Origin of the sequence: Comamonas sp. B21-038, from assembly GCF_022387135.1 — a bacterium.
GTDB classification, from domain to species: domain Bacteria; phylum Pseudomonadota; class Gammaproteobacteria; order Burkholderiales; family Burkholderiaceae_C; genus Comamonas; species Comamonas sediminis.
Genome location: NZ_CP092462.1, coordinates 4,890,001 through 4,946,107, shown reverse-complemented (window position 1 = coordinate 4,946,107; position 56,107 = coordinate 4,890,001). Strand labels below are relative to the sequence as shown.

Genomic DNA, 56,107 nt, shown 5'->3' with positions numbered 1-56,107 from the left:
TGCAGCAGGTTGCCGACGGTGGCGCCGTAGTAGGTGGCCACCCTTTTGCGCTGCTTGAGCACGGCCTTGTCCTTGCTGACCAGCAACGCGCGGTGCTGGCTGGCCAGGTCCAGAAAGTGCTGGTCGTCCGGGTCGGTGCAGGTAAAGCGGATCTTGGGGGCGGCATCGACATACTGCACGGCCGCATCGAAGGCGGCCATCACGCCCTCGGGTGTCTTGCCGTAGTAGCTGACGCGCGGGGCGATCTGGCTGTAGTGCAGCACCCTCTCGAGCTCGGTGCGCTGGGCCTGGTCGGCAATCCAGCGCAGCGCGCCCTGCGCCACCAGCGCACGGATCGGCGGGATGTGGGGATCGTCGAAGATCAGCATGTCGAGCACCACATTGGTGTCCAGCACCACGGGCCGGGGCAGGGGCCCGGTGTAGCCTTCATTGCAGGAAGGCCACTTGAGCACGACCTTCATCGCTGGCCGCCGGGCGCAGCCTGCTCGCCCCGGGGCTTGAGCGCGCCCTTGATCATGTCAAAGCGGAACAGCCGGCACTCGATCGGGCCGTTCCACATGGGGGTGCGGCGCGATTCCTTCAAGCGCATCTTGCCGGGCAGCTTCAGGTCGGGCGTCAGCATCCAGGCGCTCCAGCCGCTGTAGTTCTTCTTCCAGTGGCTGGCCAGCTGGGTGAAGAACTCGCCGCCATCCTCGGTCTGCGCCGTCTCGCGCCCTGCGCGCTCGACATGGCCCATGCGCTCGGCCGCATTGCGGCCGGCACTGCCGGCTGCGGCAATACGCTCGCCGTACGGCGGGTTGAGCAGCATCATGCCGGGTTGCTCGCTCGGGGGCATGCGCTGCAGCGCATCGCCGCCGCGCAGCTCGATGGTCTCGGCCACACCGGCACGCTCGGCATTGCGCTGGGCAAAGTCGACCATGCGGAAGGAGATGTCCGAGCCATAGATGCCCACCGGGCTCTGGGGCAGGATCTGGCGCTCGGCCTCGTCGAGCATCGCCTCCCAGACATGGCGCTGGAAAGGCACCAGCTTCTCAAACGCAAAGCGGCGCAGGATGCCCGCCGGGATCTTGCGCGCAATCTGGGCGGCCTCGATCACCACGGTGCCACTGCCGCAGCAGGGGTCGTACAGCGGCTGCGGGTCGTCGCCATGCGGATCCCAGCCGCTGGCGGCAATCATCGCGGCAGCCAGGGTTTCCTTCAGCGGGGCATCTCCCTTGTCCTCGCGCCAGCCGCGCTTGAACAGCGCCTCGCCCGAGGTGTCGATATAAATGGTGGCGCCATCGGTGGTCAGGTGCAGGTGCACGCGCACATCGGGGTGGTGCGTCTCCACACTGGGGCGCACGCCGTGGCGGCGCTCGCGGAAGCGGTCGGCAATCGCATCCTTGACGCGCAGCGCCGCAAAGTTCAGGCTGGTCAGCGGGCTGTGCTGGGAGGTGACCTCGATCTTGAAGGTCTCTTTGGGCGAGAACCAGATCTCCCAGGCCACCTCGCTGGCAGCGCGGTAGAGATCGTTCTCGTTGCGGTACATGCTGTGCGACAGCTCCACCAGCACGCGCTGGGCCAGGCGGCTGTGCAGGTTCAGCAGCAGCGCATCGCGCCACATGCCGCGCAGCATGACGCCTCCGCGCGCCACCAACAGGTCCTGGCCGCTGGCGCCGGTGATGGCATGGACTTCGTCCGCCAAAAGGCCCTCGACGCCGGCGGCGCAGGGCAAAAACAAATGCAGTTGGTTCATAAGCAGGGGCGCAAGCATACGCGCTTGCGCCATTGTCTGCGCAAGCGCATGGGAATGTGTACTGTGCCAGCCGCCTTCGGGACCGGGCCCTCGATAGCGCTGCAGTAATGATGGGCCGGCTGCTATAGTCCGACTCCAGAGCGGGCCGCCGCCCCGTGCGCCCAGGCCCTCCCCCCCAGACCCCTGAAGAAAGATAAGCGGATGCCCTACCTCGGAGCCGGCGTACACGTCATCATTGCGCTATTTTTTGCCGTCCATGCGGTGCGCAGCGGCCAGAACAACTACTGGCTGTTTGTGCTACTGGCCTTCCCGTTCCTGGGCAGCGTGGTGTATTTTTTCGCCATCTACCTGCCCAATTCACGGCTGCAGCGCCATGCCCGCAGCCTGGCGAGCAATGCCGTCAAGGCGCTGGACCCGACCCGCGAGGTGCGCGAAGCCCAGGCCGCCTACGACTACAGCCCCACCGCGCAGAACCAGATCCGCCTGGCCCAGGCGCTGCTGGCCACCGGCCAGGCCGAGCAGGCCTTTGGCCACTTCGAGGCGAGCATGAAGGGCCCGTTTGCCAATGACCTCGATATCCGCTGGGGCGCTGCGCAAGCCGCCTACCAGGCCGGCCATCCGCAGCAGGCCTTGCAGCAGCTGCGCGTGATTGCGCAGGCCGATGTGCATTTCCGCGCCGAGGCCGTGGGCCTGCTGGTGGCCAAGGCCTATGCCCAGATGGGCGACCAGGAGATGGCCCGCAAGAGCTTTGACTTTGCGCGCCAGCACTCGGGCAGCTTCGATGTGATGGCCGAGTATGCGATCTGGGCTGCAGGCCAGGGCGACTGGCAGACCGCCAATGCGCTGCAGGCCGAGCTGAACAAGGCGATGACGCACTGGAGCGGCCAGCAGCGCCAGCTCAACCGCGAGATGCTGCAGCGCCTGAAAACCGCCTTCGCGGCACAGCCCAAGTAAGCGCGCAGGCCTGGGACGGCGGCAATAGGCCTGCTGGCAGCAGGCCATCAGACCGCCCCGCAGGCCTTGCAGCGCGCCGGTTTGCGCTTGCGCAGACACCCGCCACAGCGCAGTCGCTAAAATCGCTGTCTATGGCAAAAATCATCGTTCTGGCCCTGGTGCTGCTTTTCTTTGGCTGCGGCCTCTACATGCACCTGCGTGGCAAGGTGCGGCACAAGCTGCTGCGCCAGCTGTTTGACCACTCCACCTTCACGGCGCCGTTCAATGTGTTCATGCTGATGTTCAGCAAGGTACCGCGCACGCCGTACCTGCCCACCAGCACCTTCCCCGACCTGGCCCCGCTGCAGGCCAACTGGCGCGAGATCCGCGAAGAGGCCATCGGCCTGCACCAGGCGATGCAGATCAAGGCAGCGGCCAACAACGACGACGCGGGCTTCAACTCCTTCTTCAAGACCGGCTGGAAGCGCTTCTACCTGAAGTGGTACGGCCAGGCCCACCCCTCGGCAATGGAGCTTTGCCCCAAGACCACGGCGCTGGTGCAGTCCATCCCCGGCATCAAGGCGGCCATGTTTGCCGAGCTGCCGCCCGGCGCCAAGCTCAACCTGCACCGCGATCCCTACGCCGGATCGCTGCGCTACCACCTGGCCGTGCTGGCGCCCAATGACGACCGCTGCATGATCGAAGTCGATGGCACGCCCTACAGCTGGCGCGAGGGCGAAGGCGTGGTCTTTGACGAGACCTATATGCACTGGGCCGAGAACCGGTCCGAGGGCAACCGCATCGTGCTGTTCTGCGATGTCGAGCGCCCGATGACGAATGGCTTTGCGCAGTGGCTCAACCGCTGGCTGGGCACGCATGTGGTGGCTGCTGCCAGCTCGCCCAACAACGAAGGCGATCCACGCGGCTTCATCAGCCGCATCTTCAAGGTCTCCTTCTACATGGGCCAGTACCGCCGCCGCTTCAAGGCCTGGAACAAGACGGCCTACAAGCTGACCAAGTTCGGCCTGATGCTGGCCGTGCTGGCCTTGTTCATCTGGTGGCTGTGGCCGAAGTAAAACTGCAGCGCCCCAACGCAAAAACCGCAGTGTGCAACGCCACTGCGGTTTTTTCATGGGCCCGTGCTGCCTGCGTTCACAGCGCCTTGCGCAGGCTGGCCGGCGGAATGCGCATCGCTTCGCGGTACTTGGCCACGGTACGGCGCGCGCATTCAATGCCCTGGGCCTGCAGCAGGTCGGCAATTTTTGCGTCCGACAGCGGCTTCTTCGCGCTTTCCTCGTCCAGCAACTGCTTGATCAGCGCCTTGACCGCCGTACTGGAGGCGCTGCCGCCCGTCTCGGTGCCCAGGCCCGAGCCGAAGAAGTACTTGAGCTCGAAGGTGCCCTGCGGCGTGGCCATGTACTTGGCCGTGGTCACGCGGCTGATCGTGGATTCGTGCAGACCCAGCTCATCGGCGATCTCGCGCAGCACCATCGGGCGCATCGCCAGCTCGCCATGCACAAAGAAATTGCGCTGGCGCTCCACAATGGCCTGCGAGACACGCAAGATAGTGTCAAAGCGCTGCTGGATGTTCTTGATGAACCAGCGCGCCTCCTGCAGCCGCTGCTGCAGGGCGCCATGGCCCTCGCTGCCCTTGTGGCTGCGCAAGGCATTGGCATAGACATCCTGCACGCGCAGGCGCGGCATCACCTCGGCATTGAGCTGCACGCTGAAGCCGGGCACCGGCAGGCCGCGCTCGTTGCTGGCGCGCACGATGACATCGGGGATGATGGCATTGCGGTCCACATCGGCATAGGGCCGGCCCGGGCGGGGTTCGAGTTTGGCAATCAGCCCCAGCGCGCTGCGCACCGCCGCCTCGTTGCAGCCGGTCAGCTGCATCAGCTTGCGCACATCGCGGCGCGCCAGCAGGTCGAGGGATTCCTGGCAGACCAGCAACGCGGTCTCCAGCGCCAGCGCATCGGCCTCGGGCGTGTCCGAGCCCTCTTCATCCAGCAGCCGCTGCTGGGCCTTGATCTGCAGCTGCATGCATTCGGACAGGTTGCGCGCGCCCACACCAATGGGTTCCAGGCTCTGCAACAGGCGCAGCGCCACCGTCAGGTGGTGCAGCAGTGCTTCGTAGCGCTCGGGGTCGCTGGCATCGCCAAAGCTTTGTGCCAGCTCGGCGAGTGTTTCTTCGAGGTAGCCGTCGTCGTTCAGCGATTCGATCAGAAAATAGAGCGCCGCCCGGTCTTCCTGGCACAGGCGCAACGACAGCGCCTGGCGGTGCAGCACATCCTGCAGGCTCAGGTGCTCGCTGCGCCGGTCGGACATCGGCGTCTCGTCGTCGTCATCGCCCGCACTGGCACGGGCCGGCAGCTCGCCGCCCCACTCTTCCCAGTCCGATGCCGAATCGCCCGCAGCCGCCTCGGCATCTACGCCGGTTTCCTTGCCGGCGCCAAAGTCCAGCGGCAGATCCGATGCACCCGGCTCGAAATCGCTGGTGTTGCCGGGGTCGGTCACCGCGTCGGCAACCTTGTCGGCCGCATCGGCAGCCTCGGTGGACTCGGCAGATTCAGCAGATTCGGCGGCGTCCTTGCCCGGTTCGGATTCGGGCGCATCATCGCCCTCGCGCTCCAGAAACGGGTTTTCGTCGAGCATCTGCTCGACTTCCTGCGTCAGCTCCTGCGTGGACAGCTGCAGCAGGCGGATCGACTGCTGCAGCTGAGGCGTCAGGGTCAGGTTCTGCGATACGCGCAGTGACAGCGAAGGCATCATCGCAGAGCCCCCGCTGCGATTGCGGCAGCTGGCAACGGATCAGCCCCGCCAGCCCCAAGGTGAGGGGCGGCTTCTTGGCTTGCACGCCCGCCAGGGCGTGCAGTATCACATGCGGAAATGCTCACCCAGGTACACCCTCCGAACCTCTGCGTTCTCCACAATCTCTTGCGGCGTCCCTGCGGCCAGCACCTTGCCATCGCTGATGATGCAGGCATGGTCACAGATACCCAGGGTTTCACGCACATTGTGGTCAGTGATCAGCACGCCAATGCCACGTTCCTTGAGGAAAGCCACAATGCGCTGGATCTCGATCACGGCGATCGGGTCAATGCCGGCGAAGGGTTCGTCGAGCAGGATGAAACGGGGCTGGGTGGCCAGCGCGCGGGCGATTTCGACCCGCCGGCGCTCACCACCAGAGAGCGCGACCGATGGCGACTCGCGCAGATGCTCGACACGCAGCTCCTGCAGCAATGCGGTCAGCTGGCGCTCGACCTCGGCGCGCGACAGCGACTTGCCATGCTCGTCCTTTTGCAGCTCCAGCACGGCGCGTACGTTGTCCTGCACGCTGAGTTTGCGGAAGATCGAGGCTTCCTGCGGCAGGTACGACAGGCCCAGCTGCGAGCGCTGGTGGATCGGCATATTGGCGACCGACTGCCCATCGATGCGGATGTCGCCGCCATCGCTGCGCACCAGGCCGACGATCATGTAGAACGAGGTGGTCTTGCCAGCGCCGTTGGGGCCGAGCAAACCCACCACTTCGCCCTTGCGCACGGACAGCGATACGTCCTTGACCACCTTGCGGCTGCCGTAGGATTTCTCCAGATGCAACACCTCGAGCTGGCTGCGCTGGTCGCTGGTGGCCACCCGGGCGTTGACGGAAATGGTCGACGAATTCTCTGCCACGGTTACTTGGCTCCGTCGTTCAGTTGGGTGCTGGGGCGCAATGGCGTCTTGTCGTCGGCTGCGGGCTTGGCCGGACTGCTGGCCTTGTCGTCCGCCTTGCCGTCTGCCTTGGGGGTCAGGATCACACGGACACGGTCCTTCTTGGGCGCGCCGGGCTTGGGATCGGCCGCCTGGGCGCCCTTCTGGCCGGAAACGGTGAAGGTATCGCTCAGGTTGTTGTAGACGATCAGCGGGCCGCTGACCTGGTCGGTCAACGTGGTCTCGCGGTAGCGGCGCAGCTCACCACGCCGCTCGAAATGCACGGTGTCATCGCGGCCGTTATAGGTGATGACCTCACCTTCGCCTTCGACGAACTCGTCGGGAGCGCCCGGTGCGGAATCACGTTTTTGGCGGAAGAACGCCAGTTTGCCCGGTGCTGCGGTGACCACGCCATGCTGGAAGCCGTCGCGGTCCTGGCTCACCGTCAGCTGCGCGCCACGGATGATGATGGTGCCCTTGGTCACCACCACATTGCCCGTGAAGACGCTGGTCTGCTTGAGTTCATCATGGCGGCCATCGTCCGCCTCGATGTTCATGGGCTTGGTGCGGTCTGCACGCTCGGCATGCGACAGCAGCGGCACGGCCAGGGCCAGGGCCGCTGCCAGCAACAAAGAGGTATAAATACGGTGTCTCATAAAGGCATGAATCTTGCTCTGCCCCATTGTAGCCATGCTGGAGCGTTGGACCGTTTTCGGCACAAAAAAGCCCGCGTGCGCGGGCCTTGTCTATCGCGGTGGGAAGTCCGTTCAGCCTTGTGCAGCCAGGAACTCTACCACCTGCAGCACATTGCTCATCGAGCCTGCACGGGTGCCGTCGGTGTAGTACTTGCCGGCCACGCCCAGCGATGGCACACCTTCGACGCCATAGGACTCCTGCAGCTGGGTCGCCTTGCGCACCTGGCCTGCCACGCTGAACGAGTTGTAGGCTTCCTTGAACTTGGCGAGGTTCACGCCGTTCTTGTCCATCCAGGCGAAGATTTCCTCGTCCTTGTTCAGGCGCTGGCGCTCGACATGGATCGCGCGGAACACCTTGACATGCACCTCGGGGATCAGGCCCATCGACTCCAGCGCAAAGTAGATCTTCTGCTGGGGCACAAAGGTGTTGTTGAAGGCGACCGGCACGCGGCGGATCTGCAGGTTCTTCGGAGCCGACTTGGCCCAGGCTTCGAACTGCGGCTCGAAGGCATTGCAGTGGGGGCAGCTGTACCAGAAGAATTCGATCACTTCCACCTTGCCAGCGGGTGCATCGGGGGTCACCGGCTTGGCCAGCTTGATGTAGTCCTTGCCTTCCTTGAACTTGGCCTGCGCATTGGCGCCGGTGGCGAAAGGCAGGCTCAGCGCGGAAGCGGCCGTAGCGGAAGCCGCGAAAGTGGAAAACTCACGACGTTTCATGTTTTGTTAACTCCAGTGACAAGTTGCGGTTAGGAGTGCCCGGCACCGCCAAAAGTTCAACGCTGCACGCGGACGATCTGCGCATCGACGCCAGCGCCATCGAGCTTGCCTTTGAGGCCATCGGCATCATCGCGCTTGTTGAAGGGTCCCACGCGCACCCGGTATACCGTGCGGCCATTGACCTCACGCTCGCTCACCCTGGCTTCCCAACCCATCATTGCCAGTTTGGCGCGCTGCGCATCGCCATCGGACTGGGTGCGGAACGCACCGGCCTGCACGAAGTACTGGAAGCCATCGGTGCCATCCGCACTGCGCGCCTTGGCCAGGTCTCCCAGCGGATCGGCGCCCTGGCCAGCCTTGGGATCGAGCTTGGCCACCTGTGTCTTGTCTGCCGGCTTGTCAGCGGGCTTGCTGGCATCCGGCAGCACCACTTCGGGTTTGGCGGGTTTGGCCTCGACCGGCGGGGTGGCGTTGTCGGCCACCGTGCGCGGTGGCTCGGGTACCACCACCCCCTGCGCAGCCGGTGCCACCGCAGCCGGCGCACGCGCAGGGTTCTTGCCGTACAGCGGCGAGTTCGGGTCCCAGTTCTGGTTACGCTGCGCCTCGGCCTTGTCCTTGGCTTCGCCCTTGACGCCAGCTTTGTTGACAAACGGCACCGGCACATTGGTGACGTACACGGCGACGGCCAACGCCGCGCCCACGCCCACCAGCAGCCCCAGGATCAGGCCCAGTATGGTTCCACCACGTTGATGTCGTCGCATTGCAGTTATTACCTTTTCTCGCAAAATCACATGCGTTCCGGGGCACTGACGCCCAGCACAGCCAGGCCGTTGCGCAGCACTTGGGCTACCGCTGCCACCAAGGCCAGACGGGCCAATTTGGTGGCTTCGTCGTCGACCAGGATACGCTCTGCATCATAGTAGCTGTGGTAGGCCGAAGCCAGGTCACGCAGGTAGAACGTAACATCATGCGGCGCATTGCCATCGGCAGCATTGGTCAGCATCTCGGGATACTGGGCCAGCATCTGCATCAAGGCCTGGGCCTGGGGGCCTTGCAGCGCGCCCAGGTCGATGCCCGCCAGCGCAGGCAGGCCGGCGCCGCCCTGCTCCTGCCAGCCGCGCAGCACCGAGCAGATGCGCGCATGGGCGTACTGCACGTAGAACACCGGGTTGTCGTTGTTCTGGGCCACGGCCAGATCGACGTCGAAGGTGTATTCGGTATCGGGCTTGCGCGACAGCAGGAAGAAGCGCACCGCATCCTTGCTGGTCCACTCGATCAGGTCGCGCAAGGTCACATAGCTGCCGGCGCGCTTGCTGATCTTGACTTCCTCGCCGCCACGCACCACGCGCACCATCGTGTGCAGCACGTAGTCAGGGTAGCCCTGGGGGATGCCGACGTTGACCGCCTGCAGGCCGGCACGCACGCGGGCAATGGTGCCGTGGTGGTCCGTGCCCTGGATGTTGACGGCCTTGCCGTAGCCGCGCAGGAACTTTTGCGTGTGGTAGGCCACATCGGGCAGAAAGTAGGTGTAGGTGCCGTCGGACTTGCGCATCACACGGTCCTTGTCGTCACCGAAGTCGGTGGTGCGCAGCCACAGCGCGCCATCCTGCTCATAGGTATGGCCGCTGGCGATCAGGCGCTGGACGGTCTCGTCCACATGGCCATTCTGGTACAGGCTCGATTCGAGGTAGTACTCGTCGAACTTGAGGTTGAAGGCCTGCAGGTCCTTGTCCTGCTCGTTACGCAGGTAGGCGACCGCAAAGTTGCGGATGTTGTCGTAGTCTTCGACATCGCCATTGGCGGTGAATGTGCGGTCATCGGCCTCGATCGTCTGCTTGGCGAGGAACGCCTGGGCAATGTCGCCGATGTAGTCGCCGTTGTAGAAGTTCTTGGCCAGCGGGTTGTCGCTGTCGGTAGGCCAGCAATCGTCACCGGGCTTGAAGCCCTTGGCACGCAGCTGGGTGCTCTTGGTCAGGGTGTCGATCTGCACACCCGCGTCGTTGTAGTAGAACTCGCGGTGCACGGACCAGCCCTGGCTGGCATAGAGGTTGCAGATGGCATCACCCAGCGCGGCCTGGCGGCCGTGGCCCACGTGCAGCGGGCCGGTGGGGTTGGCCGAGACGAACTCGACGATGATCTTTTCATCGCGCTGCGGCTGCATGCCAAAGCGCTCGCCCTGGGACAGCACCTCCTGCACCACCTGCTGCTTGGCAGCGGGCTTGAGGCGCAGGTTCAAAAAGCCGGGGCCAGCGATCTCGATCGCATCCACCCATTGAGCAAACGCGGGCGTGGCTTCCAGCGCGGCCTTGAGCTGCTCGCCCAGTGCGCGGGGGTTGGCCTTGAGCGGCTTGGCCAGCTGCATCGCGGCGGTCACCGCATAGTCACCATGCGCTGCCACCTTGGGCGTTTCAAAGGCCGCGCGGCTACCTGCGCCAGGCGACAATTTCTCGAGCTCGGCAGCAAGCACTGCGAGCAAATCTTTTTTGACTTGCAACATATTTGAAACTTAGACGAAGCAGTTACCAGCGCTGGGCCGGTTTACCAGCCCCGGGCATAAAACACGGCGACGGCGGCGATCACGGGAATCAGGTGGGCTTGCCACATGACCCATTTGCGCGTGGCGCGCACCTCGGCGTCCCCAGGCAAAGCGCCATTGTCGCGCAATTGCCGTAACCAGCGGCGGAACACGGCTGTCGGCTTGAACGACAGCACCACGCCGACGACGACCAGGGTCATCTTCAGGTGGAACAGCGGCTGGCTGACATACCAGGTCACCCCCTTGGCCCCGAGAAACAGGCGCAGCAGACCGGTGGCCAGCACCGCCAGCGCGGCAAAGGCGTAGACCAGATCGAGGCGCGCCAGGCGCTGCACGACAGCCGCATTCATCCACTCACCCCGGCACAGCGCCGCCTCGCTGGAGAGAAAAACCACCATGGTCAACAAGGCCAGCAGGTGCAGACAGGCCAGAACAGCTTCCAAAGTCATCGTGTTACTCCATCTTCTTCCAAAAATCGGCACGTTCGTAGTGCTGCTTGACGAAATCGATCCACAAGCGCACCCGCAGCGGCAGGTGCTTGCGCTGCTGGAACATCACATAAATGCCATTGGGAGGTGCGGCAAAGTCCTCCAGCACCTCCACCAGGCGGCCGGCCGCGATCTCCGCCTCGACCTCCCAGGTACTGCGCCAGGCAATGCCCCAGCCTTGCTGGCACCAGTCATGCAATACTTGGCCATCCGAGCAATCGAGCGGCCCGCCGGGCTTGAGGTAGACCACCTCGCTGCCGCCCGCCGCAGCCGGCATGCGAAAAGCCCATCCCCGCGTCTGCGAGGCCTCGCTCGACAGGGTCAGGCAGTCATGCTGGTTCAGCTCGCTGGGGTGGCGGGGAATGCCACGGCGGCGCAGGTACTCAGGGGTCGCCACGCACAGGCGCCGGTTGTCCGCCACGCGCACGCTCACCAGCGACGAGTCGGGCAGATCGCCCACGCGGATCGCGCAGTCATAGCCCTCGCCGGCCAGGTCCACCAGCCGGTCGCTCAGGTTCAGCGAGATCGTGACCTCGGGATGGCGCGCATGGTAGAGCGGCAGCAGCGGCGCGACATGGCGCCGCCCAAAGCCGGCTGGCGCGGTCACGCGCAGATGCCCTGTGGCCTTGATGCCGCCGGCGCTGACGCTGGCCTCGACACTGGCCAGCTCGGCCAGCAGGCGCTGGCAGTCTTCGAGAAAGGCCGCGCCCTCGTAGGTCAAGGTGAGCTTGCGGGTGGTGCGCACGAGCAGCTTGACGCCCAGGCGCTCCTCCAGCGCATCGAGCCGGCGGCCCATGATGGCCGGGGCCACGCCTTCGGCCTTGGCAGCCGCCGTGAGGCTGCCGCGCGAGGCGATGGCGACAAATGATTCGAGCTGCTTGAGGCGATCCATACCAGAACACAGAAAATATGCAAAGCCTGCCGGCCCGCGCTTGAGCGACGCGCTGGCTGGGCCACCGCCTATTATCATCGGGGCTCCGGCCTGGCGGGCGCATGAAAGCGCACATCCCGCTGCGACATCATTGACAGCCGCTCTTTTCCTGCGCCCCCGCTCCTATGCCGCCTGCTTCAACGCCGCCTTCCAGCACCCCGTCCAGCGCCGACACCCTCTGGTATGCCCCGGCGCAGCTGCTGCGCCTGTTTGGCAGCAGCCCGGTGGCGATGGCGTACTGGGGGCGCGACCAGCGCCTGCGCCTGGCCTCGCCGCAATGGTGCGAATGGTTTGGCGTGCCCAGCACCGGCATCGCAGGCCAGTTGCTGGGCGAGGCGCTGCCCCCCGCCTTTGCACTGCAGCACCAGGAGGCCCTGCAGGCTGCCGCGCAAGGCCAGCGCCAGCAGTTCGACACGTGCAAGACCGATGCCCATGGCCAGCTCGCCTGGCGCCGCATCAGTCTTTCACCCCACCTCTGGCCTGGGTCTGCAGGCAGCAAAAGCGCCCAGGGCGTGCTGATGCTGATGCAGGACTGCAGCGCCGAATACGCCAATGCGGCGCAGGCCGATACGCTGCGCGCTCAGCTGGCCGCGCTGTCATCCACCAATCCCGAACGCAGCGAAGAGAAGGGCGAGTTGCTGAAAATGCGCACCTTGCTGGACTGGCGCACCGCGATGCTGGCCGAGCACAGCGAGATGCTGCAGCTGCTGTCGCATGAGATCCGCCAGCCGCTGAACAATGCCTCGGCCGCGATGCAGGCCACCATGTCCGCCATTGCCGACCTGCAACTGGCCCAGACCACGCCGGCCACCAAGGCCCTGCTGCGCGCCGAGCATGTGCTGCAGCAGGTCATCGGCACCCTGGACAACACCCTGGCTGCCGGCACCATCCTGGCTGTTGGCGGGCGTGCCGGCGCATCCTCCGATACCGATCTGCCCACCTTGGTCAACCTGGTGCTGCACGATATCGCCGCCGATGCCCGCCCCCGCATCCAGGTGGTCTGGGACGCCGAGGCGCGCACCGTACAGCTGCACCCGGCGCTGATGCGGCTGACCATTCGCAACCTGCTCAACAACGCGCTCAACTACGCCCCTGCAGACAGCCCGGTGCTGCTGCGCCTGGCCGATTCGGACGACCCGCTGGCGCTGATCATCGAGGTGATCGACGAAGGCCCGGGCATTCCCGATAGCCTGCGTCCCCGCCTGTTCGAAAAGGGTACGCGTGGCAGTGACCATCGCCACCGCGCCGGCGCCGGCCTGGGGTTGTTCATCGTGCGCTCGGTGGTGCAACTGCACCAGGGCACCGTCCAGGCCTTGCCGCGCCAGCCAAACGGCACCATCATGCGCATGGAGTTGCCCCAAGGGCTGGACGACTAGCCAGCACAGCGATGACCGCAACACCCTGCCCCTGCTGAAGTTGGCTCTTCGCTTCCCAGGCCTTTACACCGACAGTATTCTTTCAACCGATACACCATGCTTCCCGCCACGCTCGCCCTGGTCGACGACGACCCCGAATACAGCGAATTTCTGGCCCAGCACCTGCGCAACCAAGGCGTCCAGGTGCAGGTCTACAACGACAGCAGCGACCTGCTGGCCGACATCGAGCCCTACCGCTTCGACTTCTATGTGCTGGATTTGATGCTGCCCGGCGTCAATGGCACCGAGCTGCTGCGCATTCTGCGCAAGCGCAGCCAGGCAGGGGTACTGATCGTCTCGGGCCGGCTGGGGCCCGAAGTGTTTGGCGAAGTCATCCATGCCGGCGCCGATATGTACCTGACCAAGCCGGTGACTTTCGAGCAGGTGGAGCTGGCCGTGCGCGCCGTGCACCGCCGCATCATGACCACCGCCCAGGTGGCAACGGCCTGGAAGCTCGACAGCCACCGCAGCATCCTGATGACGCCCGATGGCCAAAGCGTCGAGCTGAGCCCCACCGACCTGATGCTGATGCAGTGCTTTCTCAAGGCCCAGGGCGCCGTCGTCGGCCGGGACCAGATCCGGGAGCTGCTGGGCTATCCGACGGCGAGCGACTCCGACAACAGTCTGCATGCCACGATCTACCGCCTGCGCCGCCGCATCGAAAAGGCCACGCCGCTGGCCGTGCCGCTGCAGTCGCAGCAGAAAGTGGGCTACCAGTTCCGCGCGCCGCTGGTGTCCGCCTGACACGCAGCAAAACCACTACCTGCTTCGGTTGCGCTGGAATACGCGCGAAAAAAAGCGGGCCCATCAGGCCCGCCCGGTGATCGCGGCAACGCGCAATCACATGCTCATGTTCGATTCCACATCCGCCACCTTGCGGCGCGCCAGCGCCAGGTTGGAGCGGGATTTGTCCAGCACGTAATAGACGAAGATGCCGGACAGCCGCTGAGAGGGGCGAATGATGTGGTACTGCTTGCCCAGGGTGATGAGGATGTCGTCGATGTTGTCGTTCAGACCCAGGGCCTTCATCGTCTTCATCTTCGCGCGCACCACTTCGGTGTTGCCGGCCGCTGCCAGCTCCATGTCCACGCCAGTGCCTACGCTGCCCAGCATCATGCCGCTGCTGTAGTCCACCACAGCAGCGCACAGGGCGCCGTCCATCGACATCAAATCGTTCAAGCTGTCGTTCAGATTTGCCATAACCACTCCAATCTATGTGATCTAGATCAACCACTGCTACCTTATAAAGGTATAGATGATTCTAATAAGTCACTTCTGATTCGAGCAATCATCTGCTGTGCACCGTTGTCACGGATGCCGTAGTCCCAGCGCAGGCCTGTGCTAATTAGATAGCAGCAGCCCTTGGACTGGCTTGCATCCATCCGCAAAACAGCGCCTGGGAACTGCAAGCAGGATTCGTAACAAACCGTGTGTTATTTGCGACGGCCTGCAGTCAACGCAGGCCCCGCGCCCGTGGAGAGGGCCGCGGAAGCCATCTGCAAGCTTATCGGCACCCGGAGCTGGCAATGGCGCCAGCCCGCCATTACATGGTGATGCCGGCTTCGACGTCGGTGACCTTGCGGCGTGCCAATGCCAGATTGGCGCGCTTGTTGTCGAGCACGTAGTACACGAAGATGCCAGCCAGGCGCGAGCAGGGGCGAATGATGTGGTACTGCTTGCCCAAGGTGATGAGGATGTCGTCAATGTTCTCATTGAGGCCCAGCGCCTTGATGGTCTTCATCTTGGCACGCACCACTTCGGTGTTGCCGGCAGCCGCCAGCTCCATGTCCACGCCCGTGCCGGCGCTCGCCAGCATCATGCCGCTGTTGTAGTCCACCACGGCTGCACACAGCGCGCCTTCCAGAGACATCAGATCATTCAAGCTGTCGGTCAAGTTCGCCATGAAACACACTCCTGAAAAAGACGAAGGCGCGTGGGAAATTACCGCCTTTCGATAAAAATGATTGTATCTGATCATTTCTGACGTGTATCAATCTTTGTGCGCATTTTCTGACGGCCTGCTACTTTTCGGCAACAACTGTGCTAATGGACGCTGTGCGCCAGGATGCCCGCCTGCGCAGACCACCCCAAGCCCCGGCCACACCATCTGCGACATAAATAAAGCGGATCATTTCATGCAATCCATCGAAGCCTTGGGCCGGGCACGGCGGTAGCAGTGTTCGATTACATCCAAAAAAGTCATATATCAAAGTGTTTTTAATGGATTGATTGCGCTATGGGGTATGGAATAAAGTGTGCTGATGCTGCCTGAGGACCTTGCGCTCCTGGGGCGACTGCAGTTGATATGTATTGAAAGGTAGACACCATGACTGAACGCACCACCGTCCACGGCCTGCAAGTGGCCCAGACTCTGTATGACTTTGTGAACACCCAGGTGCTGCCAGGCACCGGCGTGGAGCCCGCTGCGTTCTGGCAAGGTTTCGATGCCATCGTCTCCGACCTGGCGCCCAAGAACGCCGCGCTGCTGGCCGAGCGTGACCGCCTGCAGACCGAGCTGGACCACTGGCACAAGGCCCACCCCGGCCCGATCACCGACATGCCGGCCTACCGCCAGTTTCTGACCCAGATCGGCTACCTGGTCGAACAGCCCCAGGACGTGAAGGCCAGCACCGAGAACGTGGACTCCGAGCTGGCGGTGCAAGCCGGCCCCCAGCTGGTGGTGCCCATTCTCAATGCCCGCTACGCACTGAATGCGGCCAACGCCCGCTGGGGCTCGCTGTACGACGCGCTCTATGGCACCGATGTGATCAGCGAAGACGGTGGCGCAGAAAAGGGCAAGGGCTACAACCCTGTGCGCGGCGCCAAGGTCGTCGCCTATGCGCGCCAGTTCCTCGACCAGGCCGCGCCACTGGCCCGGGGCTCGCATGCCGATGCCACCGGCTACACCGTTGAAGGCGGCCAACTGGCCGTCTCTCTCAAGGACGGCAGCAAGACGGGCCTGCAGGATGCTGCCAAGTTTGTCGGCTACCAGGGCGATGCGGCAGCGCCCCAGTCGGTGCTGCTGAAGAACCATGGCCTGCATATCGACATCATCATCAACAAGGCCACCCCCATTGGCAGCAGCGACGCCGCCGGCGTCTCCGACGTAGTCGTCGAAGCGGCGCTGTCGACCATCCTCGACCTGGAGGATTCGGTCGCGGCCGTGGATGCCGAAGACAAGGTCAACGGCTATGCCAACTGGCTGGGCATTCTCAAAGGCACCTTGACCGAATCCTTCGACAAGGGCGGCAAGACGGTGACCCGTGGCCTTAACGCCGACCGCGAATACAAAGCGGCCAACGGCGACAGCCTCAAGCTCCATGGCCGCTCGCTGATGTTCCTGCGCAATGTCGGCCACCTGATGACCAACCCGGCCATCCTCTGGGGTGCAGACAAGCAAGAGATTCCTGAAGGCATCATGGACGCGGTGGTGACCACCGCCATTGCGATGCACGATCTGCAGGGCAAGGGTGCGCACGGCATCCGCAACAGCCGCACCGGCAGTGTCTACATCGTCAAGCCCAAGATGCACGGCCCCGCCGAAGCAGCCTTTGCCGATGAGCTGTTCGGCCGCGTCGAACAGATGCTGGGCCTGCCCGCCAACACGGTCAAGCTGGGCATCATGGACGAAGAGCGCCGCACCACGGTGAACCTGAAGGCCGCGATTGCTGCAGCGCCTGCGCGCGTGGCGTTCATCAACACCGGCTTCCTGGACCGCACTGGCGACGAAATGCATACCGCGATGTACGCCGGCCCGATGGTGCGCAAGGCCGACATGAAAACCTGCGCCTGGCTGCCCGCCTACGAAAAGAGCAATGTGCTGGTGGGCCTGACGATGGGCCTGCGCGGCCGCGCCCAGATCGGCAAGGGCATGTGGGCCATGCCTGATCTGATGAAGGCCATGCTGGAGCAGAAGATTGCCCAGCCCAAGGCCGGTGCCAACACCGCCTGGGTGCCCTCGCCCACCGGCGCCACCCTGCATGCAATGCACTACCACCAGGTCAATGTGGCCGAGGTGCAAAAGGAGCTGGAAAAGACCAGCGCCGACGCCGAGCGCGACAACCTGCTCAATGCCATCCTGCAGGTGCCCGTGGCCGCCAACCCGAACTGGAGCGATGCCGAGAAGCAGCAGGAAGTGGACAACAATGTGCAGGGCATCCTTGGCTATGTGGTGCGCTGGATCGACCAGGGCGTGGGCTGCTCCAAGGTGCCTGACATCCACAACGTGGGCCTGATGGAAGACCGCGCCACCTTGCGCATCTCCAGCCAGCACATCGCCAACTGGCTGCAGCACGGCATCGTGACCGAGGCGATGGTGCGCGACAGCTTCGCCCGCATGGCCCAGGTCGTCGATGGCCAGAACGCTGGCGATGCGGCTTACAAGAGCCTGGTGGCCAACCCCCAAGGCGCTGCCTTCCAGGCCGCACTGGACCTGGTGTTCAAGGGCAAGGAGCAACCCTCGGGCTACACCGAGCCGCTGCTGCACGCCTGGCGCCTGAAGGTCAAGGCCGGTGCCTGAGCGGTCACCTGGCCGGGGCAGGGCTGCGTTCCCTGCCTTCGGTCACTAATCAGGGTAAATACCAGGAGCAGCCCAGGAGGCTGCTTTTTTTATAGCGCCTAAGCTAATCCTTTTCAGAGCCTGCCCGGTTTGGGCAGGCTTTTTTACTTATTCGTAAAAACAAAGCTCAAAAGTAAAGCAAGTTGCCAATTTGCAGATCTTTGTAAAGAAACCCTGGAAGGATCGACTCGGTCTATGAGCCTATATGTAATCTGGCTGTTACGACCATATTGATTTTCTATAGGCATCATCTAAAAATCAAATTCATCTGCTACTAAATATTTCTTGTGTCATGAAATATTCATGATTCACCCGGTTTCAACTCGTCATTTCTGCGCGCCCGACTGCAGTTAAAAACACGCCTTAGCAAGTTTTCGTCTATCGGCAAGGAGTAACTGACCATGGGCCATCAATCCATCACACGCACTGCGCAGGCATGGGTCCGCGCACTGGCACCGCAGCGGCATCTGCTGCTGTGCGTGGGCTGGGGGCTGAGCGCCTCGGTATTCGCCCAGAACAACCAGCAGGTGGTGGTCAATGGCGGCATCGTCAATATCTCCGGCCCGGCAGCCCATGCGGTGATGAATATCTCGTCCAACAAGAACATCACCCATATCCGCGGCAACAACCAGGTGACTTCGGTCAATGGCGTGGTCGCGAACATGGCCAGTTTCGGAGCCTATAGCGAATTGAATATTGCGTCGCGCAACGGCGGCGTTGGCAGCGGCAGCCAGGTCGTCTCGGTCGGCGGGCCTGTGGTCAACCAGGCCACCGGCACTGGCATGCGCAGCGTAGTGAACATTGGCGGGCGGTAGCAGGGCGCCATGCGACCGCACGCCGGTGAACGGTTCGGTTTCTCCGCCACGGGGAGCTGACTGCAGAGGTGCATACCCAAGAAGTGCACCATATTCTTTCAGTAACGAGGAGATTTTTATGAAGAAGTTTTTAGCAGTTCTGGTTTCGGTTTCCGCTATGGCCATGTCTGCGCAAGCGGAAGTGAAGATCAAGGGCAACAATGACCAGAAGGTCACCGTGAAAAACGGCGCAGTCGCCAATATGGCGATTGGCGCTGGTGCCACCGCCAAGCAGAATCTGGCCTCCAACAAGGGCAACGTCAATATCGGCGGCAATAACAAGCAGGAAGTCTCGGTCACCAACGGTGCTGTCGCCAATATGGCCATCGGCGCGATGACCAAGGCCGAGCAAAATCTGGCGTCCAACGACGGCAAGTAATCCCCCTTTCCCACCTGCTGGCCACCGCATGCGCCCAAAGCCATACGCTGGTCAGCCCCTCAAAAAAAAGATCCTCTGCAGAGCCTTTGCCCCGGGAATCGATGCGGCCGCGTCCCCACCCTGGCAGAACGTTGTGCAGAGGGTCCCTCAAGGAGACTGCGCATGAAAGCCAGCTATGTCGGGGCCTGTGTCCTGGCCCTGTTATGCGCCGCCGCGCAGGCGCAGCAAAAACCGCCCGCCGGCCGCAGCGGCCTCGATCCGGCCTCGCGCAACAAGGTGAGCAACGCGATGGCCCGCAACTACCTGACGGAGCAGGATTCGCGATCGGCGATCGAGCGGGAAATGGTCACCGGCCCTTCGGGCAAGAACTGCAACACCAATGTGGGTGCCGCCCCGCAGATCCAGGAAGGCACTGCCGGGATCGGAAACCGGTATGGCGCAGGCAACGCCGACCAGGTCACCGTCGTGCGGGGCTCCGTGATCAACATCTGCAAATAAACACGAATAAACACGATGGCAGCCACGCCGGAGCGCCGGGCTCGGGCACATGCACTGCCGGGCCAGGGAGCCCGGCAGGGCGCTGGCCGCAGCGGCAGCAGCGCTGCGGATGCAGCTCCACCATCGCCATAAAGAATAAACACCATGCATCTTTCATCGATTCGCCGCCTGGCTGTGGCGCCTTGCGTGCTGGCCTTGTCGGCCTGCAGCATCCAGCCCACGCTGTCCGACCGCAAGGACATCATTGAAAAGGGCATCACCGAACAAGCGCCGCTGGTCACCCCGACCAAATCCGCATCGGCGATGCGCGAGGGCCTGGCCTGCATGGACCGCATGCTCGCGGCCGAGCAGGTGCCCTCGACGCTGGTGGCGGTCAAGAGCATCCCGGACCCGTCGGGCCTGTTCTCCACCGGCACCAAGGAGATGGTGATCACTGCGCTGTCGCGCATGTCGCGCACCAGCCAGGCGTTCCGGGTGGTGGACTACGAAGTCGATGCGCTCAAGCAGGACACCGTGCAGACGATGACCAGCCTGCTGCTCAACAACGGCCAGATCGAGCTGCGCAAGCCGCAGATCTACGTGTCGGGCGCCATCAGCTTTGGCGACAAGACGGTGGTCTCCAAGCGCAGCAGCCTGGGGGTCTCCACCGCCAATACCGACACCGGCTACAGCTGGGACTTGCTGGGCACCGTGGTGGGGCTGGATCTGCATCTGGGCGACATGAACTCCCGCACGCTCTACCCGGGTCTGGACTCGGCCAACGAGCTGGTCGTCGCCACCGGCGGCCGCTCGGTCGAGATCGGCGGCCGCGCCACCGGCCTGCCCAAGCACATCTACCGCCTGGGCGTGCAGTACGAAGTCGCCGCCGACGTGAACCAGGGCGCAGGCGCAGCGGTGCGCCTGCTGGTCGATCTGGCCACCATCGAGCTGGTGGGCAAATGGGCCAAGGTACCGTACTGGGAATGCATCGACTACGAGCAGAACCATCCCGAGTTCAAGCGCCAGATGCGCACCTGGTTCGATGAACAGGGCCCGGCAGACCGCATCAACCTGGCCCAGCGCGTGCTGCGGGCCGAAGGCGCCTGGAACGGCCCCATCGATGGCAACGACTCCACCGCACTGCGCAATGCGCTGGCGCTCTACCAGGCCTCGCTGGACCTGACCCCTGTGGGCACCGTCAACTTCGAGACCTACATGGGCCTGCTGCGCCTGTATGCCGGCATGTCGGCCGATGACAAGATCGCCTCCAGCTACTCGCCGCAAAGCGATGAACTCAAGCCGCGCCCCCACGGCCTGCCCGACAACGAGCCGACCAGCGATGCGCTGACCCTGTCGCTGCTCGGCCACAAGGAATTGGCATCGCAGCTGCCCATCGGCACCTCGGTGGTGCTGCGCGTGGCGCCCGCCCGCACCGGCTTCCTCTACTGCTACTACCAGGATGCCGCCCAGGTGGTCACCCAGGTCTATCCCAATCCGCAGCAGCAGGCCGTGGTGGCCCAGGGCCGCATCGGGCTGATGGTGCCCGATGTATCGCAGGCCAACTCCTTTCTGATCGAGACCGCCCGCCCCGGTGTGGAGCAGGTGTACTGCGCACAGACGGTGAAACCGCTGACTGGCCGCGTGCCGGTGGCCCTCACCCAGGCCCAGCTCGCGCCGATCGAGGGCGTGACCAGCATCGAGGCGGTGCAGCAGCAGATTGCCGCACAGACCGGTGTCATCGCGCAGTCGCAGCTGCGCTGGGAAGTCGAAGGCCCCGTGGCTGCCGCCGCCACCCCGCCCGCCGCCGCACGCAGCGGCAAGAAGCCATGAGCCGCCTTGCAGCCACCGGCCGCCGTGCCGGACTCGTGGCGCTGACCGGCAGCCTGCTGCTGCATGCCTGCGCCAGCTGGGCAGCGATTGTGCTGCCCTCGGCAGGTGCTGGCGATGCCGGCACGGCCGCCAGCAGCAGCGCTGCACCAGCAGCGCCTGCCGCGCCGGGCTCATCGATACGCGTGCCTGCCCCGCGCAGTGATGCCAGCCTGCAGGCGCTGCGCAGGCAGGCGCAGGAAGGCGAGGTCAGCGCCCAGTTCGAGCTGGGCATGTACTACTACCACAATGCCGGTCTGCCCCAAGCCGGTGCGCAGGCCCGCCAATGGCTGGGCCAGGCCGCAGCACAAGGCGATGCACGCGCGATGGCCGCGCTGGGCTACATGCTGGGTACGGGCACCGGCGGTGTGCGCGATGTGCCCACTGGCCGCCAATGGCTGCAGCGCGCGGCCGATGCGCGCCTGGCGAAAGCCACCTACCTGCTGTCCCTGGTCGAGCGCCGGGTGACCGGCCCCAGGGCCATGCAGCAGTCGCGCCTGCTGTTGGAACAGGCTGCGCGCGATGGCGATGCCATGGCGCTCAACGACCTGGCCGTCGAGCGCGAGCTCGAAGGGCGCATGAACGAAGCCAAGGAGCTGTACGCCCAGGCGCAGGCCGGCGGCAGCCAGACGGCAGCACAGAACCTGGCCCGCATCGCCAGCTACCAGCGCGCCAGCACCTCCGAGCAATTGGGCCGCCTGCGTGCGCGCGCCGATGAAGGCAATGCCAATGCGCTGCTGGAGCTGGCCTACCGCTACCACCTGGGGCGCGGCGTGCAGCGCAATTTCGCCACCGCGATCCAGTACTACCGGCGCGCCGCCGATGCAGGCTCTCCCAAGGCGCGCGAGTTTCTGGCGCTGATCTTCAGCCGCAGCAACGAGAAGCAGCCGGTGATCGACGAAGCCTGGATGCAGGAGCTGGCCGCACGCATCAACGCCGTCGCCCTGCAGGTTGAGGAAAAGCACCCCAGCGCGCCGCCGGATCGCCCCCAGCGCGTGGCCGACCCGCTGGCGCAGCTGAGCCAGCAGCCCTTTGCCTGGCCAGAGCCGCCCGCCGCCGATGGCGATGCGGCGACGGATACCAACACACCGCCGCTCTCGCAGGAGCAGGTGGTGCCGAACGAGGAGCGTCCCGCTCCCGGGCATGCCCAAGGCATGCAGCCCTCCAACCTGAGTCACAACGCGCCGCTCACCGAGTAGCGCAAGAAAGGACAAGCATGCAACAAACCAACATCAAGCAGGCCCTGGCCGTGCTGACCCTGGGCCTGGCCGCTGGCGGCGTCTGGGCGCAAGGCGCCGTCATCTCCGCCCCCGGCGTCGATGTGCGTGGCGGCAGCCAGGGCGCCTCGGTCACCGTCAACGGTGCCGTCGTCAATGCGGCCTCGGGCCGTGGCGCCGTGGCCGAGACGAATATCCCCGGCCGCAGCAGCACCGTGCACGGTGGTGCCGGCGGCGCAGCCGTCGTCGTCGAAGGCCAGGGCAAGTCCTCCACCACCGTGCGCAGCCAAAAGCGCAGCGGCGGCGGCAGCAACCAGGCCCATGTGAACGCCAACATGTCGGGCTCCAACCTGCCCCAGGCCAACTTTGCCGGCCACAGCTTCACCAATGTGGACCTGTCCAACTCCAACCTGCAGGGCGCCAACTTCCAGGGCGCCGAGCTGGTCAATGTCAGCCTGGACAACTCCAACCTGGCCGGCGCCAACCTGAGCGGCGCCACCCTGGTCAATGTGTCGATGGACGGCGCGCTGACCACCGGCGCGATCTGGACCAACGGCCAGCGCCGCTAAGTACGCATTCGCCAACCCTTCAAGCCCCCAGGCCGCTGGCCAGCCACTACCATGCGCGAATGGAGCACATACAACCCATTCGCCCTGGTGGCTGGTTGCCCGGCCTGTTGGGCTGGGCGCTGCTGGCCGGTTGCGCCAGCCAGGCGCCGCAAAGCCCCGCCCCGGCCAACGCCGAGATGGACCGGTCTACGATGTCGCTGGCCGAGGCACCCGATGTGCTGCTGCTGGGCGAGCAGCACGATGCCGCCGCGCACCAGCAGTGGCAGCGGGCCACGGTAGCGCATTGGGCTGCAAGACGGCAATTGGCCGCCGTGGTGCTGGAGATGGCCGACGCCGGCCACAGCACCCAGGGCCTGGCCCCCAGTGCCAGCGACGCGCAGGTGCAACAGGCGCTGGCCTGGAATGACAAGGGCTGGCCTTGGCGCCACTACGGCCCCGTGGTGATGGCGGCCGTGCAGGCGGGGGTGCCCGTGTTGGGCGGCAACCTGCCACGCGCGCAGATGCGCGAGGTGATGCAGCAAACCCGCTGGGACAGCCACCTGCCCGCGGCGGCATGGCAGCGCCAGCTCGACGCGATGGCCGATGGCCACTGCGGCCTGCTGCCCAACCACCAGCTGGCCCCGATGGCGCGCATCCAGCTGGCCAAGGACGAAAGCATGGCCAGCACCGCCACGGCCCAGCTGCAGCCGGGCAAGACCGTGCTGCTGATCGCCGGTCGCGGCCATGTGCTGCGCAGCACCGGCATCCCCACCTGGCTGCCTGCGGGCACCCGTTCGGTCGTGGCGATTGGCCAGGCGGGCAACCAGGCCCAGGCCGATGCGGCGGACCGCGACTGGGTGCACAGCACCCCGGCGCTGCCGGCCGAGGACCACTGCGCCGCGCTGCGCGAGAAGTGGAAGCAGTAAGCGCGTCAGCGCCCCGCGCTTCAGGTCACCGGTGCGGGGTTGAACAGCACCAGCGCATTGTGCAGCTGCCATTGCTCGGCCCAGGTCTTCCTGCGGCCGCTGGCCACCTCCAGTATCAGGCGGAACATCTCCCAGCCCATCTCCTCGATGGTCGCTTCGCCATCGGCAATGCGCCCGGCGTTCACGTCCATCAGGTCATGCCAGCGGCGCGCCAGATCGCTGCGCGTGGCCACCTTGATCACCGGCACCTGCGCCAGCCCATACGGCGTGCCGCGCCCGGTGGTGAACACATGCAGGTTCATGCCGGCGGCCAGTTGCAAGGTGCCGCAGATGAAGTCGCTCGCGGGCGTGGCCGCATAGACCAGGCCGCGCTGGATACCGCGCTCGGCCAGCCGTTGGCCGGGTGACAGCACGCCAGTGATCGGCGCGGTGCCGCTCTTGATGATCGAGCCCATCGCCTTTTCCACGATGTTGGACAGGCCGCCTTTCTTGTTGCCCGGCGTGGTGTTGGCGCTGCGGTCCACCTTGCCCTTGTCCAGGTAGGCGTCGTACCAGGCCATCTCGTCGATCATGGCCTGCGCCACCTCGGGGCTGGAGGCGCGTGAGGTCAGCTGGTCAATGCCATCGCGCACCTCGGTCACTTCGCTGAACATCACCGTGGCACCGGCGCGCACCAGCAGATCGGTGCAAAAGCCGACGGCCGGGTTGGCGGTGACGCCGCTGAACGCATCGCTGCCGCCGCACTGCACGCCCACCACCAGGGCACTGGCCGGCACCGTCTCGCGCCGGCGCTGGTTCAGCCGCGCCAGGTGCGCCTCGGCCCGCGTCATGATCGACTGCACCATCGACATGAAGCCCACATGGGCCTCGTCCTGCAGGCAGACCACATCGAGCTCGGGCGCGCGCTCGTCGGCGATCGGGAAGGAGCCCGGCGGCAGCAGGCGCTCGGGCTGCAGCTTTTCGCAGCCCAGGCTCACGACCATCACCTCGCCGCCAAAGTTCGGGTTGTGGCTGATGTTGCGCAGGGTGCGCTGCGGTATGTCGGCACCCACCGCATCAATCGCCACGCCACAGCCATAGCTGTGCTCCAGCCCGACGACATCGTCGACATGCGGGTAGCGCGGCAGCAGCTCGGCCTTGATGCGGCGCACTGCAAAATCCAGTACCCCAGCCACGCACTGCACCGTGGTGGTGATGGCCAGGATATTGCGCGTGCCCACCGTGCCATCGGCATTGCGGTAGCCCTCGAAGGTATAGCCGTCCAGCGGCGGCAGATCGGGCGCTGGCACGGTGGCGATCGGCAGGCCTTCGAGCGAGCGGGCCTCGGGCATCTGCAGCAGGCGCTCATGCACCCAGCTGCCCGCCGCGATGGCCTGGCGCGCATAGCCGATGACCACGTTGTAGCGGCGCACAGCCGCGCCCTGCGCAATGTCCACCAAGGCCACCTTGTGGGCCTGCGGCACCTGCTCGACCAGGCGCAGGCCCGAAGGCAGCACAGTGCCGGCGGGCAGACCGCCGTCATTGGCGATGATCGCGACGTTGTCCGCCGCATGCATGGAAATCGAAAGGGGGGTCGTTCTGGCTTGTGTCATATCCAATACTCTCTGGCGCGGTGCGGGCGCGGCCGCTGCACCGCGCACCTGTCCTCCAAGGTGACAGGCCGGCTGCACTGTGTCAATCGGCCTTGATGCCGGCGGCCTGGATCACCTGCGCCCATTTGGCCACCTCGGCCTTCTGGAACTCGGCCAACTCGGCCGGCGTCATCGTCGAGGGCTGCATGCCAAAGGCCTTCAGGCGGGCCTGCACCTCGGGCGTGGCGACGATTTTCATGATCTCGGCATGCAGGCGGTCCACCACCGGCTTGGGCGTGCCCGCAGGCGCAAACACCGCTTGCCAGGAGCCCATGTCAAAGCCTTTTTCACCGCCCTCGGCAATGGTGGGCACATCGGGCAGGGATTCCAGGCGCTTGGAGCTGGTCACCGCAATCGGGCGCAGCTTGCCGGCCTGGATATGCGGGCCCACGACCAGGGCCGTGTCAAACATCATGTCCACCTGGCCGCCGATGACATCCTGCACTGCCGGGCCGCTGCCCTTGTAGGGCACATGGGTGAACTTGACCCCGGTCTGGTAGGCCAGCAGCTCCAGCGCCATGTGGTTGGAGGTGCCGCTGCCCGGCGAGGCCGAGGTCAGCCCGCCACTGGCGGCCTTGGCCTTGCTGCCGGCCATCACATCGGCCAGGGTCTTGTAGGGGCTGGAGGCGGGCACCACCAGCACCAGCGGGCCCGAGCCCAGCATCGCGACCGGCGTGAAGGACTTGACCGGGTCGTAGTCGAGCTTGGAGTAGAGGCTGATATTGATCGCATGCGAGCTGATCGTGCCGCCCAGGATGGTGTAGCCATCGGGCGCCGCACGCGCGGCCAGGGCCGAGCCCACGCTGCCGCCGGCCCCGCCCTTGTTCTCGATGACCATCGGCGTGCCCAGCGCCTTGCCCAGCGGCTGGGCCACCACGCGCGCCAGCGTATCGGTATTGCCACCGGGCGGAAACGGCACCAGATAGGTGATGGATTTGCCGGTGGGCCAGCTGCTTTGCGCCAGCGCGGATGTGCTGGCCAGGCTGGCGCCCAGCATCAGCGCGCTGGCCGCGAGCGAGCTTTGGATCAGGGTTCTGCGTTGCATGGAGGTCTCCTTGGTTTGTAATCGTCGAAAGCAATGCACGCGGCGTGGCTCAGAAACGCGGCTGCCTGCCGTCAAAGCCCGGGTCGTACTTGCGCATCTGGCCCAGGTCATCGCGGTTGCGGATACCGCAGTCCAGGTAGTTGTCATGCAGGCGCGCCAGCGCATGGCGGTCCAGCCGCACACCCAGGCCGGGCGTTGTCGGCACACGCAGGCTTCCGGCTTCGAACTGCAGGCGCCCGCCTTCGATGACCTCCTCGTCCTGCCAGGGGTAGTGGGTGTCGCAGGCATAGGTGAGCAGCGGCACGCTGGCGCACAGATGCGTCATCGCCACCAGGCTGATGCCCAAATGCGAGTTGCTGTGCATCGACAGGCCCAGGTCAAACGTGCGGCACAGGGTGGACAGGCGTTGCGTCGCGCGCAGACCGCCCCAGTAGTGGTGGTCGCTCAGCACAATCTTCACCGGGCAGCCCATCTCGGCATTGCGCCGGAACTCGGCAAAATCGGTCACCACCATATTGGTGGCCAGCGGCACCTCGCAGGCGCGGGCCACGGCCGCCATGCCGTCCAGCCCGGGCGCCGGGTCTTCGTAGTACTCCAGCACACCGCGCAGCTTCTCGACAATGCGCAGGCTGGTCTCCACTGTCCAGTTGGCATTCGGATCAATGCGTAAAGGCAGGCCGGGAAAGGCCTCGGCCAAAGCCAGGATGCCGGCGGCCTCCTCATCGGGCGGCAAGGCCCCGGCCTTCAACTTGATGCTCTGGAAGCCGTACTGGCCCATCATGCGCTGCGCCTGCGCCACCAGCTGCTGCGGGGTCAGCGCCTCGCCCCAGGCATCGGGCGCATAGGGCTGGCCGGCATGCTCGGCGTACTTGTAGAACAAATAGGCCGAGAACGGCACGCTGCTGCGCGCCGCGCCTCCCAGCAGATCGACCACCGGCGCATTCGCCATCTGGCCTTGCAGATCGAGCATGGCCACCTCAAAGGCGCTGACCACCTTGGCCACCGTTTTCGACACATGGGTGCCCGGCGCCAGCGATACCTGCTGGCCCAGGAATTCCGAGGCCGTCTGCACCGGTGGTGCCACCAGCGCGGCCACCCGCTGCTCCATCTCGTTGAGCGCCCAGGGCGACAGCCCCACCAGTGCCGGCGCCGCCTTGGCCAGCGCATCGAGCATCGGCTCGTCGCCATAGCTCTCGTTGATCCCCACCAGGCCCGAGGCGGTCTCGATCTCGATGATGGAGCGCAGCGCCCAGGGTTCATGGATGCCGGCAGCGTTGAGCAGCGGCGGATCGCGGAAGGCAATCGGCGTGATGCGGATGTGGCGAATGGCGTGCGAGGTACTCATCGTGAAAGCGCAGAAGCAAGCAGAAGGGGTGAAGGGGCTGCGAGGCGGGGAGCGCTTAGCGCACCGTCATGAAAATCTGCGGCAGCCAGGTGGTGAAGGCCGGAACAAAGGTCACCAGGCCCAGCGCAAAGATCAGCGCGCCATAGAACGGCCAGATGGTGCGCATGACGGTACCCACCGACACGCCGCCAATGGCACAGCCGACAAACTGCGTCGTGCCCACCGGCGGGGTGTTCAAGCCCAGCGCGCAGTTGATGAGCAGCACAATGCCGAACTGCACCGAGCTCATGCCGTAGTGCTGGGCAATCGGCAGGAAGATGGGCGTGCACAGCAAGATGGTGGCAGCCATGTCGAGGAAGGTGCCGAGCAGGAACAGGATGATGTTGATCAGCAGGAACACCATCCAGGGCGTGGTGGTCACCTGGGCCAGCATCTGGCCGGTGAGCTCGGCCACGCCGTAGAGACTGATCAGGTAGCCAAAGGTGCTGGAGATGCCGATCAGCAGCAGGATGATGCCGGTGTTGCGCACCGCCTTGGACGCCGCCTTGACAAAGTGCGCCCAGCTGAGCGACCGGTAGACAAACACCGTCAGCGCCAGTGCATACAGCACGGCCACGACGGCCGATTCGGTGGCCGTGAACACGCCCGACAGAATGCCGCCCAGAATCAGCACCACGACAAACAGGCCCGGCAGCGCCGCTGCCAGGCTGCAGCCCACGACCTGCCAGCCGGGGAAGGTGCCCGCCGGGTAGCCCCGGCGGCGTGCCACCCAGTAGGCCGCGCCCAGGTTGCTCAGGGTCAGGATGATGGCCGGGATGATGGCCGCCAGGATCAGCGCCGCAATCGACACCTTGCCGCTGGCTGCCAGCGCATAGATGATGATGTTGTGGCTGGTCGGCATCAGCGCGCCCACCAGGGCCGCATGCGTGGTCACGTTGACGGCGTAGTCAGCGTGGTAGCCCTCCTTCTTCATCATCGGGATCATCACCGCGCCCATTGCCGAGACATCGGCCACCGGCGAGCCCGAGACGCCGCCAAACAAGGTGCAGGCCACCACATTGGACATGCCCAGCCCGCCGCGCACATGGCCGATCAGCGCCCGCGCAAAGTTGACGATGCGGTCGGCAATGCCCCCGTGCAGCATCAGCTCACCGGCAAAGATGAAGAACGGAATCGCCAGGAAGGAGAACACCCCCATGCCGGCGGTCATCTGTTGAAAACCCACCTCCAGCGGCAGCCCCTCGTAGGCCAGGGTGGCCAGCGCAGACAGGCCAATGGAGAAGGCCACCGGCACGCCCAGCAGCAGCAGGACGGCAAAGCTCAGGCTCAGAATCAGCAAGGCTGTGGTCATCGCCGCGCTCCTAGTTGGGCTGCACTTCGCGGCCTTGCGCGAGTGCGATCAGGTGTTCAATGGAAAACAGCACGATCAGGCTGCCGGCAAGAATGGCGGGCACATATTTCCAGCCCTCGGACACGCCCAGCGTCGGCAGGCGGTAGTCCCAGACCGATTCGGCCAGCGACGCGCAGCCATAGGCCATCGCCGCGCCGAACAGCAGAATCAGCGCATGGATCAGAAACTCCATCTTGGTGCGCAGCCAGTCCGGCGCCAGCACCAGCAGCGATTCCAGCCCGATATGGCCGCTGTCGCGCACGCCCACGGCGACGCCGAACATGGTCACGTAGAGCACCAGCAACAGCGACAGGCTCTCGGCCCAGGTCGGCGTGTTGTTGAGCACATAGCGGCCAAACACCTGCCAGCTGACGGCAGCGATCAACAGCATCAGGCCGGCAATACCCAGCCACATGCACAAGCGCGACAAGGCGCTGCAAATCTTGGTAAACATCGTGGTGCCCGAGCAGCCCGGGGCGCACAGCCCCGGGCGATGGTTGCAAGGAGCCAGCACCCGGCGGGCACTGGCATTGGCGTTGGATCAGCGGTGGATCAAGGCGTGTCTTGCGCGCGCTTGACCAGGTCCTTCAGCTTGGCATCGGTGATGAACTTGTCGTACACCGGACGCATCGCCGCCTGGAACGGGGCCTTGTCCACCTCGATGATCTCGGCGCCGCCGGCCTTCACGACCTCGAGCGACTTGGCCTCGCGCTCGGCCCACTGCTTGCGCATGTACGGCACCGATTCCTTGGCGGCCTGGCGCACCCAGCCCTGCTCCTCGGGCGAGAGCCTGTCAAAGGTCCGTTTGGAGAACAGCAAGATCTCGGGCGCCATCGAGTGCTCGGTCTTGCTGAAGTACTTGGCGACTTCGAACGAGCGCGAGCTCTCGAAGGTCGGGTAGTTGTTCTCGGCTGCATCGATGAGGCCGGTCTTCAGCCCGGTGTAGACCTCGCCCATCGGCATCGGCGTCGCATTGGCGCCCATGGCCTCGAGCATGCTCACCCACAGATCGGACTGCTGCACGCGCACCTTCATGCCCTTCATGTCGGCCAGGCTCTTGACCGGCCGCTTGGCGGTGAACATCGAGCGCGCGCCGCTGTCGTAAAAGCCCAGGCCGACAAAGCCCTGCTTCTCGCAGGCTTTGAGGATCTCCTCGCCCACGGGGCCATCGAGCACCTTGTGCATATGCTCCACCGAGCGGAACAGGAAGGGCATCGTGGGCACCACGGTCTCGTTGCAGACATTGTTCATCGCGCCGACATTGACCCGCACCATCGCCAGCGCACCGATCTTGGCCTGCTCGATGGTTTCCTTCTCGCCCCCCAGCGCCCCGTTCGGGTAGACGCGGATACTGTGCTTGCCGCCTGACAGCGCCTTGAGGCGCTCGCCCATGAACTTCACCGCCTGCACGGTCGGGTAGTCGTCCGGGTGGATATCCGATGAACGAAATTCGGTGGCCTGCGCGCCGAGCGCCAGCAGACCAGCAGCCAGTGCTGCACTGATAGTGGAAAGTCGCATTTGTCTACCTCGTTATCTCTATGGTTGGGGAACATGCCCGGATGGTTTCCGGATCTCTGGGTCACACACACCTCGCCTGTTTACAGGGGCCGAAATTCCGTCTCCTCCATTCCTGGTACGCCGGGGCGCAGCGCAAACAGGCCACCGGCCAGCGGCTGGTCCGACAGATCGATGCCGTCTGGCCGTATCGATGTGACATAGAGCACATCCAGGCCCGGGCCGCCAAAGGCGCACATGGCCGGCTTCTTGACCGGCAACGGCAGCGAGCGGTCCAGTTGCCCATCGGGCCGGAAGCGGTGCACCAGGCCGGCGTCATTGCCGCAGATCCAGTAACAGCCCTCGGCATCGATGGCCGCGCCATCGGGCCGGCCCGGCAGGCTGGTCATGTCGACAAACAGGCGGCGGTTGCGGGGGGTACCGCTGGCGGTGTCGTAGTCAAAGGCCCAGATCTGCTGGCTGCGGGGGTGCGAGTCCGACAAGTACATGGTCCGGCCATCGGGGCTGAAGGCCAGGCCGTTGGGCGTGATCAGCGGGCCCAGTTGCAGATCCTGCGCGCGGCCTGCTGCCAGGTCATCGGCGCCAAAGCGGTAGACCCGGCCCACCGGCTGCGCCGCCGCCATGTCCATCAGCATGCTGCCGGCCACCAGGCGGCCCTGGCGGTCACAGCGCCCGTCGTTGAAGCGCATGCCGGGCATCGCGTGGCCGACGGTGGCCAGCGCCTGGATACGGGCCTCGCCATGGCGGTCACCATCGCCCAAGGTCACCTGGTAAATGCCATCTTCCAAACCGGCAATCCAGCGCCGCGGCTCGCCCTGCCAGGGGGCCATGCAGGCCAGCATCTGTGGCAGCTGCCATTGCGTGGCGGCGCCTTGCCCGGGCTGCCAGCGCTGCAGCAGGCCCCTCGGTATGTCGGCCCAGTACAGCGCAGCCTCCTGCGCCCGCCACACGGGGCTTTCGCCGGTGGCGTTGCGGGCATCGATGACCAGCTCGGCGGCTGTCATGCAGGCTGCTCCGGCGTATCGCCAAAGGGGCCCTGGGCGGTGAAGGCGCCGCCCTGGTAGACGGCGACCGGGTCGTTGGCGGCAGGGGCGGGTTGCGCCTCCACCTTGGCGCGCCAGGGCTCGGAGCTGTCCTTGGGCACAAAGCCCAGGTGGGCGGCGGCATGGTTGTCCCACCACAGATCGCGGTTGGCCGATGCGCCATAGACGACGGTATGGCCGACGTTGGGGGTGAACAGGCTTTTCTCCACCAGCTGCACCAGATCGTCATAGCTCAGCCAGCTGTGCATCATGCGCCGGTCCTTGGGCTCGGGGAAGGACGAGCCAATGCGTATGCTCACCGTCTCGATGCCATAGCGGTCAAAGTAAAAACTCGCCATGTCCTCGCCAAAGGACTTGGACAGGCCATAGTAGCCATCGGGGCGGCGGCGCGCGTTGGCGTCGATCTTTTCGCTCTGCTTGTAAAAGCCGATCACATGGTTGGAGCTGGCAAACACGATGCGCTTCACACCATGGCGGCGCGCGGCCTCGTAGAGGTGGAAGATGCCTTTGATATTGGCCTCCAGCACCTCTTCAAAAGGCCGCTCCACCGATACACCGCCCAGGTGCACGATGGCGTCGCAACCGGCCACCATCGCATCCACCGCCTGCTTGTCGGCCAGGTCGCAGGGGACGACTTCTTCTTGCGCATCCAGCGGCGCGCCCATGCCGGCGATATCGGACACGCGCAAGACGGGCGCCAGGCCACGCAGGCGCTGGCGCAGCACCCGGCCCAGGCCGCCGGCCGCGCCGGTCAACAGCAAGCGTTGCAGCGGAGGTGTTTGTACCTGCATGTGCTGCTCCTTTTCCATAAAAAAAGGCGCTTGTGAAAAGCGCCTTGGGTGGTCAGCCTTGTGCCAGGCCGTCAATGGCAGAACGGATGTTCTTCAGCGCCTTCACCACCAGCGCGGGGTCGGTGGCGAACGACAGACGGATATAAGGCGACATGCCAAACGCAGCGCCCGGCACGGTCGCCACCTGTGCGGCATGGAGCAAAAAGCCCGACACTGCGGCATCGCTGTCCAGCACCTGGCCTTCGGCCGTGCGGCGGCCGATCAGGCTCTGGCAACCGAGGAACAGGTAGAAAGCACCATCGGGCACCGACGACAGGGTCAGCTCGGGCACGATGGCCAGTGCGCTGCGGATGGTCTGCAGCCGGTCGACAAAGGTCTGGCGCGCCTGGCGCACGCAGTCCTGGTCGCCCAGCAGCGCCGCCTGTGCAGCCGCCTGCGCCACCGAGGTGGCACTGGTGCAGCTTTGCGATTCGAGCTTGTTCATGCCGCCGATCAGCTTCTCGGGGCCTGCCGCATAGCCAATGCGCCAGCCGGTCATCGCGTAGGACTTGGACACACCGTTGATGATCAGCATGCGGTCCTTCAGGTACGGACAGGCCTGGGCGAACGAGACAAAGGGCACACCGGTCAGGATGATGTGCTCGTAGATCTCATCGGACATGACCAGCACCTCGGGGAAGTCCTTGAGCACCTCACCCAGCGCCTCCAGCTCGGCACGGCTGTAGACCGCGCCGGTAGGGTTGCCGGGGCTGTTGATGATCAACCAGCGCGTCCTGGCCGTGATGCTCTGGCGCAGGGCCTCGGGCGTGAGCTTGAAGCCGACTGCCTCGGAGCAGGGCACATAGACCGGCACGCCGCCGTGCAATGCCACGATGTCGCCATAGGACACCCAGCAAGGCGTGGGCACCACGACCTCGTCACCGCTCTCCAGGGTGGCCATGAAGGCATTGAAGATCAGCTGCTTGGCGCCGACACCGGTGGTGATCTCGGCCACGGCGTAGTCGAGGGCGTTGTCCTGCTTGAACTTCTGCGCAATCGCCTTGCGCAGGCTCTCGTTGCCGGCGGGCACGGTGTACTTGGTGGCACCGGCCTTGGCCGCCGCCATCGCTGCATCGATGATGTGCTCGGGCGTATTGAAATCGGGCTCACCAATGCTCAGGTCGATGACATCGATGCCTTCGGACTTCATCTTCTTGGCCTGCGAGGAAATCGCCATGCTGGGCGACGAAGGCAGGCTCTCGACTTTTTGACTTAGCTTCAACATAAATTCGCAATCGCTCGGTTTCTCTTAGATGCCCTTGTCGTTGGGGTTGGCGTAGAGCGCCTTGGTCGAATCGCTGAGCGGGAAATTGATGTTCACATTGCGCGGCGGGATCGTGGTCATGAACCACTTTTGGTAGAGCGCTTCCATCTCGCCGGACTTGATCATCGCGTAGACGGTGTCATCGACCAGCTTCTTGAAGGCCGGGTCATCCTTGCGCAGCATCACGCCATAGGGCTCGGTGCGCAGTGGCTCATTGAGGATCACGTACTGGTCGCGCTGGGGCGAGGTGGCGATAAAGCTGGCCAGTTGCACGTCGTCGAGCACAAAGGCGTCGGCCTTGCCCGATTCAAACATCACAAAGGCTTCGGACGGGTCCTTGCCATAGACCTCGTTGAACTTCACGCCCTGGGCCTTCTTGTAGGCGCGCAGCAACTGGATCGAGGTGGTGCCGGTGACGGTGGCCACATTGCGGTTTTGCAGATCGGCAATGCCCTTGACCGGCGAATCCTTGCGCACCGCCAGGGTCACGTTGGCCGAGAAGTAGCTCGGCGAGAAGGAAACTTGCTCCTGGCGCGCGATAGTGTTGGTCACCGGCGTGCAGTCCAGATCGACGGTGTTGTTCTGGATCAGCGGAATGCGGCTGGTGGGCGTGGTGATCAGGTACTTGATCTCAAGCTTGGGCAGGCCAGCGGCCTTTTGTGCTGCCTCAGCCACCTTCAGGCAGATGTCGTTGATCATGCCGATGGGATCCGCATTGCCGTTGACCTTGTAGCTGAAAGGCACGGACATGTCGCGTGCACCGATGGTGATCGCACCGCTTTGCTTGATCTTCTCCAGGGTGCTGGGGGTCTGCGCTTGCGCCAGGGAAGCAGCCAGCAGGGTGACGGCACATACGGTGGTTTTCGAGAAAAGCTTGAGCATGATGGGAAAGTAGGTTACAACAAGGCATCAGTCATGTGTTGTCTGATGACAAGGCTGAATTATGATCACAGCTATGCCCAAAAGCCCCTCGGAATTACCCGCATCCCCGTCAATGGCATCCGCCCCGGATGCCATTTGCCACGGTTGCCGTGCCGCACAAGCCAACGGCCAGACCCTTGTTCTGCCGGACCACAGCCATGCTTAAAAGCCCTTCGGAATTAGCCGCATCCCCATCGTTGGCATCGGACTCGGCCGCAAGCCTGCGCGGCAGCCGTGCCGCCAAAGGCAGCCGCAGCCTGGCCAATCTGCTGTCGGAAGAGTTTGAAAACAAGATCCGCCAGGGCCTGTTGCAAGAGGGCGACAAGCTGCCCACCGAGACCGAACTGGTGCGCAGCTATGACGTGAGCCGCACCGTGGTGCGCGAGGCGCTGTCCAAGTTGCAGGCCTCCGGTTTGGTGGAAACCAAGCACGGCATCGGCACCTTTGTGCTGCCCGCGCGCAGCACGCCGGGCATGGTGCTCAGCGCCCATGAGCTGAGTGAATCGGTCGATGTGCTCGCCGTGCTGGAGCTGCGCATCAGCCTGGAGACCGAGGCCGCCGGCCTGGCCGCCACCCGGCGCCAGGAGCCGCATCTGCGCGCGATGCGCACTGCCCTGCAGGCCTTTGAGCAGAATTTTGCACTGGGCCGCGAGACCGTGAGCCATGACCTGGACTTTCACCTGAGCATCGCCAAGGCCACCGGCAACCGCTACTTCCAGGAGATCCTGCAGCACTTTGGCTCGATGCTGATTCCGCGCAACCGGATTGCCTCGATCCACATCCCCACGCGCGACCCGGACTACCTCAAGCGCGTGAACCGCGAGCATGAAGAAATCTTCTCTGCGATCGAGCGCCAGGATGCCGACTCGGCCCGCGCTGCGATGCGCATCCACCTGACCAACTCGCGCGAACGCCTGCGCCTGGCCCAGCGCCTGGCCCAGGAGCAGCAAGCAGCCGGCGGACCGGGCAAGGAGCGCTGAAGCGCCCACGCAACAGCCCGGCATGGGGCTGTTGCGGTAGCTCCCTAGCACTTAGAAGCAGCGCCAGCCAGCCCAGCAAAACACAGCAAGGGGCCCGCGCCAGCACTCGAACCAAGGCCGCGCAAAGCGGCCTGCATCCCCACCCCTACACCCAGACAAGCGTTTCCCCTAGTCAAGCAATACTTGGCGATCTGCGTTTTGAGTTGTATGATGTCTTATATCTAAAAAGGAGACAGAGACATATGCATCGCCGTTCGCACCTGATCTATTCAGCGCTGGCCCTGGCTGCCGGTAGCTTGTTATCGACTCCGCTGTGGGCGGCCGATGCATGGCCAAGCAAGCCGATCCGGCTGATCGTTCCCTACCCACCCGGTGGCAGCTCGGACATCATTGCCCGCTCGATTGGCCAGCTGATCTCGCAAGAGCTCAAGCAGACGGTGGTGATCGACAACAAGCCCGGTGCCAACGGCAACCTGGGGGCCGAGTTGGTGGCCCGCGCCCAGCCCGATGGCTACACCTGGCTGCTCTGCGATCTGGGTGCGCTGGCGATCTCGCCATCGGTCTACACCAAGCTCAGCTTTGACCCGAGCAAGGACCTGCGTGGCGCCGCGATGCTGGCCTACTCGCCGCACATGCTGGTGGTGCACCCTTCGGTGCAGGCCAACAACCTGCAGGAGCTGGTGGCGCTGTCCAAGAAACAGGACCTGAACTTTGCCGTCACGGCCACCGGCAGCGCGCCGCACCTGGCCGGCGTGGAGCTGGCACGGCTGACGGGCGCCAAATGGGTCTATGTGCCCTACAAGGGCGGTGTGCAATCGGTGCAGGACACCGTGGCCGGCCAGACCCAGGTGCTGATGAACGGCATGCTGGCCACCTACCCCCATGTGCAAAGCGGCAAGCTGAAGCTGCTGGGCATCTCCAAGAACACCCGCATGCCGCTGATCGCCGATGTGCCGACCCTGGCCGAGCAAGGCGCGGCCGGCTTTGCTTCGGGCACCTGGCAAGGCGTGGTCCTGCCGGCCAAGACGCCCGACGCCGTGATCCAGAAGGTGAACCAGGCCTTGCTGACCGCCATCCGCTCGCCCGAGGTGCGCTCGCGCCTGACCGGCCAGGGCGCCGAGGTGGTCACGATGACGCCGGCCGAGACCGACCAATTTTTCAAGGCCGAACGCCAGCGCTGGCGCACGGTCGTCCAAACCGCCAACCTGCAGCTCGATTGAGCCGCGCAGGTTTGGCACTGTCGATTCCCCCTCTTTTCTTTGAAAGTTTGATATGAGCACCATGAGCCCCCAGGATGTGAAGAACGTGATGAGTTCCGGACTGCTGTCCTTCCCCATTACCGACTTCGATGCACAAGGCAACTTCAACGCCAAGGGCTATGCCGAGCGCCTGGAATGGTTGGCCCCGTTTGGCGCCAGCGCGCTGTTCGCCGCTGGCGGCACCGGTGAGTTCTTCTCGCTGACTGCGGAGGAATACCCCGCGATCATCAAGACCGCGGTGGACACCTGCAAGGGCAAGGTGCCGATCATTGCCGGTGCAGGCGGCCCGACCCGCTTTGCGATCCAGTGCGCACAGGCTGCGGAAGCCGCTGGTGCCCACGGCATCCTGCTGATGCCCCACTACATGACCGAAGCCAGCCAGGAAGGCCTGGCCGCCCACGTCGAAGCCGTCTGCAAGAGCGTGAAGTTCGGCGTCATCATCTACAACCGTGGCGTGAGCCGCTTCACCCCCGAGACCGTGGCCAAGCTCTGCGAACGCAACCCCAACCTGGTGGGTTTCAAGGACGGCGTGGGCGACATCGAAGCCATGTCGGCCATGTACCTGACCATGGGTGACCGCCTGGCCTACCTGGGTGGCTTGCCGACCGCCGAAGTCTATGCCGCTGCCTACAAGGCACTGGGCACGCCGGTGTACTCGTCGGCCGTGTTCAACTTCATCCCCAAGACGGCCATCCGCTTCTACGAAGCCGTGCGCACCGATGACCACGCCACCCAGCACCAGCTGCTCAAGGACTTCTTCATGCCTTACCTGAAGATCCGCAACCGCAGCGCCGGCTACGCCGTGTCCATCATCAAGGCCGGCGCCAAGCTGGTGGGCCACGATGCCGGTCCGGTGCGCGCACCGCTGGCCGACCTCAAGCCCGAGGAAATCGACATGCTGGCAGCGCTGATCAAGAAGGTTGAAGCCTGATCTGCGTTGACCTCCTGGCCCGGTAACCACCCGCAGCACGGTGCTGCGGATGGTGCCGGGCTCTTTCCGTTGAAAGCCCCCTCCACACATGACTGCTACCCAACGCCCGCGCGTGCTGCAAATGGGCAAGATGCCGCTGCCCGCGCTTGACGCCGATCTGGCCCAGGAATTCGATACCACCGTGCTGAGCGCACAAGCGGACCCGCAGCAGTTCCTGGCTGCCCATGGTTCGGAATTTGCCTACCTGGTCACCTCGGCCAGCATGGGCGCATCGGCCGCGGTGATCCAGGCCTTGCCGGCACTGCGCGGCATCAGCAGTTTTGGCGTGGGCTTTGATGCGCTGGACCAGCAGGCCATCCTGGCCACATCCGCCCGCGTGGGCTACACCCCCGGCGTGCTGGACGACTGCGTGGCCGACATGGCCTTTGCGCTGCTGCTGGACAGCGCCCGGCACCTGGCGGCGGCCGACCGCTTTGTGCGCGCCGGCCTCTGGCCCAGCGAACGCTTTGGCGTCTACACCCGCGCCTCGGGCAAGCGCCTGGGCATTCTGGGCATGGGCCGCATTGGCCGCCAGGTCGCGCGCCGCGCCAGCGGTTTTGACATGGAGGTGGCCTACCACAACCGCCGCCCGGTCAGCGATTCGCCGCACCGCTACATGGCCTCGCTGCAGGAACTGGCCGAGTGGTGCGACTTTCTGGTCATCACCGCCGCCGGTGGCGACGACACCCGCCATCTGGTCAATGCCCAGGTGCTGCAAGCACTGGGCCCGCAGGGCTTTCTGATCAATGTGGCGCGCGGCAGCGTGGTCGATGAAGCGGCGCTGCTGGATGCGCTGCAGCACCAGCGCATTGCCGGCGCCGGCCTCGATGTGTTCGAGGACGAACCCCGCCCCCTGCCCGGCCTGCTGCTGCAGGACAACGTGGTGCTGGCACCGCATATTGCCAGCGGCACCCAGGAGACGCGCCGCGCGATGGCCGATCTGGTGCTGGCCAACCTGCGCAGCCTGATCGCCCACGGCCAGCCGCTGCAGGAAGTGCCCTGGTCCCTGGCAGCGGCACAGGCCCGCGTTGCCTGAGCGGCGCCTGAACCACCCCCCATTTTTTTGAGACCAGGCCCCAACCGCCTGGCAAGCCCATGACGACACACAACAACCTGATCAACGGCAGCTGGACACCCGGCAAGACCACCTCTCCCAACACCAACCCCAGCGACCTGTCCGATGTGATCGGCCAGTACGCCCAAGGCGATGCCAGCGACGTGGATGCGGCAGTGGCGGCGGCCACCGCGGCCTTCCCGGCCTGGAGCGTCTCGGGCATCCAGGCGCGCCATGATGCGCTCGACAAGATCGGCCATGAAATCTTGGCGCGCAAGGAAGAGCTGGGCGACCTGCTGGCCCGCGAAGAAGGCAAGACCCGGCCCGAGGCGATCGGCGAAGTGGCCCGCGCCGGCCAGATCTTCAAGTTCTTTGCCGGCGAATGCCTGCGCCTGGCCGGTGAGAGCCTGCCGTCGGTGCGCCCCGGCATTGGCGTGGAAATCACGCGCGAGCCCATCGGCGTGGTCGGCCTGATCACGCCCTGGAACTTCCCCATCGCGATTCCGGCCTGGAAGATCGCCCCCGCGCTGGCCTTTGGCAACTGCGTGGTGATCAAGCCCGCCGACCTGGTGCCCGGCAGCGCCTGGGCCCTGGCCGACATCATCCACCGCAGCGGCATCCCTGCCGGTGTCTTCAACCTGGTGATGGGCCGGGGCCGCATCATTGGCGATGCTTTGGTGCAGCACCCCGGTGTGGCAGCGATCAGCTTTACCGGCTCGGTCGGTGTGGGCCGGGGCATTGCCGAGGCCTGCGTCAAATCCGGCAAGAAGGTGCAGCTGGAGATGGGCGGCAAGAACCCGCAGGTGGTGCTGGACGATGCCGACCTGGCCCAGGCCGTGGAGCTGTCAGCCCAGAGCTGCTTTTACTCGACCGGCCAGCGCTGCACCGCATCGAGCCGCCTGATCGTCACCGACAAGATCTACCCCGCCTTTGTGCAGGCGCTGCAAGAGCGCATGGCCAAGATCAAGGTCGGCGATGCGCGCGCCGCCGGCACCGATATCGGCCCCGTGGTGAGCCAGGCCCAGCTGGAGCAGAACCTGAGCTATGTGGAAATCGCCAAGGCCGAAGGCGCCGTGCTGGCCGCTGGCGGCAGCCGCATTGCCTGCCACACCGGCAGCGGCAAGGAGGGGTTTTTCATGCAGCCAGCCTTGCTGGTGGACAGCACGCCGCAGATGCGCATCAACCGCGAAGAGGTGTTTGGCCCGGTCGCCAGCGTGATCCGCGTGCAGGACTATGAAGAGGCACTGGCTGTGGCCAACGACACCGCCTTTGGCCTGTCTGCCGGCATTGCCACCACCAGCCTGAAGTACGCCAGCCACTTCAAGCGCCATGCCCAGGCCGGCATGGTGATGGTGAACCTGCCCACTGCCGGCGTGGACTACCATGTGCCGTTTGGCGGCCGCAAGGGATCGAGCTACGGCCCGCGCGAGCAAGGCCGCTATGCGCAGGAGTTCTACACCACGGTGAAGACGGCCTACACGCTGGCATAAACGCTGCGCCAGCCCATGGCGCCTGCGGGCATGCGGTGGCCCTCCACCGCATACCCGCGCAGTACTTGGTCGCTCTCAGGTAATACGCTTGGCGGAAAATGGCAGGATGAAACTTCTGCCCGACCTTTCTCTGCCGGTGACGGCCGACATCAACGACCCCCAGCCCCTGATCCTCTACCACGGCCGCAACTGCCCCGATGGCTATGGCGCGGCGCTGGCGGCCTGGCTGTTCTTCTCCGGCAACGCAGAGTTTCGCGGCCTGGACCATGGCGAAATTCAGACTGTGGACGACCTGGGGCCGCTGGCCGGCCGCACGATCTACATCCTCGACTTTGCCTTTGGCCCCGAGCTGCTGGCGGCCATCGAGGCGCAGGCCCACAAGCTGGTGCTGCTGGACCACCACAAGAGCGCGGCCGAGAAGCTCCATGGCTACCAATGCACCTGCGGCGTCGTGCATTTCGACATGAACAAGTCCGGCGCGCGCCTGGCCTGGGAGTTCTTCTTTCCCCAGAACCCCATCCCCGCGCTGGTGCTGCATATCGAGGACCGCGACATCTGGCGCTGGCAGTACCCCGAAAGCGGTGCCTTCCTGGCCGCGCTGGACATGGAGCCGCGCAGCTTTGAGCGCTGGGCCGAGATTGCAGCCTTCAGCCCCGAACAACTGAGCGCCTTCATGGCACGGGGCGGCGCGATGGACGAGAAGTACCTCAAGCTCTGTAGCGACATCGCCGAAGGCGCGCAGCCACTGGTGTTCAATGGCGTGGCTGGCTTGATGGTGAATGCCCCGGGCATGTTCCACAGCCAGGTCGGCGATATCCTGGCCAAGCAGAGCGGCACCTTTGCGCTGATGTGGAGCGCCAGCCCCAAGGGCGCCAAATGCGGCCTGCGCTCGCGCTCGGACTTCAACTGCATTCCGCTGGCCGAAAGCATGGGCGGTGGCGGCCATGCGCAGGCCTGCGGCTTCCGCATGGGGGTGGACCGCCTGCCCGAGCTGCTGGCCGGCAGCCTGACCGCCCGGCCCGAAGACGCGCTGCCGCCCCCACGCCCCGCGCCAGCCGCAGCACCCACCCCGGTGCCGACAGGCACGCCATGATGGCTGCCACCCGCACGGACAGCAGCACCTGGGCGCAGCAATGCCCTCTGTGCGGCCAGCGCAACGGCTGTGCCGTGGCCCAGGGCCTGCCTGCTGCCCAGTGCTGGTGCATGACCGCCGATATCGACCCCCAGGCCTTGCAGCGCCTGGCCCCTGCCGAGCGCGGCCAGCGCTGCATCTGCCCGGCCTGTGGCCGCGCGGAGCCCGATCCCGGCGCCAGCCCCAACCGGGGTGACTGACAAGCCCCAGCCCCAGGATCATCATCAAACGCCCGGGGCCCGCCTGCTTGCAGGCACCCCACCAGGCCCCCGCCACACGCGCCCATCCGCCCAGCCCACGCCATGCAGATAAGACACCACAACGCCCAGGATCTGCGCAGCCTCTATGGGGAGCGCTTTCGCTGGTACCTGCTGTTCAGCGTCATGGTGGGCACGATGGCCTCGATCATCTCGTCGACCATTTTCAATGTCGCCATTCCGGCGATGAGCCAGCACTTCCAGCTCGGCCAGTCGCGTGCGCAATGGGTGACCTCGTCCTTCATGGTGGCCACGACGGTCGCGATGCTGACCACGCCCTGGCTGCTGTCGCGCTATGGCTACCGCAACACCTACCTGGGCGCTGTGCTGCTGCTGATGCTGGGGGGGATGGGCGGCGGTTTCAGCAGCGACTACAACCTGGTGCTGGTGGCGCGCGTGGTCGAAGGGCTGGCGGCCGGTGTGATCCAGCCGATTCCCGCCATCATCATCCTGCATGCCTTCGCATCGCATGAGCAAGGCCGGGCCAACGGCCTGTTTGGCATGGGCATCGTGCTGGCGCCGGCCATTGGCCCGAGCGTGGGCGGCCTGCTGGTCGACTGGATGGGCTGGCGTTCGGTGTTCTTCATGGTGGTGCCGCTGTGCCTGGCCTCGGTCTGGCTGGGGCTGAAGTTTGTGCCCGTCAATGCGCCCGGCGGCGCCGCCGCCGACCGCCATGGCAACAGCCTGGACTGGCTGGGCCTGGCCATTGCCACCACCGGCACGGTCTGCCTGCTCAATGGCCTGGTGGCGCTGCATGGCAGCGGCTGGCAGCAAAGCGCCGTGCTGCTGGCGATTGCGCTGGTTTGCCTGCCCGCCTTCATTGGCTGGCAGCGGCGCCTGCTGGCCCAGGGCGGCAAGCCGCTGATGGACCTGCGCCTGTTTGCCAGCAAGCCTTTTGCGGCCGGCTGCATCGTGGCCTTCATCTACGGCGTGGCCTTGTTTGGCTCCACCTACCTGCTGCCGGTATTCATGCAGCTGGGGCTGTCGTACTCGGCGTCGGTCGTGGGCACCACGATGCTGCCCGCCGGCCTGGTGCTGGGCGGCGTCATCGCGCTGGCCGGCCGCATGGCTGACCGCACCCCTGTGCACTGGCTGGTGATCGGCGGCCTCTCGCTGCTGGCGCTGTCCTTTGTGCTGACCGGTGTGCTGCAGCCGGGCTCGTCGCTGTGGCTGCTGGTGGGCTATACGGTGCTGGGCCGCATTGGACTGGGCTTCATCCTGCCGTCGCTGACCCTGGGCAGCATGCGCTCGCTGGACAAAAGCCTGATCTCACAGGGGTCGAGCAGCTTCAGCTTTCTGCGCATGCTCGGCGGCGCCGCCGGGGTGAGCCTCTGCGGCATCTTTCTGGAGTGGCGCGTGGCCTTCTACGCCAACCAGTCGCCCGCCATCGACATTGTGCTGGCCGAGCGGGTGGCGGGTTTTCGCGACACTTTTTTGATGCTGGCCGTGGTCTGTGTACTCGCGGGCGTCGCTGCCCGCCAGCTGCAGGCACCTGCGGCGGCCAGGCCATAAGAGATTTTGACCAGGTTCTTGGCCCGGAGCGAATGGTCTACACTGGGCCATCCAACGGTTTTCAAAGAGTTTTTGCCATGTGCCAACTGCTGGGGATGAACTGCAACACCCCCACCGACATCAACTTCAGCTTCAGCGGCTTTTCGCAGCGGGCCGGCAACACCGACCACCACAGCGATGGCTGGGGCATCGCCTTCTTTGAAGAAGGCGGCCTGCGCCTGCTGGTGGACCACCAGCCGGCCGTCCAGTCGCCGGTGGCCGAGCTGGTGCGGCGCTACCCCATCCACAGCCGCAATGTGATTGCGCATATCCGCAAGGCCACGCAGGGCCAGGTGCTGCTGCAGAACTGCCACCCCTTTGTGCGCGAGCTCTGGGGCAAGAACTGGGTGTTTGCCCACAATGGCGATCTCAAGGACTTCCGCCCCCGCCTGCACACCCACTTTCACCCGGTGGGCGATACCGACAGCGAGCATGTGTTTTGCTGGCTGATGCAGGAGCTGTGGAAATCCCATGCCGGCACGCCCAGCATTGCCGAGCTGACCCACACCCTGCGCGAGCTGGCCGCCCAGATTGCGCCGCATGGCACCTTCAACTTTCTGCTCTCCAATGGCGAGGCGCTCTGGGCCCATGCGAACACCTTCCTGTGCTACACCGAGCGCGCGCATCCGTTCTCGCAGGCACAGCTGAGCGATGAGGACCTGAGCATCGACTTTGCCACCTGCACCACGCCGCAGGACCGGGTGGCCGTGGTGGTGACGTCGCCGCTGACCACCAACGAGCAGTGGACAGCTTTCCAGCCCGGCGAGCTGATGGTGTTTGCCGACGGCCGGCGCCTGGCGCTCTAAACAACAAACCCGGCAGCGCCGGGTTTGTTTTTCACGATCCTGCAAAGGCCCTCAAGCCAGCGCGCGGGTGATCAGGATCTTCTGCACATCGCTGGTGCCTTCGTAGATCTGGCAGACCCGCACATCGCGGTAGATGCGCTCCACCGGAAAATCATTGACGACGCCATAGCCGCCCAGGGTCTGGATGGCGGCGCTGCAGACGCGCTCGGCCATCTCGCTGGCAAACAGCTTGGCCATGGCCGCTTCCTTCAGGCACGGCTGGCCGGCATCGCGCAGGCTGGCAGCATGCCAGATCAGCTGGCGGGCGGCCTCGATCTGCGTGGCGCATTCGGCCAGGCGAAAGCCGACGGCCTGGTGGTTGATGATGGGCGTGCCAAAACTCTCGCGCTCCTTGGCGTACTGCACGGCCACATCAAAGGCGCTGCGGGCCATGCCCACGCTCTGCGCAGCAATGCCGATGCGCCCGCCTTCGAGCGCGCCCAGCGCAATCTTGTAGCCCTCGCCTTCGGCACCGATCAGGTTCTCAGCCGGCACCACGCAGTTCTCAAAATTGATCTGCGCGGTATCGCTGCTGTGCTGGCCAAGCTTGTCCTCCAGCCGCGCCACCTGGTAGCCCGGGTTGTCGGTGGGCACGATAAAGGCGCTCATGCCCTTTTTGCCGGCGCCCTTGTCGGTCACCGCAATCACGATCGCCATCTGGCCGTTCTTGCCGCTGGTGATGAACTGCTTGACGCCATTGATCACATAGGCATCGCCCTGTTTGGTGGCGGTGGTGCGCAGCGCGCTGGCGTCCGAGCCGACATGGGGCTCGGTCAGGCAGAAGGCGCCCAGCATCTCGCCCTTTGCCAATGGTGCCAGCCATTGCTTTTTCTGCGCATCGCTGCCGTAGCGCATCAGGATGGCATTGACGGGGCAGTTGGTCACGCTGATGGCGGTGCTGGTGCCGCCGTCGCCAGCGGCAATTTCTTCCAGCACCAAGGCCAGGCTGATGTAATCCAGCCCTGCGCCACCGAGCGCATCGGGCACGCAGATGCCGTAGGCACCCAGCTGGGCCAGGCCCTGGTGGGCTGCCTTGGGGAACACATGGTCGCGGTCCCACTGCGCGGCGTGCGGCCACAGCTCGGCCTGGGCAAATTCACGCACCGCATCGCGGATCATCGTCTGGTCGTCGTTCAAAAGCATCGGTTGTCTCCGGATTTTCTCGTTCTGTCGCTGTCTGCTTGGCGGGCTTACCAGTGCTTGGCGCGGCGGCCATCGTGGTGCAGCAGGCGCCCCTTGTCCGCATCGCTGACCGAGGCCAGGGTCTGGCGCATGCCGCTCACGCTTTGCTGCACGGTCAGCGGCGCTTCATCCCCGCCCATGTCGGTCTGCACCCAGCCCGGGTCCAAGGTGATCAGGCGCGCGCCGGGGTAGTCATGCTGGGCGGAGGCCACCGCCATGTTCAGCGCTGTCTTGCTGACCCTGTACAGCCAGGAATAGCTGTCATCCACGCCTTCGATCTGCGACATCGACGACGAGATAAAGGCAAACACGCCGCCGCTGGCCTCGACTATCGGGCCGATCTGCGGCAGCAGCTGCATGGCGCCCAGCACATTGGTGTGCATCACCGCATCAAAATCGGCCTGGGTCGGCACCGTGCGGGCATTGGGCCGGCGGATCACACCGGCCACATACATCGCCAAGTCGATCTGCTGGCCCGCCAATGCCGTGGCCAGTGCCGTCACGCTCTCCGGTTTGAGCACATCAACCAGAAAAGCCCGCGCGCCCAGCGCCTGCAGCCGCGCCTGCGCCTCGGCATCACGCACCGTGGCCAGCACCGTCCAGCCTGCCTGCGCATATTCCCGCACCAGCTCCAGGCCAATGCCGCGCGAGGCGCCGATCACCAAAATCACAGCCATTCCTACGCCCTCCTCGGCGGTTGTCGTCACTGTCCCTGCTCTTGCAGGATTTGCTGCTGGTAGCGCGCCACCATGTCCGCCTGAGGCTCGGGTGCCGCGCTTGAGCCCATCTGGTCATGGATCATCTGGTTGAGCGTGGGCAGGGTGCTGCGCGCGATCTGTGCCTCAGCCTGCCACAGACGCGAGCGCATCAAGGCCTTGGCGCAGTGCAGATAGGCTTCGCGCACCTCGATCTCGATCACCAGCTTGGGCCGTTGGCGTTCGCCATCGAACACATCGATGAAGCGGGCCTCATCGCGCAGCTTTGCGGTGCCGTTGACGCGCAAGGTCTCGTCCACGCCAGGCAGCAGGAAAAGCAGCGCGATACGGGCATCAGTCAGCAGGTTGCTGAGCGAATCGAGCCGGTTGTTGCCCCCGGCATCGGGCAGCAGCAGGTGCTGCGCGCCCTGGCATTTGACAAAGCCGGGCGGGCCGCCCCGGGGCGAGGCATCGAGCATCTCGGCCGCCTGCCCGGCCGTGGCCACCACGCACAGCGGCGACAACGCAATAAAGCGCTGGCAATGCACATCGAGGTGGTCCAGCTGCTTGGCCAGCGCACGCTCGGCGGGCTGGGCGTACAGCGCGCGCAGTTGCTCGGTAGATTCGATCATGCAGCCTCCGGATCGTCATGTTCTGCATCGGCCGCCGCAGCGCCTGCGGCTGCATAGACGGCCAGATACGCATCCCAGGAGGGATCGAAAGACACGTCGACGCGCCCGGGCAGGGCCACCGCCTGCTGCTGCAGGCTTTGGCGGGCGGCTGCCGCGTCATCGACGTAGTAGCAGGCAGTGCGCTCGCGCATGCCTTCGATACGGGTATAAGCCAGAATGCCGTTTTCCATGCGCTCCAGCGCCGCCTGCAAGCCTTCCTGCGCATCACGTGCCTGGTCCAGGGTCTCGCCGTCTTCAAACGTTAAGGTCCATTGCAGGCAGTAAGGCAGATCGGCGCGCGTGGCCACGGCATTGGCCGACAGGCGCAGGCCCAGCAGATCGGGCACGGCATCGGCGGGGGCATCGCGGCGGCGTGCCTCCAGCATTTTCCAGCGGTCATCGTCGGCCGGGGGGAAGCGGTAGCTGCGCCCCAGGCTGTCGCGCAAAAACGCATCGAACACGGCAGGGAAGGCCGACAGCGGGCCCACGCCAGCGACCTCGGGCGCGAAGGCATCGACCACATCGACCGGGCCGACCCGCACCGCAAAGTCCCATTCGCCCAGGACATGGTCGAGCATGATGAAGGCCATGTGCTGGGCCAGTTCGCGCTGCTCGGGGGCGATGATCTTCTCAAAGCCCAGCTCCAGGCCAACGATGCCGCCGGCATCGTAGTGGGCCACCAGCACGTCCGAGCAGGAGAGCTCCAGGCCCTCCATCGCCATGCTGAAATCGTTGATGGGGCTGCGGTTGCGGAAGGCCTGCACCTTGTAGCCCGGCAGGCTGGGCGCCGCACGCACCAGCGCCATCAGGTTCTCGAACTGGTCGACATTGCCATGGGCGCTGAACACCAGGCGCGAAAACAGGCTGCCTTCCGAGCGCTCCAGCTCCAGCGCCAAATCGGGGGCGATGCGGGCCAGCATCTCGTTGGCCTGCACCACAAAGGCCTGGTTGGGCAACAGCGCCAAGTGGCGCTCCTGGTAGACCAATTCCTGCCAGAAGGACTCGATATCCTTTGCCTGCAGCTGCCCCGGGCCGGGGCCCACCGATTGGTTCGTCATAGTTTCTCCTCTGTCAGGATGACTAGACTACATGATTTCAATCGCCATCGCAGTGGCCTCACCTCCGCCAATGCACAGCGTAGCCAGGCCACGGCGCTTGCCACGGGCCTGCAGCGCATGCAGCAGGGTCACCAGAATGCGCGCACCGCTGGCACCAATGGGGTGGCCCAGCGCGCAGGCGCCGCCGTTGACGTTGACGATGTCGTGCGAGACCTTCATGTCGGCCATCAGCGCCATCGGCACCACAGCAAAGGCCTCATTGATTTCCCAGAGGTCCACATCCTCGACCTTCCAGCCGGCCTTTTTCAGGGCCTTCTCGGTCGCGCCGATCGGTGCGGTGGTGAACCACTCGGGCTCTTGCGCGTAGCTGGCATGGGCCACGATCTTGGCCAGCGGCTTGCAGCCCAGCTCCTTGGCGGTGGATTCGCGCATCAGCACCAGAGCGGCTGCGCCATCATTGATGCTGGAGCTGGACGCCGCCGTGATCGTGCCATCCTTCTTGAACGCGGGCTTGAGGGCGGCGATCTTATCCAGGCGCGCCTTGCCGGGGCCTTCGTCCTCGCTCACGGTGACCTCGCCCTTGCGGGTGGACACAGTGACCGGCGTGATCTCTGCCTTGAAAGCGCCGGACGCGGTCGCCGCCTGCGCGCGCTGCACGCTGGCAATGGCGAACTGGTCCTGCTGCTCGCGGCTAAACTGATACTTAGCGGCACAGTCCTCGCCAAAGGTGCCCATCGAGCGGCCGGGCTCATAGGCGTCTTCCAGGCCATCGAGCATCATGTGGTCGAAAACCTTGTCATGGCCCATGCGGTAGCCGCCACGGCCCTTTTTGAGCAGGTAGGGGGCGTTGGTCATGCTTTCCATGCCGCCGGCGACCATCACATCGCGGCTGCCGGCCACCAGCTGGTCATGGGCCAGGATGGTGGCCTCCATGCCGGCGCCGCACATCTTCGACAGGGTCACAGCGCCGGTGCTCTTGGGCAGACCACCCTTGAACAGCGCCTGGCGCGCCGGGGCCTGGCCCTGGCCAGCCATCAGGCAGTTGCCGAACAGCACCTCTTCCACTTTTTCAGGGGCGACACCCGCGCGCTCCACCGCTGCCTTGATGGCCGCGCCGCCCAGGTCATTGGCCGAGAGCTCGGCAAAATCGCCCATGAACGCACCCATGGGGGTACGGGCTGCGCCAACGATAACGACGGGATCATGCATCTGGTGTCTCCTGATTGAATTCGGGTCTTGTGCGGCAGGCCTCTCAGGGACCGCTCGCGCTGCAAAAAAGGCAGCCCTGGACGCAGGGATGCCTGGCGGGTTTAATCGCGCTTGCGCTCGGCCACCAGGGCCACGGCGCGTTGGTGGACTTCGGACAGCCCGCCAATGCCTGGAACGGTCATCTCCAGGTCGGTGATCAGGCCGTTCTTGAGGCTGTAGCACCATCCGTGCAAGGTCACCTTCTGGCCGCGCGTCCAGGCGTCCTGCAAGATGGTGCTCTGCGCCACATTCACCACCTGCTCGATGGCATTGAGCTCGCACAGCGCATCATGGCGGTGCTGGGGCGACAGGCTTTGCAGCAGTGCCAGGTGCTTGTCGCGCACATCGCGCACGTGGCGGGTCCAGTTGTCGACCAGGCCCAGGCGCAGGCCTTCGAGCGCCGCAAGCACGCCGCCGCAGCCGTAGTGGCCCACGACCATCAGGTCCTGGATCTTGAGCTGGTCCACCGAATACTGGATGGTGGACAAACAGTTCAGATCGCTGGGCACCACCACATTGGCCACATTGCGGTGCACGAACACCTCACCTGGCTCCAGACCGGTGATCTGGTTGGCGGGCACACGGCTGTCCGAACAACCGATCCACATGTACTTGGGGTGCTGCTGCGACATCAGGCCCGTGAAGAACCCGGGGCGGTCACGCTCCATCTGCTCTGCCCACAAACGGTTGTGGTCAAACAGGTCTTTGATGGAGGTTGTACTCATAAGGCTATCCTTTTGTTGTGTGGGTATCAGGATGGCGCAGCGCAGCCGGTCAGCAGGTTTCTGCGAACAGCTCACGCCCAATCAACATGCGGCGAATCTCGCTGGTGCCGGCGCCAATTTCATAGAGTTTCGCATCTCTCCACAGGCGGCCGAGCGGATACTCGTTGATATACCCATTGCCGCCATAGATTTGCACGCCTTCGCCGGCCATCCAGGTGGCCTTCTCGGCGCACCAGAGAATGACGCTGGCGCAGTCCTTGCGTACCTGGCGCACATGGTCGGTTCCGAGCAGATCGAGGTTTTTAGCGACCGTATAGGCAAAAGAGCGGCCAGCTTGCAGCACGGTGTACATATCGGCCACCTTGCCCTGGATGAGCTGGAACTCACCGATGCTTTGGCCAAACTGCTTGCGGTCATGGATGTAGGGCACGACGTTGTCCATCACCGACTGCATGATGCCCAACGGACCGCCGGTCAGCACGGCGCGTTCATAGTCCAGGCCGCTCATCAGCACCTTGGCGCCGCCATTGACCTGGCCCAGCACATTCTCCGCAGGCACTTCGACGTTCTGGAACACCAGCTCGCCGGTATGGCTGCCGCGCATACCCAGCTTGTCCAGCTTTTGTGCAATCGAAAAACCGGGCATTCCCTTCTCGATCAGAAAGGCGGTGACACCCCGTGCGCCCATCTCCGGCTCGGTCTTAGCGTACACCACCAGGGTGTCGGCATCCGGGCCATTGGTGATCCACATCTTGTTGCCGTTGAGCAGGTAGTAGCCGCCCTTGTCCTCGGCCTTGAGCTTCATGCTGATGACGTCGGAGCCGGCACCCGGCTCGCTCATCGCCAGCGCGCCCACATGCTCACCGCTGATCAGCTTGGGCAGGTACTTGGCCTTCTGGGCTTCATTGCCGTTGCGGTTGATCTGGTTCACGCAGAGGTTGCTGTGCGCACCGTAGGACAGGCCTACCGACGCGCTGGCACGGGAGATCTCCTCCATCGCCACCATATGCGCCAGGTAGCCCATGTCGGCGCCGCCATACTGTTCGGATACCGTGATGCCCAGCACGCCCAGGTCACCAAACTTGCGCCACAGGTCCATCGGGAACTGGTCGTTGCGGTCAATCTCGGCGGCACGCGGCGCGATTTCAGCCTGCGCAAACTCGCGCACGGCATCACGCAAAGCGTCGATATCCTCACCCAACTGGAAATTCAGGCCTGGCAATCCGGACATGGTCTTGTCTCCTATCTATATGGCGCACCAGATGCCGCGGCCACCGGCGAAGGCGGTGGAACGGCATCATTACGTTTACGTTCACGTCAACTATATATTATTTTTTTGACGGCTGCTTTGCGAGCAAAACATGGGCTTCCTGCATATGCTCATCAATTTCTGCCAAGTTGGCCTGCAAATCTGCCAACTGGGTCTGCAGGCGCTGGCGGTGCGCCGTCAGCACCTCGATAAAGCGGCTCAGCTGCACACCGGTGTCGCGCGGCGACTCGTAAAGGTCGATGATTTCCTTGGCTTCCTGCAGGGTCAGCCCCAGGCGCTTGGCCCGCAAGGTCAGCCGCAGGCGCGTGCGCTCCTTGGCCGAATACACGCGCTGCTTGCCGCCGGCGCCGGTGCGCTCAGGGTGCAACAGGCCCATGTCCTCATAAAAGCGGATGGCCCGGGTCGTCAGATCAAATTCTGCTGCCAGCTGCCCGATGGAATAAGTCGGTGTCATGGTCCCCCTGCATGCGCTTGTTGTTCTGGATGGACCATTATGCGGCATGCACCGCTTGGCACCACCAGGCGCCGGACAAAAGAAAAACCCCTCTACTCGGGAAGAGCAGAGGGGTTGATCAGTATAAAAGCCTGACGATGACCTACTTTCACACGGGAATCCGCACTATCATCGGCGCGAAGTCGTTTCACTGTCCTGTTCGGGATGGGAAGGAGTGGTACCAACTTGCTATGGTCATCAGGCATAACTTTTTGCTTCTTGGCTGCTTGGCGCTGATCGGTCGATCAGGGCGTTGCTGCTTTCGAAGCGAATTCATAGAGTCTTATCAGCGTAATTTGATTGCGCCGACCTGAAGGATGAGATTGTAACACTTTCGTGCCCATCTTTTTCTCACTTCAAGTCTTTGGCATAACTGCAGTTGCAGTGTTTCTTTGCTTGGGCCCCCATCTAAGGGGGGGGCCGATCAAAGTTATAGGGTCAAGCCGCACGAGCAATTAGTATTGGTTAGCTTAACGCATTGCTGCGCTTCCACACCCAACCTATCAACGTCCTGGTCTAGAACGACTCTTCAGGGGGGTCAAGCCCCCGGCAGATCTCATCTTGGAACGAGTTTCCCGCTTAGATGCTTTCAGCGGTTATCTCTTCCACACATAGCTACTCGGCAATGCCACTGGCGTGACAACCGATACACCAGAGGTGTGTCCACTCCGGTCCTCTCGTACTAGGAGCAGGCTTCCTCAAATCTGCAGCGCCCACGGAAGATAGGGACCAAACTGTCTCACGACGTTTTAAACCCAGCTCACGTACCTCTTTAAATGGCGAACAGCCATACCCTTGGGACCGACTACAGCCCCAGGATGAGATGAGCCGACATCGAGGTGCCAAACACCGCCGTCGATATGAACTCTTGGGCGGTATCAGCCTGTTATCCCCAGAGTACCTTTTATCCGTTGAGCGATGGCCCTTCCATACAGAACCACCGGATCACTATGTCCTGCTTTCGCATCTGCTCGACTTGTCAGTCTCGCAGTTAAGCACGCTTATGCCATTGCACTATCGTCACGATGTCCGACCGTAACTAGCGTACCTTCGAACTCCTCCGTTACGCTTTGGGAGGAGACCGCCCAGTCAAACTGCCTACCATGCACTGTCCCCGATCCAGATCATGGACCAAGGTTAGAACCTCAAACACACCAGGGTGGTATTTCAACGTTGGCTCCATGAGAACTAGCATCCTCACTTCAAAGCCTCCCACCTATCCTACACAGATCTGTTCAAAGTCCAATACAAAGCTACAGTAAAGGTTCATGGGGTCTTTCCGTCTTTCCGCGGGGAGATTGCATCATCACAAACATTTCAACTTCGCTGAGTCTCAGGAGGAGACAGTGTGGCCATCGTTACGCCATTCGTGCAGGTCGGAACTTACCCGACAAGGAATTTCGCTACCTTAGGACCGTTATAGTTACGGCCGCCGTTTACTGGGACTTCAATCAAGAGCTTGCACCCCATCATTTAATCTTCCAGCACCGGGCAGGCGTCACACCCTATACGTCCACTTTCGTGTTTGCAGAGTGCTGTGTTTTTATTAAACAGTCGCAGCCACCTATTCTTTGCAACCCCGTTTAGCTCCATTTGTTCAACTTCACTTACTTGGGGCACACCTTCTCCCGAAGTTACGGTGTCAATTTGCCGAGTTCCTTCTCCTGAGTTCTCTCAAGCGCCTTAGAATACTCATCTCGCGCACCAGTGTCGGTTTGCGGTACGGTCGTGTGTAGCTGAAGCTTAGTGGCTTTTCCTGGAAGCTGGGTATCACTCACTTCGTCTGCAAGCAGACCCGTTATCACCCCTCATCTTAGCCCGGCGGATTTGCCTACCGAGCACGACTACAGGCTTGAACCAACATATCCAACAGTTGGCTGAGCTAACCTTCTTCGTCCCCACATCGCACTACACATCGGTACGGGAATATTGACCCGTTTCCCATCAGTTACGCATCTCTGCCTCACCTTAGGGGCCGACTTACTCTACGCCGATGAACGTTGCGTAGAAAACCTTGCGCTTACGGCGAGCGGGCTTTTCACCCGCTTTAACGCTACTCATGTCAGCATTCGCACTTCTGATACCTCCAGCATCCGTTACCAGACACCTTCACAGGCTTACAGAACGCTCTCCTACCACGCACAGTAAACTGTGCATCCGCAGCTTCGGTAACTGGCTTAGCCCCGTTACATCTTCCGCGCAGGACGACTCGATCAGTGAGCTATTACGCTTTCTTTAAATGATGGCTGCTTCTAAGCCAACATCCTGACTGTTTTAGCCTTCCCACTTCGTTTCCCACTTAGCCCGTTTTAGGGACCTTAGCTGGCGGTCTGGGTTGTTTCCCTCTTGAGTCCGGACGTTAGCACCCGGTGCTCTGTCTCCCAAGCTGTACTCTGCGGTATTCGGAGTTTGCATAGGTTTGGTAAGTCGCCATGACCCCCTAGCCTAAACAGTGCTCTACCCCCGCAGGTAATACTTGAGGCACTACCTAAATAGTTTTCGGAGAGAACCAGCTATTTCCAAGTTTGTTTAGCCTTTCACCCCTATCCACAGCTCATCCCCTAGTTTTGCAACACTAGTGGGTTCGGACCTCCAGTACCTGTTACGGCACCTTCATCCTGGCCATGGATAGATCACTTGGTTTCGGGTCTACACCCAGCGACTTGTCGCCCTATTCGGACTCGATTTCTCTGCGCCTTCCCTATTCGGTTAAGCTTGCCACTGAATGTAAGTCGCTGACCCATTATACAAAAGGTACGCCGTCACCCCTAAGGGCTCCGACTTTTTGTAAGCATGCGGTTTCAGGATCTATTTCACTCCCCTCCCGGGGTTCTTTTCGCCTTTCCCTCACGGTACTTGTTCACTATCGGTCGATGATGAGTATTTAGCCTTGGAGGATGGTCCCCCCATATTCAGACAGGGTTTCTCGTGCCCCGCCCTACTTATCTGCAGCCTAGTACCACCAATGCGTTTTCACATACGGGGCTATCACCCACTATGGCCGGACTTTCCATTCCGTTTTGTTAACACACTGACTATCACTGCAAGGCTCTTCCGAATTCGCTCGCCACTACTATCGGAATCTCGGTTGATGTCTTTTCCTCTGGGTACTTAGATGTTTCAGTTCTCCAGGTTCGCTTCACTGCGCTATGTATTCACTCAGTGATACCTATTGCTAGGTGGGTTCCCCCATTCAGAAATCTCCGGATCAAAGTTTATTTGCCAACTCCCCGAAGCTTATCGCAGGCTATCACGTCTTTCGTCGCCTATCATCGCCAAGGCATCCACCACATGCTCTTAGTCACTTGACCCTATAACTTTGATATCTATCGCTAGATCTCAAGCCAAGAACCCAAGCAACTGCTTATGCGAGGTCTCTCACCTCGCGCGTTATGCCGTAATGTGAATATCTCTGCTGTAAACCCAGTTTCCCAGATTCACATTCTTGAAGAATATTCGTCATTACTGAATAAAAATTGCTTTCGCAAAGTTTCATTCGTTTTGACGCAATCAAATTGTTGCTGGTGGCACGGTGCAGTAAAACCTTTACGAATTTCTGCTTTCCACCAGCAACGCTGATTTTCGACTCTATGAATTTTTAAAGAACAGCCGTGTTATGCGATCTATATCGCTCAACAACAAAACAGTCTGTCGCCAAACTGCTTTGGTGTTGATGACCACTTAAGGTCAATCTTGATAAGTGTTTATCGGAATCTGGTTTGATAACCAAGTATTGGTGGAGGATGACGGGATCGAACCGACGACCCCCTGCTTGCAAAGCAGGTGCTCTCCCAGCTGAGCTAATCCCCCTTTGATCGTCTATAACCTGCGCAGTGCACTATTTGGTTTTAGCCAATCAATATGCCATCCGTCGGAACCGTAATGGTGGGTCTAGTTGGGCTCGAACCAACGACCCCTGCGTTATCAACACAGTGCTCTAACCAGCTGAGCTACAGACCCATTCCACGCAACCAGCTCTTGTAAGCTAGCCGCCTGGCTTGTGTTCCAACAACCGATAAGTGTGGGCGTTCAATCTTGATTGCTTTGTTTCCAGAAAGGAGGTGATCCAGCCGCACCTTCCGATACGGCTACCTTGTTACGACTTCACCCCAGTCACGAACCCCGCCGTGGTAAGCGCCCTCCTTGCGGTTAGGCTACCTACTTCTGGCGAGACCCGCTCCCATGGTGTGACGGGCGGTGTGTACAAGACCCGGGAACGTATTCACCGTGACATTCTGATCCACGATTACTAGCGATTCCGACTTCACGCAGTCG

51 protein-coding genes, 2 tRNA genes and 3 rRNA genes (2 of these 56 running past the window's edge) are annotated in these 56,107 nt (G+C 63.7%); 21 read left to right on the top strand and 35 right to left on the bottom strand.

Annotated features, from left to right (window positions below; translation table 11 throughout):
* A protein-coding gene (locus tag MJ205_RS22540) for a putative toxin-antitoxin system toxin component, PIN family (RefSeq protein WP_239810457.1) crosses the window boundary here: on the bottom strand, positions 1 to 461 show its 5' portion. 40 nt of this gene lie to the left of the window's left edge; 461 of the gene's 501 nt are visible here — the first part of the coding sequence; it begins with the start codon at positions 459 to 461; its stop codon lies beyond the left edge, outside the window.
* The gene (locus MJ205_RS22535; RefSeq protein ID WP_230778463.1) at positions 458 to 1,735 is read right to left on the bottom strand and encodes a THUMP domain-containing class I SAM-dependent RNA methyltransferase; all 1,278 of its coding nucleotides are present in this window, start codon (positions 1,733 to 1,735) and stop codon (positions 458 to 460) included. Before MJ205_RS22535 ends, MJ205_RS22540 begins: the two co-directional genes overlap by 4 nt.
* Positions 1,736 to 1,936: 201 nt before the next feature.
* Here MJ205_RS22535 and MJ205_RS22530 point away from each other — a divergent pair, with 201 nt between their 5' ends.
* Entirely contained in the window at positions 1,937 to 2,689 is a 753-nt protein-coding gene (locus MJ205_RS22530) for a hypothetical protein (RefSeq protein ID WP_239810456.1), read from the top strand.
* Between the two features lie 140 nt (positions 2,690 to 2,829).
* Complete coding sequence (locus tag MJ205_RS22525) at positions 2,830 to 3,744, top strand: aspartyl/asparaginyl beta-hydroxylase domain-containing protein (protein ID WP_373450829.1); 915 nt, start codon at positions 2,830 to 2,832, stop codon at positions 3,742 to 3,744.
* A 76-nt stretch (positions 3,745 to 3,820) separates the two neighbouring features.
* Here MJ205_RS22525 and rpoN read toward each other — a convergent pair whose 3' ends face one another.
* From rpoN to MJ205_RS22485, 8 genes are all read right to left on the bottom strand, one after another.
* Entirely contained in the window at positions 3,821 to 5,440 is a 1,620-nt protein-coding gene (gene rpoN, locus MJ205_RS22520) for an RNA polymerase factor sigma-54 (protein WP_239810454.1), read from the bottom strand.
* 105 nt (positions 5,441 to 5,545) lie between these two features.
* Positions 5,546 to 6,322 carry an LPS export ABC transporter ATP-binding protein gene (gene lptB / locus MJ205_RS22515; protein ID WP_373450828.1) on the bottom strand — a complete coding sequence of 259 codons (777 nt, stop codon included), beginning with the start codon at positions 6,320 to 6,322 and terminating at the stop codon, positions 5,546 to 5,548.
* Positions 6,323 to 6,345: 23 nt separating this feature from the next.
* Positions 6,346 to 7,017 carry a lipopolysaccharide transport periplasmic protein LptA gene (lptA, locus tag MJ205_RS22510; protein ID WP_239810452.1) on the bottom strand — a complete coding sequence of 224 codons (672 nt, stop codon included), beginning with the start codon at positions 7,015 to 7,017 and terminating at the stop codon, positions 6,346 to 6,348.
* Positions 7,018 to 7,128: 111 nt separating this feature from the next.
* Complete coding sequence (locus MJ205_RS22505; protein ID WP_239810451.1) at positions 7,129 to 7,773, bottom strand: thiol:disulfide interchange protein DsbA/DsbL; 645 nt, start codon at positions 7,771 to 7,773, stop codon at positions 7,129 to 7,131.
* Between the two features lie 56 nt (positions 7,774 to 7,829).
* Complete coding sequence (locus MJ205_RS22500) at positions 7,830 to 8,534, bottom strand: SPOR domain-containing protein (protein WP_239810450.1); 705 nt, start codon at positions 8,532 to 8,534, stop codon at positions 7,830 to 7,832.
* Between the two features lie 26 nt (positions 8,535 to 8,560).
* Complete coding sequence (argS, locus tag MJ205_RS22495) at positions 8,561 to 10,270, bottom strand: arginine--tRNA ligase (protein ID WP_239810449.1); 1,710 nt, start codon at positions 10,268 to 10,270, stop codon at positions 8,561 to 8,563.
* A gap of 41 nt (positions 10,271 to 10,311) precedes the next feature.
* The gene (locus MJ205_RS22490) at positions 10,312 to 10,758 is read right to left on the bottom strand and encodes a DUF2214 family protein (protein ID WP_239810448.1); all 447 of its coding nucleotides are present in this window, start codon (positions 10,756 to 10,758) and stop codon (positions 10,312 to 10,314) included.
* 4 nt (positions 10,759 to 10,762) lie between these two features.
* Positions 10,763 to 11,689 carry a LysR family transcriptional regulator gene (locus MJ205_RS22485; protein WP_239810447.1) on the bottom strand — a complete coding sequence of 309 codons (927 nt, stop codon included), beginning with the start codon at positions 11,687 to 11,689 and terminating at the stop codon, positions 10,763 to 10,765.
* A gap of 164 nt (positions 11,690 to 11,853) precedes the next feature.
* Here MJ205_RS22485 and MJ205_RS22480 point away from each other — a divergent pair, with 164 nt between their 5' ends.
* Together MJ205_RS22480 and MJ205_RS22475 are read left to right on the top strand one after the other, a co-directional pair.
* A complete protein-coding gene (locus MJ205_RS22480) occupies positions 11,854 to 13,104 on the top strand; it encodes a PAS domain-containing sensor histidine kinase (protein WP_239810446.1) in 1,251 nt (416 codons plus the stop codon).
* Between the two features lie 96 nt (positions 13,105 to 13,200).
* Positions 13,201 to 13,887, top strand: coding sequence for a response regulator transcription factor (locus MJ205_RS22475; RefSeq protein WP_239810445.1), 687 nt, complete (start codon positions 13,201 to 13,203; stop codon positions 13,885 to 13,887).
* A gap of 96 nt (positions 13,888 to 13,983) precedes the next feature.
* Here MJ205_RS22475 and MJ205_RS22470 read toward each other — a convergent pair whose 3' ends face one another.
* Both MJ205_RS22470 and MJ205_RS22465 read right to left on the bottom strand, forming a co-directional pair.
* Positions 13,984 to 14,343, bottom strand: coding sequence for a hypothetical protein (locus MJ205_RS22470; protein ID WP_239810444.1), 360 nt, complete (start codon positions 14,341 to 14,343; stop codon positions 13,984 to 13,986).
* A 343-nt stretch (positions 14,344 to 14,686) separates the two neighbouring features.
* Positions 14,687 to 15,046, bottom strand: a complete 360-nt coding sequence (locus MJ205_RS22465; protein WP_239810443.1) for a hypothetical protein — start codon at positions 15,044 to 15,046, stop codon at positions 14,687 to 14,689.
* A 423-nt stretch (positions 15,047 to 15,469) separates the two neighbouring features.
* Here MJ205_RS22465 and MJ205_RS22460 point away from each other — a divergent pair, with 423 nt between their 5' ends.
* From MJ205_RS22460 to MJ205_RS22425, 8 genes are all read left to right on the top strand, one after another.
* Positions 15,470 to 17,662 carry a malate synthase G gene (locus tag MJ205_RS22460; protein WP_239810442.1) on the top strand — a complete coding sequence of 731 codons (2,193 nt, stop codon included), beginning with the start codon at positions 15,470 to 15,472 and terminating at the stop codon, positions 17,660 to 17,662.
* 440 nt (positions 17,663 to 18,102) lie between these two features.
* Positions 18,103 to 18,516 carry a hypothetical protein gene (locus MJ205_RS22455; protein WP_239810441.1) on the top strand — a complete coding sequence of 138 codons (414 nt, stop codon included), beginning with the start codon at positions 18,103 to 18,105 and terminating at the stop codon, positions 18,514 to 18,516.
* Positions 18,517 to 18,634: 118 nt separating this feature from the next.
* Complete coding sequence (locus MJ205_RS22450) at positions 18,635 to 18,934, top strand: hypothetical protein (RefSeq protein ID WP_239810440.1); 300 nt, start codon at positions 18,635 to 18,637, stop codon at positions 18,932 to 18,934.
* 162 nt (positions 18,935 to 19,096) lie between these two features.
* Complete coding sequence (locus MJ205_RS22445; protein WP_239810439.1) at positions 19,097 to 19,432, top strand: hypothetical protein; 336 nt, start codon at positions 19,097 to 19,099, stop codon at positions 19,430 to 19,432.
* 144 nt (positions 19,433 to 19,576) lie between these two features.
* Complete coding sequence (locus tag MJ205_RS22440) at positions 19,577 to 21,241, top strand: DUF4384 domain-containing protein (RefSeq protein ID WP_239810438.1); 1,665 nt, start codon at positions 19,577 to 19,579, stop codon at positions 21,239 to 21,241.
* Complete coding sequence (locus tag MJ205_RS22435) at positions 21,238 to 22,476, top strand: tetratricopeptide repeat protein (protein ID WP_239810437.1); 1,239 nt, start codon at positions 21,238 to 21,240, stop codon at positions 22,474 to 22,476. The genes MJ205_RS22440 and MJ205_RS22435 overlap by 4 nt, the downstream gene beginning before the upstream one ends.
* A gap of 17 nt (positions 22,477 to 22,493) precedes the next feature.
* Positions 22,494 to 23,063 (top strand): pentapeptide repeat-containing protein, encoded by a 570-nt coding sequence (locus MJ205_RS22430; protein ID WP_239810436.1) that lies wholly within the window; start codon positions 22,494 to 22,496, stop codon positions 23,061 to 23,063.
* Between the two features lie 59 nt (positions 23,064 to 23,122).
* Positions 23,123 to 23,968: a ChaN family lipoprotein gene (locus tag MJ205_RS22425; protein WP_239810435.1), complete on the top strand. Its 846-nt coding sequence runs from the start codon at positions 23,123 to 23,125 to the stop codon at positions 23,966 to 23,968.
* 20 nt (positions 23,969 to 23,988) lie between these two features.
* Here the strand turns inward: MJ205_RS22425 and garD are convergent, their stop codons facing one another.
* The 10 genes from garD to MJ205_RS22375 all read right to left on the bottom strand — a co-directional run bounded on the left by garD (position 23,989) and on the right by MJ205_RS22375 (position 34,913).
* Positions 23,989 to 25,560 (bottom strand): galactarate dehydratase, encoded by a 1,572-nt coding sequence (gene garD, locus MJ205_RS22420; protein ID WP_239810434.1) that lies wholly within the window; start codon positions 25,558 to 25,560, stop codon positions 23,989 to 23,991.
* 82 nt (positions 25,561 to 25,642) lie between these two features.
* Positions 25,643 to 26,644: a Bug family tripartite tricarboxylate transporter substrate binding protein gene (locus MJ205_RS22415; protein ID WP_239810433.1), complete on the bottom strand. Its 1,002-nt coding sequence runs from the start codon at positions 26,642 to 26,644 to the stop codon at positions 25,643 to 25,645.
* A gap of 49 nt (positions 26,645 to 26,693) precedes the next feature.
* Positions 26,694 to 27,989, bottom strand: coding sequence for a glucarate dehydratase family protein (locus tag MJ205_RS22410; RefSeq protein ID WP_239810432.1), 1,296 nt, complete (start codon positions 27,987 to 27,989; stop codon positions 26,694 to 26,696).
* A gap of 55 nt (positions 27,990 to 28,044) precedes the next feature.
* Positions 28,045 to 29,340 carry a TRAP transporter large permease gene (locus MJ205_RS22405; RefSeq protein ID WP_239810431.1) on the bottom strand — a complete coding sequence of 432 codons (1,296 nt, stop codon included), beginning with the start codon at positions 29,338 to 29,340 and terminating at the stop codon, positions 28,045 to 28,047.
* Between the two features lie 10 nt (positions 29,341 to 29,350).
* Complete coding sequence (locus MJ205_RS22400) at positions 29,351 to 29,833, bottom strand: TRAP transporter small permease (protein ID WP_021025003.1); 483 nt, start codon at positions 29,831 to 29,833, stop codon at positions 29,351 to 29,353.
* Between the two features lie 98 nt (positions 29,834 to 29,931).
* A complete protein-coding gene (locus MJ205_RS22395) occupies positions 29,932 to 30,897 on the bottom strand; it encodes a TRAP transporter substrate-binding protein (RefSeq protein WP_239810430.1) in 966 nt (321 codons plus the stop codon).
* Positions 30,898 to 30,977: 80 nt separating this feature from the next.
* Positions 30,978 to 31,898: an SMP-30/gluconolactonase/LRE family protein gene (locus MJ205_RS22390; RefSeq protein ID WP_239810429.1), complete on the bottom strand. Its 921-nt coding sequence runs from the start codon at positions 31,896 to 31,898 to the stop codon at positions 30,978 to 30,980.
* On the bottom strand, positions 31,895 to 32,728 hold the full coding sequence (locus MJ205_RS22385) for an NAD-dependent epimerase/dehydratase family protein (protein ID WP_239810428.1): 834 nt from the start codon (positions 32,726 to 32,728) through the stop codon (positions 31,895 to 31,897). The genes MJ205_RS22390 and MJ205_RS22385 overlap by 4 nt, the downstream gene beginning before the upstream one ends.
* Before the next feature lie 52 nt (positions 32,729 to 32,780).
* Positions 32,781 to 33,992, bottom strand: coding sequence for a pyridoxal phosphate-dependent aminotransferase (locus tag MJ205_RS22380; RefSeq protein WP_239810427.1), 1,212 nt, complete (start codon positions 33,990 to 33,992; stop codon positions 32,781 to 32,783).
* 24 nt (positions 33,993 to 34,016) lie between these two features.
* On the bottom strand, positions 34,017 to 34,913 hold the full coding sequence (locus MJ205_RS22375) for an amino acid ABC transporter substrate-binding protein (protein ID WP_239810426.1): 897 nt from the start codon (positions 34,911 to 34,913) through the stop codon (positions 34,017 to 34,019).
* Positions 34,914 to 35,110: 197 nt separating this feature from the next.
* Here MJ205_RS22375 and MJ205_RS22370 point away from each other — a divergent pair, with 197 nt between their 5' ends.
* The 9 genes from MJ205_RS22370 (at position 35,111) to MJ205_RS22330 (ending at position 44,451) form a co-directional block, all read left to right on the top strand.
* On the top strand, positions 35,111 to 35,932 hold the full coding sequence (locus tag MJ205_RS22370; protein ID WP_239810425.1) for a FadR/GntR family transcriptional regulator: 822 nt from the start codon (positions 35,111 to 35,113) through the stop codon (positions 35,930 to 35,932).
* A gap of 242 nt (positions 35,933 to 36,174) precedes the next feature.
* Entirely contained in the window at positions 36,175 to 37,152 is a 978-nt protein-coding gene (locus tag MJ205_RS22365) for a Bug family tripartite tricarboxylate transporter substrate binding protein (RefSeq protein WP_239810424.1), read from the top strand.
* Positions 37,153 to 37,213: 61 nt separating this feature from the next.
* On the top strand, positions 37,214 to 38,122 hold the full coding sequence (gene kdgD / locus MJ205_RS22360; protein WP_239812828.1) for a 5-dehydro-4-deoxyglucarate dehydratase: 909 nt from the start codon (positions 37,214 to 37,216) through the stop codon (positions 38,120 to 38,122).
* Between the two features lie 88 nt (positions 38,123 to 38,210).
* Positions 38,211 to 39,197 (top strand): 2-hydroxyacid dehydrogenase, encoded by a 987-nt coding sequence (locus MJ205_RS22355; RefSeq protein ID WP_239810423.1) that lies wholly within the window; start codon positions 38,211 to 38,213, stop codon positions 39,195 to 39,197.
* A 59-nt stretch (positions 39,198 to 39,256) separates the two neighbouring features.
* The gene (locus MJ205_RS22350) at positions 39,257 to 40,705 is read left to right on the top strand and encodes an aldehyde dehydrogenase family protein (RefSeq protein ID WP_239810422.1); all 1,449 of its coding nucleotides are present in this window, start codon (positions 39,257 to 39,259) and stop codon (positions 40,703 to 40,705) included.
* A gap of 106 nt (positions 40,706 to 40,811) precedes the next feature.
* Entirely contained in the window at positions 40,812 to 41,798 is a 987-nt protein-coding gene (locus MJ205_RS22345) for a DHH family phosphoesterase (protein ID WP_239810421.1), read from the top strand.
* Positions 41,798 to 42,037: a cysteine-rich CWC family protein gene (locus MJ205_RS22340; RefSeq protein ID WP_239810420.1), complete on the top strand. Its 240-nt coding sequence runs from the start codon at positions 41,798 to 41,800 to the stop codon at positions 42,035 to 42,037. The genes MJ205_RS22345 and MJ205_RS22340 overlap by 1 nt, the downstream gene beginning before the upstream one ends.
* Before the next feature lie 102 nt (positions 42,038 to 42,139).
* Complete coding sequence (locus MJ205_RS22335; RefSeq protein ID WP_239810419.1) at positions 42,140 to 43,606, top strand: DHA2 family efflux MFS transporter permease subunit; 1,467 nt, start codon at positions 42,140 to 42,142, stop codon at positions 43,604 to 43,606.
* Between the two features lie 77 nt (positions 43,607 to 43,683).
* Positions 43,684 to 44,451: a class II glutamine amidotransferase gene (locus MJ205_RS22330; protein WP_239810418.1), complete on the top strand. Its 768-nt coding sequence runs from the start codon at positions 43,684 to 43,686 to the stop codon at positions 44,449 to 44,451.
* A gap of 51 nt (positions 44,452 to 44,502) precedes the next feature.
* Here the strand turns inward: MJ205_RS22330 and MJ205_RS22325 are convergent, their stop codons facing one another.
* The 13 genes from MJ205_RS22325 to MJ205_RS22265 all read right to left on the bottom strand — a co-directional run.
* Complete coding sequence (locus tag MJ205_RS22325; RefSeq protein WP_239810417.1) at positions 44,503 to 45,633, bottom strand: acyl-CoA dehydrogenase family protein; 1,131 nt, start codon at positions 45,631 to 45,633, stop codon at positions 44,503 to 44,505.
* A gap of 47 nt (positions 45,634 to 45,680) precedes the next feature.
* Positions 45,681 to 46,349, bottom strand: coding sequence for an SDR family oxidoreductase (locus tag MJ205_RS22320; protein ID WP_239810416.1), 669 nt, complete (start codon positions 46,347 to 46,349; stop codon positions 45,681 to 45,683).
* 26 nt (positions 46,350 to 46,375) lie between these two features.
* Positions 46,376 to 46,999, bottom strand: coding sequence for an MSMEG_1061 family FMN-dependent PPOX-type flavoprotein (locus MJ205_RS22315; RefSeq protein ID WP_239810415.1), 624 nt, complete (start codon positions 46,997 to 46,999; stop codon positions 46,376 to 46,378).
* Positions 46,996 to 48,096, bottom strand: coding sequence for a hypothetical protein (locus MJ205_RS22310; RefSeq protein ID WP_239810414.1), 1,101 nt, complete (start codon positions 48,094 to 48,096; stop codon positions 46,996 to 46,998). Before MJ205_RS22310 ends, MJ205_RS22315 begins: the two co-directional genes overlap by 4 nt.
* 27 nt (positions 48,097 to 48,123) lie before the next feature.
* Positions 48,124 to 49,305: an acetyl-CoA C-acyltransferase gene (locus MJ205_RS22305; protein ID WP_239810413.1), complete on the bottom strand. Its 1,182-nt coding sequence runs from the start codon at positions 49,303 to 49,305 to the stop codon at positions 48,124 to 48,126.
* A 101-nt stretch (positions 49,306 to 49,406) separates the two neighbouring features.
* Entirely contained in the window at positions 49,407 to 50,069 is a 663-nt protein-coding gene (gene can, locus MJ205_RS22300; protein ID WP_239810412.1) for a carbonate dehydratase, read from the bottom strand.
* A gap of 49 nt (positions 50,070 to 50,118) precedes the next feature.
* Entirely contained in the window at positions 50,119 to 51,300 is a 1,182-nt protein-coding gene (locus MJ205_RS22295; RefSeq protein ID WP_021024982.1) for an isovaleryl-CoA dehydrogenase, read from the bottom strand.
* 97 nt (positions 51,301 to 51,397) lie between these two features.
* The gene (locus MJ205_RS22290) at positions 51,398 to 51,793 is read right to left on the bottom strand and encodes a MerR family transcriptional regulator (RefSeq protein WP_239810411.1); all 396 of its coding nucleotides are present in this window, start codon (positions 51,791 to 51,793) and stop codon (positions 51,398 to 51,400) included.
* Positions 51,794 to 51,922: 129 nt separating this feature from the next.
* Positions 51,923 to 52,035 (bottom strand): 5S ribosomal RNA (gene rrf, locus MJ205_RS22285).
* A 231-nt stretch (positions 52,036 to 52,266) separates the two neighbouring features.
* Positions 52,267 to 55,143 (bottom strand): 23S ribosomal RNA (locus MJ205_RS22280).
* Positions 55,144 to 55,566: 423 nt separating this feature from the next.
* Positions 55,567 to 55,642: transfer RNA gene (locus MJ205_RS22275), tRNA-Ala, on the bottom strand.
* 73 nt (positions 55,643 to 55,715) lie between these two features.
* Positions 55,716 to 55,792 (bottom strand) — tRNA-Ile (locus tag MJ205_RS22270).
* A gap of 94 nt (positions 55,793 to 55,886) precedes the next feature.
* A 16S ribosomal RNA gene (locus MJ205_RS22265) occupies positions 55,887 to 56,107 on the bottom strand (it continues 1,308 nt past the right edge of the window).
* Together the 16S, 23S and 5S rRNA genes with 2 tRNA genes alongside form the textbook arrangement of a ribosomal RNA operon.

Bases quoted from the DNA above. Each gene is read 5' to 3' on its own strand.
- MJ205_RS22535 (WP_230778463.1), bottom strand. From the start codon at position 1,735: ATGAACCAACTGCATTTGTTTTTGCCCTGCGCCGCCGGCGTCGAGGGC.
- MJ205_RS22530 (WP_239810456.1), top strand. From the start codon at position 1,937: ATGCCCTACCTCGGAGCCGGCGTACACGTCATCATTGCGCTATTTTTT.
- rpoN (WP_239810454.1), bottom strand. From the start codon at position 5,440: ATGATGCCTTCGCTGTCACTGCGCGTATCGCAGAACCTGACCCTGACG.
- lptA (WP_239810452.1), bottom strand. From the start codon at position 7,017: ATGAGACACCGTATTTATACCTCTTTGTTGCTGGCAGCGGCCCTGGCC.
- MJ205_RS22505 (WP_239810451.1), bottom strand. From the start codon at position 7,773: ATGAAACGTCGTGAGTTTTCCACTTTCGCGGCTTCCGCTACGGCCGCT.
- MJ205_RS22500 (WP_239810450.1), bottom strand. From the start codon at position 8,534: ATGCGACGACATCAACGTGGTGGAACCATACTGGGCCTGATCCTGGGG.
- argS (WP_239810449.1), bottom strand. From the start codon at position 10,270: ATGTTGCAAGTCAAAAAAGATTTGCTCGCAGTGCTTGCTGCCGAGCTC.
- MJ205_RS22490 (WP_239810448.1), bottom strand. From the start codon at position 10,758: ATGACTTTGGAAGCTGTTCTGGCCTGTCTGCACCTGCTGGCCTTGTTG.
- MJ205_RS22485 (WP_239810447.1), bottom strand. From the start codon at position 11,689: ATGGATCGCCTCAAGCAGCTCGAATCATTTGTCGCCATCGCCTCGCGC.
- MJ205_RS22480 (WP_239810446.1), top strand. From the start codon at position 11,854: ATGCCGCCTGCTTCAACGCCGCCTTCCAGCACCCCGTCCAGCGCCGAC.
- MJ205_RS22475 (WP_239810445.1), top strand. From the start codon at position 13,201: ATGCTTCCCGCCACGCTCGCCCTGGTCGACGACGACCCCGAATACAGC.
- MJ205_RS22470 (WP_239810444.1), bottom strand. From the start codon at position 14,343: ATGGCAAATCTGAACGACAGCTTGAACGATTTGATGTCGATGGACGGC.
- MJ205_RS22465 (WP_239810443.1), bottom strand. From the start codon at position 15,046: ATGGCGAACTTGACCGACAGCTTGAATGATCTGATGTCTCTGGAAGGC.
- MJ205_RS22460 (WP_239810442.1), top strand. From the start codon at position 15,470: ATGACTGAACGCACCACCGTCCACGGCCTGCAAGTGGCCCAGACTCTG.
- MJ205_RS22455 (WP_239810441.1), top strand. From the start codon at position 18,103: ATGGGCCATCAATCCATCACACGCACTGCGCAGGCATGGGTCCGCGCA.
- MJ205_RS22450 (WP_239810440.1), top strand. From the start codon at position 18,635: ATGAAGAAGTTTTTAGCAGTTCTGGTTTCGGTTTCCGCTATGGCCATG.
- MJ205_RS22445 (WP_239810439.1), top strand. From the start codon at position 19,097: ATGAAAGCCAGCTATGTCGGGGCCTGTGTCCTGGCCCTGTTATGCGCC.
- MJ205_RS22440 (WP_239810438.1), top strand. From the start codon at position 19,577: ATGCATCTTTCATCGATTCGCCGCCTGGCTGTGGCGCCTTGCGTGCTG.
- MJ205_RS22435 (WP_239810437.1), top strand. From the start codon at position 21,238: ATGAGCCGCCTTGCAGCCACCGGCCGCCGTGCCGGACTCGTGGCGCTG.
- MJ205_RS22430 (WP_239810436.1), top strand. From the start codon at position 22,494: ATGCAACAAACCAACATCAAGCAGGCCCTGGCCGTGCTGACCCTGGGC.
- MJ205_RS22425 (WP_239810435.1), top strand. From the start codon at position 23,123: ATGGAGCACATACAACCCATTCGCCCTGGTGGCTGGTTGCCCGGCCTG.
- garD (WP_239810434.1), bottom strand. From the start codon at position 25,560: ATGACACAAGCCAGAACGACCCCCCTTTCGATTTCCATGCATGCGGCG.
- MJ205_RS22415 (WP_239810433.1), bottom strand. From the start codon at position 26,644: ATGCAACGCAGAACCCTGATCCAAAGCTCGCTCGCGGCCAGCGCGCTG.
- MJ205_RS22410 (WP_239810432.1), bottom strand. From the start codon at position 27,989: ATGAGTACCTCGCACGCCATTCGCCACATCCGCATCACGCCGATTGCC.
- MJ205_RS22405 (WP_239810431.1), bottom strand. From the start codon at position 29,340: ATGACCACAGCCTTGCTGATTCTGAGCCTGAGCTTTGCCGTCCTGCTG.
- MJ205_RS22400 (WP_021025003.1), bottom strand. From the start codon at position 29,833: ATGTTTACCAAGATTTGCAGCGCCTTGTCGCGCTTGTGCATGTGGCTG.
- MJ205_RS22395 (WP_239810430.1), bottom strand. From the start codon at position 30,897: ATGCGACTTTCCACTATCAGTGCAGCACTGGCTGCTGGTCTGCTGGCG.
- MJ205_RS22390 (WP_239810429.1), bottom strand. From the start codon at position 31,898: ATGACAGCCGCCGAGCTGGTCATCGATGCCCGCAACGCCACCGGCGAA.
- MJ205_RS22385 (WP_239810428.1), bottom strand. From the start codon at position 32,728: ATGCAGGTACAAACACCTCCGCTGCAACGCTTGCTGTTGACCGGCGCG.
- MJ205_RS22380 (WP_239810427.1), bottom strand. From the start codon at position 33,992: ATGTTGAAGCTAAGTCAAAAAGTCGAGAGCCTGCCTTCGTCGCCCAGC.
- MJ205_RS22375 (WP_239810426.1), bottom strand. From the start codon at position 34,913: ATGCTCAAGCTTTTCTCGAAAACCACCGTATGTGCCGTCACCCTGCTG.
- MJ205_RS22370 (WP_239810425.1), top strand. From the start codon at position 35,111: ATGCTTAAAAGCCCTTCGGAATTAGCCGCATCCCCATCGTTGGCATCG.
- MJ205_RS22365 (WP_239810424.1), top strand. From the start codon at position 36,175: ATGCATCGCCGTTCGCACCTGATCTATTCAGCGCTGGCCCTGGCTGCC.
- kdgD (WP_239812828.1), top strand. From the start codon at position 37,214: ATGAGCCCCCAGGATGTGAAGAACGTGATGAGTTCCGGACTGCTGTCC.
- MJ205_RS22355 (WP_239810423.1), top strand. From the start codon at position 38,211: ATGACTGCTACCCAACGCCCGCGCGTGCTGCAAATGGGCAAGATGCCG.
- MJ205_RS22350 (WP_239810422.1), top strand. From the start codon at position 39,257: ATGACGACACACAACAACCTGATCAACGGCAGCTGGACACCCGGCAAG.
- MJ205_RS22345 (WP_239810421.1), top strand. From the start codon at position 40,812: ATGAAACTTCTGCCCGACCTTTCTCTGCCGGTGACGGCCGACATCAAC.
- MJ205_RS22340 (WP_239810420.1), top strand. From the start codon at position 41,798: ATGGCTGCCACCCGCACGGACAGCAGCACCTGGGCGCAGCAATGCCCT.
- MJ205_RS22335 (WP_239810419.1), top strand. From the start codon at position 42,140: ATGCAGATAAGACACCACAACGCCCAGGATCTGCGCAGCCTCTATGGG.
- MJ205_RS22330 (WP_239810418.1), top strand. From the start codon at position 43,684: ATGTGCCAACTGCTGGGGATGAACTGCAACACCCCCACCGACATCAAC.
- MJ205_RS22325 (WP_239810417.1), bottom strand. From the start codon at position 45,633: ATGCTTTTGAACGACGACCAGACGATGATCCGCGATGCGGTGCGTGAA.
- MJ205_RS22320 (WP_239810416.1), bottom strand. From the start codon at position 46,349: ATGGCTGTGATTTTGGTGATCGGCGCCTCGCGCGGCATTGGCCTGGAG.
- MJ205_RS22315 (WP_239810415.1), bottom strand. From the start codon at position 46,999: ATGATCGAATCTACCGAGCAACTGCGCGCGCTGTACGCCCAGCCCGCC.
- MJ205_RS22310 (WP_239810414.1), bottom strand. From the start codon at position 48,096: ATGACGAACCAATCGGTGGGCCCCGGCCCGGGGCAGCTGCAGGCAAAG.
- MJ205_RS22305 (WP_239810413.1), bottom strand. From the start codon at position 49,305: ATGCATGATCCCGTCGTTATCGTTGGCGCAGCCCGTACCCCCATGGGT.
- can (WP_239810412.1), bottom strand. From the start codon at position 50,069: ATGAGTACAACCTCCATCAAAGACCTGTTTGACCACAACCGTTTGTGG.
- MJ205_RS22295 (WP_021024982.1), bottom strand. From the start codon at position 51,300: ATGTCCGGATTGCCAGGCCTGAATTTCCAGTTGGGTGAGGATATCGAC.
- MJ205_RS22290 (WP_239810411.1), bottom strand. From the start codon at position 51,793: ATGACACCGACTTATTCCATCGGGCAGCTGGCAGCAGAATTTGATCTG.